This window comes from Alkalinema pantanalense CENA528, from assembly GCF_050753345.1.
Taxonomy (GTDB): Bacteria; Cyanobacteriota; Cyanobacteriia; order Leptolyngbyales; family Leptolyngbyaceae; genus Alkalinema; species Alkalinema pantanalense.
Genome location: NZ_JBLZFX010000052.1, coordinates 1 through 41165, shown reverse-complemented (window position 1 = coordinate 41165; position 41165 = coordinate 1). Strand labels below are relative to the sequence as shown.

The following is a 41165-nucleotide window of genomic DNA, read 5'->3' as shown; positions in this document are numbered from 1 at the left end:
TAGGGGGTAGGAGAGTAAAAGGGTAGGAGGGTGGGGGGATGAAGAGGGGATATTATTTCTTGGCAAATCCCTAAACGCTCAAATGGGTTAAAACCGCTCAACGTTAGGAAATTCCTGGGCTGCGATCGATCGAGCTGCTTCCCCGCAGGTTTTAGGCGTTGGGAAAATTTTTGTTGGATTGGCGATGCCCTGGGGGTCGATCGATCGGCGTACCCACAGCATGGTTTCTAAATCCGCCTCGGAAAACATTTCGGGCATGTAGCAGCGCTTCTCCGCACCAATGCCATGCTCACCGGAAATGCTACCCCCCACTTGTACGCAGAGCTTGAGGATTTCTCCCCCCAACGCCTCCACCTTTTCCAACTCGCCGGGAATCGCGTTGTTATACAAAATCAACGGATGCAAATTCCCATCCCCCGCGTGAAACACATTGGCCACGGGATAGCCATACTCTTTACCTAGCCGTGCAATTTCCCCGAGGACAAATTCCAACTTCGTGCGGGGAATCACACCATCCTGTACGTAGTAGTCAGGACTGATTTTGCCCATGGCAGCAAAAGCCGCTTTGCGGCCTTTCCAGAGGGTTAAGCGATCGTCCGGTTCCGTGGCCACGGTGACATTGCGTGCCCCATTCTTTTTGCACAATTCCGCCACCCGCTGGGCATTGCCCGCCGCTTCTACTTCCAGTCCATCCACTTCCACCAGCAAAATGGCTTCCGCATCGCGGGGATAGCAATTGGTTTTCACCACATCTTCCACAGCGTTAATGCTGAAGTTATCCATCATTTCAATGCCGCCGGGAATAATACCTGCGCCAATAATATCGGCAACCGTGGCCCCCGCCGCTTCCACACTGGTGAAATCCGCCAGCAGCACCTTAATCGACTCCGGCGCTTTGAGAATGCGTAGCGTGATTTCCGTGGCAATGCCCAGAGTGCCTTCCGAGCCAACAAACAGTCCGGTCAAATCGTAACCGGGCATTTCCGGCACGTCGCCCCCGATCGTCATCACCTCTCCCGTTGGCGTCACGATCGTCATGCCCAAAACGTGATTCGTTGTGACGCCGTATTTTAGACAATGGACGCCGCCAGAATTTTCCGCCACGTTGCCGCCGATCGAGCAAATGATTTGACTAGAGGGATCGGGCGCATAGTAGAACCCAGCCCCACTGACGGCCTGGGTCACCCAATTGTTAATCACCCCCGGTTGCACCGTCACCCGGTGATTATCAAAGTCAATCTCTAGAATCTGCCGCATCAATGCTGTGGTAATCAGAACGCATTCTTCGATCGGCAACGCTCCCCCTGACAGGCCAGTACCCGATCCGCGCGGCACAAACGGCACTTGAAAGTCATGGCAGACTTTGACCACGGCAGCAACTTCGGCGGTTGTCCGAGGAAGCACCACGACGGCGGGCCGTTGGCGATAACTGGTTAACCCGTCACATTCATAGACCAGTAGTTCTTCCCGCCGTTTCACCACACCACGATCGCCTACAATGTGCCTGAAGCGCTGAATAATGGGCTGCCAATCACGGGGTTCTGGATTGGAAAGAGATGCCAAAGCCTGCATAGTTTCTTTCGGAAATGCCGTAGGGGATATTGTTCGATCCTATCACTCCCGTTATTCCTGGGGATTTATCGGGAATTTTGGTAATCAGAGGAATGCAGGATATGGATCGAAGCCGATCTCCATCCTAGAATTGTTATTTCTTCTTTACGGAGCCTGATTGAGACCCATTCTCAACCAACCGTGAACATTCTGTTGATAGGGGTAAATATTGTGGCTTTTTCCGAGGATCAATGGCGAGCTTGGCAACAATTTTCTTTACCTGTGTCACGCCAGTCCTCGATCGAATTGCCCTATTTTGCTGGGGGCATCACGCTACTTTATAGCCTTTTTGGATGGTTGTGGATGACCTGGGCCGATCGCCTCTTGGCCATTGGGGTGGGAGCAGGATTGCCGCCTGCCCAGCTTCTACTGATTAAGGAATGGGGCTTTCTGGGAATTACGGCGATTGGATTATTTAGCCTCCTGTGGCAGGGGCTAGGGCAGCTACAAAAACGCCAAAAAGTATTGCACAATATCATCGATACGGCGAACGAAGCCATTTATGTCAAAGATGTCCAGGGGCAGTACCTGATCGTTAACCAGACTGCAGCTCAGTGGCTGAAACTGCAACCCAGCCAGATTGTCGGACGATCGGTCAAGGATTTCATGGAACCAGAGGAAACTCAACGGATCCATGACGAGGAGTTGGAGATTTGGCAAACGGGGGAACCACGAGAAACCGAACATGCTGTCACGATCGCTGGAGAACAGCGCTATTTCCTGACCACTAAAAGTCTCTGCTGCAACGAGCGCAACCAACCGATTGGGATTGTCTGCATCACCCGCGAAATAACGTCTTACAAACAAGCGGAAAACCGCCTGCGGGAACGGGAAGAAATTTTCCGCCAACTGGCAGAAACGGTTGAAGAAGCCTTTGTGATTCAAACCGCAGATTTTAGTCAGACCCTCTACATCAGTCCGGGTTATGAACGGATCTGGCAGCGTCCCTGTGAAGCTCTATACCAGAACCCGTCCATCTGGCAGGAGTCCGTCCATCCCGACGATCGTGATCGGGTCGTGGCAGAAATCCAACAAGTGATGCATGGAGAGATTTGTCACACCGAATTTCGGATTTTGCGCCCTAATGGAGAAGTGCGCTGGGTCATTGTCCACGGCTTTCCCCTCCGGGATGATGCCGGAACGATCTATCGGGTGGTGGGATCTGCCCACGACATTACCGATCTACGGCAGGCTGAGGGCGATCGACAACAAGCCACTCAGCTGCGGACAGAACTGAATGTTTTGGAGTCCATTCTAGAATCCGCGATCGCGGGCTATTGGGATTGGGATATCACGGGTAACACCACCTATCTCAGTCCAATGTTCAAGCAGATGTTTGGTTACGAAGATCACGAGTTACCGAATGTGCCTCAAACTTGGCAAACCTTGGTACTTCCTGAAGATCTACCCATTTTGTTGAACTCGTTTGAACAGCACGCCCGCAGCCGGGGACAGAGTTCTTATCACAACGAAGTGCGCTACCGCCATAAGGACGGGTCAATCGTCTGGGTGATTTGTGCCGGACGCATTATTGAATGGAATAACGATGGTCAGCCTATACGGATGGTGGGCTGTCATGTGGATATTACCCACCGCAAACAGGCGGAAGAAGAATTGAATAACCTTTCCGATCGCCTGACTCTGGCGTTGCAATCAGGGGCGATCGGAACGTGGGAATGGCATATTGCGGAGAACCGTCGCTTCTGGGATGGACGGATGTATGAACTGTACGCCGTGCAACCCAGGGAAGATGAAGACCTCTGCCAAGTCTGGGCACAATGCATCCATCCTGAAGATTGGCCTCGGGTGGAGAAGGCTCTGTATCAAGCCGCATGCGGGGAACTAGATTTTGACCTGGAATTTCGCATTATTCATCCCGATCGAACGATTCACACGATCAAAGCGTCTGCCCTAGTTCAACGTGATGACCAGGGCCAACCCATCCGGATGATTGGGATTAACTACGAAATTACCGATCGCAAACAAGTTGAACAAGCGCTAAAGGATTCGGAAGCGCGATTGCAGGCGATGGTGGAGAATGCGCCTGGGATCATTGTGACCTACGATCGTCAAGGTCGAATTACTTACATCAATCGGACTTTGAGCGGAAAGTCTCCCCAGGATTTTCTAGGCATACATTATCGCGACTGTGTTCTCCCGCAGTATCACGCCCAGCAGGATCAAGGACTGATTCAAGTCTTTGAGCATGGGGCAACCGTGGAATATGAAGTCGAAGGCTACATTGATGACTCAGGCAATACCGCCTGGTATCAAGTCACAACAGGCCCCATTCGGCAAGGTGACCAAGTGGTGATGGCGATCGCCACCGCCATTGATATTACCGATCGTAAACAGGTAGAAATCGCCCTGCGGGAAAGCGAACATCGTTATGCCACGCTCACGGAATCTGCTCCTGTTGCTATTTTTCGCTTAGATGCCCAAGGCCAATGTATCTATGTCAATAGTCAATGGGGCAAAATGATGGGACGATCGCTGGAGTCGGCCCTAGGAATCGGCTGTTTTGATACGCTCCATCCTGAAGATCGCGATCGCATCTTTCAGGATTGGGCTAGAAAGTTTCAGCAGGGGGAAGGCTTAGGCGAAGGCTACCAGACGGAGAGCCGCCATGTCCATCCCAGCGGTCGCATCATTTGGTGCTATACCAACGTAGTGGCTGAAACTGACGCTCAAGGGCAATTAATTGGCTATGTGGGTACATTGATTGACATCAGCGATCGCAAAGAAGCAGAGCAATCCCTGCGCCGTTATGAGCGGATGGTGAATGCAACGGACGATGGCATGCTGTTGATCGATCGCAACTACGTTTATCAAGTAGTGAACCAATCCGCAGAACAGGATCATGGAAAATCTAGTCAGGAAATGGTCGGTCGGCGGGTCAATGAAGTCATGGGGCAGGTTGCGTTTGATCAAATCCTCAAAGCCCAACTAGACGAGTGTTTCCTAGGGAATACCCATCAGTACAGTATGTGGCTGGAATTACCTGGGAATCCCGATCCTCAATTTGTCAACTTCAGCCTGTCTCCCTATCGAGAAGCGGATCAAACCATTTCTGGAGCCGTCATTAGTGCTCGTAACCTGACTCACCTCAAACGGATTGAAGAAGCACTGCGGGAAAGTGAACGGCGCTATGCAACCTTGGCAGCGGCAGCACCTGTGGCAATTTTCCAATTTGATCACCCAGGAAACTGCGTTTATGTCAACGATCGCTGGAGCGAAATGACTGGCAGACCCAAGGAATCCGCGCTAGGGCAAGGCTGGCTCAATGCTTTACATCCGGACGATCGAGAAATATTTTATGTAGGATCCATTAGTAGGAATGCATTTGACAACGAATTAGTTGATGGTAACCCCCATGTTCAAGCCGTAGAAGGGCGACATTTGCGTCCCGATGGAACGATCAATTGGTTCTATTGTCAGGTAGCCGCAGAAATGGATGCAGACGGAGCTGTAGTGGGCTATGTCGGGACGTTAACGGATATCACAGAACGTAAACATACGGAACAAGCTTTGCAAGAATCCCGTGCCATGCTGCAAACCATTTTGGATACTATTCCTCAACGGGTCTTTTGGAAAGATCGACAGTTGCATTACCTAGGCTGCAATCGGGCCTTTGCCCAAGATGCAGGATTACCTGATGCCAATGAAATCTTAGGAAAAACAGATTTCGAGATGCCTTGGATCAACTTTGCATCTGCATACCAGGCCGATGATACGGATGTGATTAACCAGGGTATTGCGAAATTGAATTACGAAGAACTGCTGCAAAATAGTACTGGAGAACAACACTGGCTACAAACCAGCAAGGTGCCGCTGACCAACAGTTCTGGGGAAATTGTGGGTATTTTGGGAACCTATGAAGATATTACTGAGTTGAAACAGTCAGAAGCTCAGTTGCGCCAAATGAATGAACAACTGGCCCATACAAATTTAGAACTTGAGCGAGCAACTCGTCTCAAAGATGAGTTTTTGGCCAATATGAGCCATGAGCTACGCACGCCGTTGAATGCAGTATTGGGTATGGCACAAAGTTTACAGGATGGCATCCTCGGTTCACTGAACGAACGCCAGATCAAAGCGATCGCGACGATCGATCGGAGTGGAAATCACCTACTGGAATTGATTAATGACATTCTCGATCTCGCCAAAATTGAATCGGGGAAGTTGGAGCTGGATATCAGTCCCGTCAGTATTCGTAGTCTCTGCGATATGAGTTTGACATTCGTTCGTCAAATGGCAGCGAAGAAAAATATCCAACTCAACAGTGAACTGTCCCCCAATCTGGGGCGAGTTTTAGCCGATGAGCGACGATTGCGACAAGTACTCATTAATCTTTTGGATAATGCGATCAAGTTCACTGCCAATGGAGGAACCGTGACCCTGAGCGTACGTTACAGTTCAGTCCACCGTGAGAGTACAGTCCACCATAGCGATCATTTGGGCCATTGGGTGGAGTTCTCAGTGACGGATACAGGAATTGGAATTGCAGCAGAAAACTTTAATAAACTGTTTCAGCCCTTTGTCCAAATTGATAGCAGTCTGAACCGACAATACAGCGGAACGGGCCTAGGATTATCTCTCGTGCGGCGCATTGCCGAGTTGCATGGGGGCAATGTTACAGTTCAGAGTGAACTAGGACGTGGGAGTTGTTTTACCGTGCAGATTCCTGATGCATTCCGTAGGACTTTTCGGAATCATCTATCTTTGCAGATGGATAGTGAGTTTCCCCCCAGTCAAGACTCTGCGATCGATCAAGACTTTGCAAACGATCCAGAATTGCTGGAGAGTAGGAATGAACTATCTCCCTCAACAACGACCGACCAACTTATTCCAGTGAGTATGCCCTCTGACGACCTTCCTTTGATCCTCTTGGCAGAAGATAACTTAGCCAATATTGACACCTTTACTGCCTATCTGGAAAGTCGAGGCTATCGGTTGATTTTGGCAAACAATGGCCAGGACGCGATCGACCTAACCCAAGCCCATCGTCCAGATATTATTTTGATGGATATTCAAATGCCGGGATTGGATGGACTGAGCGCCATTCGTCAGATTAGAACCATGCCAGAAATCACCCATATTCCAATTATTGCACTGACGGCGTTGGCAATGTTAGGCGATCGAGAAAAGTGCCTATCCGCCGGAGCAAATGCCTATATGGCGAAACCTGTGCTACTGAAGCAATTGGTTCTCACGATTGAGAAACTCCTGGCCAAGACTTCCCATTAAGGACACAGCGTACCCATCAAATTTCAAGTAAATGGGGGAATGGGGGAATGGGGAAATGGGGAAATGGGTGGATGAATCGAAGATCTTCGCTGTGGAGCAGCCCCAACGATCGCGCTGCACCCCGAATTTATCGAACTCACGTTAAACTCTGGTGCTTGTTCAACAATCTGTAGTGCTGAACGAGCTGTAGCACTAAACGACGGGGCCTTCGATCGCCACTAAGTAGCAGCCATTGACCACCCAGCGTCCATCGGCGAGATGTTCCATCAGATACAGCGCTCGCACGGGAACGCCCTGGGGACTCAGTAGGAGCACGGGCTGGGTAAAATTGCCTTGTACCACCACGACATCTTCAAAGATCACCGATCGTGGACGATAGGCCGGTTCATAGGATTGCCTTACCATGTTCATAAAGTTGGTAGGATTACGAAACATGGCCTGGATTCCGGGACTCGCTAAGGAAAACGCGCAAACGGCATCATCTCGCTGGAATGCGGATAGCTGCAGTTCCACTACTTCTCGAATGGCTCTGCGATCGAATTCGCTAATGCTGTCCATAGCTGTGGTTCAGGTTCCTAGGTGCCATTGCTGGAAAATGTTCTGCGAGTGACTTCTTTCAAAATCGACATGTCTGGCGAATGAATTACAGGCTGGCAAGAGAGTTCAGCGGATAGGCTGAGTACAAGTTTTCTAGTCTGGATGATGGCGCATCCTCTGAGATCGCAACGAGATCGTTGATTACGAGTGATTACGAGTGATTACGAGCCTCCTAACCTATGACGATCCTTCTGACCTATTACGATCCTCCCAACACTTCTACGAGTTTACGGGCAATGCGTTGGGCGGCTCCCGGTTCCCCCATGCGACGGCGACCATTTTCGGCGATCGTACGGAGGCCATCGGGGTTATTCAACAAGGCATTCAGCGCCTCACCGACCTGCTGGGGATGGGCAACGCACTGAACAGAACCTCCCAGCAAACGGGTTTGGGCTTCGGCGAAGGCGGGGGTGAACTGGGGGCCAGCACCGGGCAGAGTGATCACGGGTTTCCCAAGACCGACAAATTGTTCCGTGGCTGTACCTGCCAAGGCGATCGCGCAGTCAGCTCGCTGGGCGTATTCGGCGAAGTTGCCCACGGATAATTTCAGGGTAGATTGTGTCTCGCCCCAACCCACGGTGAAGGTTTCGTCCTCGATCGCTTGCCAGCGGGCTTGCTGGAGGGTTTGGCCCAGGATCTGACGGTCTAAACTGGGGGCGATCGCGGCTAAAAAGGTGATCGATCGGCCTAGTTTCGCCATGACATCATTGGCAGCGGAGAGGAGCAGTTCCCAGTTGGCGTAGGCTTCCGGGGCGCGGGATCCTGGCAAGAGCAGAATTTTCAAGGTGTCACGATCGTTCTCTGGCATGGGTTCCGGTGATTGTTTTGCCTCCCCAAAATCCATCATGGGATTGCCCAAGTCGTAGGCGCGGATGCCAAAGCGCTGGAGGGTTTCTGCGGTGAGGCGATCGCGGGGAAAGACGGCAACGCAGTTGGACCTTGCCATCAGCCAGCGTTCCCAGGGATAGTAGACGGAACCCGTTGCAATAGCAAAGCGATCGTCCCACCAGGATTTGCGCGGCAACCAACCCGTTTCATCCCGCAGATAATATTCCGATTTCGCTGTCCCCACAAAGGCAAAGGGTAAGCCACTCATCCAAGCAAACAGCATTGGGACGATATCACCCACAGCCAGTACTAGTGCGGGTTCTCCTCGCTTCTCTTTGGCCCAACGCTGTACCGATCGAATTTGTTCCAGCGTTAACTTTAGCAATCCTCCTTGGATATCCCGCGCCAATTGTTTGCCGTCCATATAAATAAATCCACCGGAGGGCATTTGCTGAACTTTGCCAATTAACGGAAAACCCGCTTGGGTATAGGCATGACCTTCGCCGACGATCGGTAAAACTTCGATCGTGGGGGGGGTTTGGGTAGTGGGGTTTGGGCTGGAGGGCCGGGGCAGGTTTTGCAGGGCTTCCAGGATGCGGAGGGCAATGCCATCCTCACCATGGCCGTTACTGAGGCAAAGGAGTCGCATGGGCAATGGGGAACGATCGATCGCTTCTATTGTAAAGGGTGGCAGGGTAAGGGGTAGACGTAAGGCTTGACCAGCGACACCGGCTAGCTAGGGGGAAAGTCGATCGAAAATAACGTCTCACCCCAAAGATTGCGTAACGTAACCGTCATTAAGCCGGAATCCTGGGCAATTTTGACGGTGCCGAAAAATTGTTGCCCCTGACTGGGTGGCTGATTGAACTTAACTGTGGGAGATGCGGTTTGGAATTTGACCTGCGGCCCAAAGGTATTGTCCAGTGGATTGGGGCCAAAATTTCCAGCATTGAGCGGCCCTGCCACAAATTCCCAAAAGCCATTGAAATCCTGGAACTGCGCCCGATCGGGATCGTAATAATGGGCTGCCGCATAGTGAACATCCGCCGTGAGCCAAACAGTATTGCGAATGTTCTGCTGCTTGATAAATTTCAGTAAATCTGCAAGTTCCAACTCTCGACCTAATGCAGGCCCATCCCCATTGGCTAAATTTTCAAAATCTGTTTTGCTATCGGCCACCACTAATCCCAATGGCATATCGGCAGCAATCACTTTCCAGGTGGCACGGGATTGTTTTAACCGCTGTTTTAACCATTGAATTTGAGAATTCCCCAGAAAGGCCGTTTCAGGACTCATTTCCGTTTGGCGGTTGGGATTATTGGCACCGCGATAACTGCGCATATCCAGCATGAAAATCTCTAAATGCTTGCCATAGGAAAACGATCGCTCAATTTTTCGCTGTCGCACAGACTCCGATCGTAGTGGCGAATATTCCAAAAACGCTTGTTTGGCCCGTTGGGCTAAGAGTGCAACATTTTTGACGGTGTAGCGGCTATCATCCAGAATTTCCGTGGGATACCAATTATTGACGACTTCATGATCATCCCACTGCATTAGTAACGGGACTTCCGCATTAAAGCGTCGCACATTTTCATCTAACAGGTTGTAGATAAAATTGCCCCGAAATTCCTGCAACGTTTCTGCCACTTTAGATTTTTCCGGTGTGGTCAGGTTTTTCCAAGTCGTCCCATCTGCCAACTTCACTTCCGATTGGATGGGATTATCGGCATAGATCGTGTCGCCGGAGTGGATGAAGAAATTGGGTTTTAACTGGCGCATGGTTTCATAGATTTTCATGCCGCCAAACTCGGGATTGATGCCCCAGCCCTGCCCCGCTGTATCGCCGCCCCAGGCAAAGAAGATATCCCGCCGACTGTCGGGGATTTGTAACTGCCCGATCGCGGGTTCGCTGACAATTTTGGGCTGATCCAAGTCTTGGAACTGCACTCGATAGAAAATGGGCCGATCGGTGGGCAATTGGGACAACACCACGCGGCTGGTGAAATCCTGACTGGCTTGGGCTACTTCGCCGTAGACAACGCGCGATCGCCGAAAGTCCGGTTCCAACGAAAGTTCTACCCGCATCCGACTCAGCCGATCGGCCCGACTCCAGACCACTGCCCGACTGCCCCCCACATCGCCACTCATGACCCCGTAGGGAATCCGAGGCCGACTCCGTTCAGAGGGAATAATGGCGGGGACAGACAGTCCCGATCGCTGGGTTCCCAGGGAAGCCGTCACAGCGCTGGCTCCTGCAAAGAGAGTCGATCGAATAAACTGGCGGCGATTGAATCGGGGATGATTGAACCGGGGTTGAGAACGTGACATAACAGCAGGATATCCAAATCAGGAAGTGGACAGTGGGGGCAAACTCTTTAAAGGCTCCTAGGTTATGGGCCAAGATCCATGGGCCAATCAGCCTGGGCTGTCTACCCTACTGTTTAACCTACGGATGGATAAGAATTGCATCCGATTGAAATTCAAGTTGAATTTCAACAGATTATCCTCCCTCGGTTAAGAGAAAAATATTTTTTGACTGAGAAAAATACTCAAAAGTTTGTTAAGCTCGTAAGTCCATTCGATCGTGAATTCCGTACTGGACACAGGCCGATTCGCTATGGTTAAACTGAATGTAAATAAGTGTAAAGAAATCCTGCGAGAGGTAACGAATGGTAACGATACCCGTGTCCCAAGTCCGCAGCACGTCTTCCATTGTCGGTGGAACCGATCCCGATCGCTTTGATGTCAAGGAAGCCTGGTATCCCGTTTTTTACCTAACCGACTTGGACAAAACCAAGCCCACGCCCTTTACGCTGTTGGGGATGGATTTAGTACTTTGGTGGGACGGTTGGAGCCAGTCGTGGCGAGCCTTTGCCGATCGCTGTCCCCATCGCCTCGTCCCCCTATCGGAAGGCCGAATCAATGAGGAGGGGTTATTGGAATGCCCCTACCACGGTTGGAGCTTTGCAGGTTCGGGCGATTGCAAACATATCCCCCAGCAAAATGAGGGTGGGCAGGCGGAAACCTCGCGGCGAGCCTGTGTGAAATCGTTCCCGACGGCGGAAAAGCAAGGATTATTGTTCGTCTACGCAGGCCAACCGGAAAATGCGGAGAACGCCCCCGTTCCCGCGATCGAGCCCTGGGAAGAAGGCATGGAAGGATGGGTCTGCTTGGATATCTTCCGCGATCTTCCCTACGATGCTGCAACGTTGCTGGAAAACGTCTTAGATCCAAGCCATTTGCCCTATACCCACCACAACACCGTGGGTAAGCGCAGTAATGCCTCCCCGGTGGACTTGGAACTGCTCACCTCGGATAAATGGGGCTTCACTGGCACTTGGAAGGAAGGCCCCCGGCGCGGCAAATTGGGTTCCCAAGATACGACGTTTATTGCCCCGAATTTAATGTGGCATGACCTCACGTCTAAGCAGTTTGGTCGCACCATTACAGCGGTCTACGCAACCCCCATTCGCAAGGGGGAATGTCGATTGTTTGCTCGTTTTCCCTTTAAATTTCCCTCCAAGTTTCCGGCATTGGCGATGAGTTTGACACCGCGTTGGTTCTCGCATCTGGGACAAAACTCCATCTTGGAAGATGACCAAATCTTCTTACATTGGCAGGAACGGATTTTGGCGACGGAAGGTGGCAGCGAGCAGTTTTCCCGCGCGTTTTACATGCCAACCAAGGCCGATCGCTTTGTGTTCGAGTATCGTCAATGGTTTAACCAATACGAAGCGGAACCCTTTCCTGGAGAATCCCTGCCAGTGCGTTTAAACCGCGAAGCCTTGCTCGATCGCTACCATTCCCATACAGAACATTGTGCAAGCTGTCGATCGGCATTGGCGCGGGTACAACAATTGCGGCAGGGCTGTGTGGCGATCGGGGGATTGGCGATCGTCGGCACAGCCCTCTGGCAGAATGCATTATTGGCTGGTCTAACGATTGTGTTAGGGGCTGCGTGGTACGGTTTAGGTCTACTGGAACAACGGTTTTACCACGGTCGATCGATTCCTGCTAGAAATATTCCAGACAAGGGTTAGGGCAATTTAAAACGCTGGATATTGGCTATCGCTTAACCGACGATAGCCAACTGAAAATCGAATATTTATTCAAACCCTAAGCGTAGTCTGACCCATTACACTTAGGGTTTTGCAATTGGTCAGTTTAATGATTCCTAATCCAGGGCTTCATCAAGTCTGTTTACGAATCGGCAGTGTCCAATTATCTTTTTGATTGAGTTCGTGCCGTTGACCTTGGCTGAGTAGCCATAACGTGGTACGAGTCCGGAAGCGGCCAATCACTATCCGATCGCCGGAACTCCCAGCCTTTCTATCAACTACTTTTACCACGGAGGCATGTCCACAATATTGTTTTTGACCTTGATCTACCGCCACTTGAAAAAAGGAACTGGGTTCATATCCCGCAGGCACTTTAAAGAAGCCATAGACATGGTGACGCCCGCGCCAGGGCTGAACCACCACTCTTTCCGGTTTGATCCCGGTCAACTCCGCAGAAGGCGCAGTCTCTCCTTGGGAAGCCTCCAAGGGAATCTGATCAGGAGTAATCAATGGATTACGAGACGGATGGTAGAGCGTTTGTTGAACCACTTGACGGAGATGTTTGGCCAAAGCGTGATCATCCATTGACTCGTCAGCCGTCATTACTTCCACTTCGGGGTCAAACTCTGATTCTGTCGGACATTGGGAAATGGCTTGGAGCCTATGGGGAACGATCGTACTTCCGGCCACAAGGCTAGAAATTGTAATGATGCCTAAAAAGAGATAAATCAATCGAATGGGTTGGTGGTTGCGTAGCATGGCTTGATTCGGGTTATCAGATTGAGAAGCAGAGATAGAATAGCTTGTACCTTAAGGTATGGGATAGATATTGCCGGGATGTTGCAGTCCCATCTCAACTTTATAAAGCCCCGAAAATTCTTAAATTTGTCGATTGAACCCCTTGTAGATAGGAATTTCAGCGTAAAGTCTCAAACGTCTACAGCGGAATGGTTCAAAGACATGAAAACAAACAACTGCGATCGGGAAGTCAATCAATGCAGTAGACAATACACAGGTACTTCGCAGACCCTAAAAAAGATAGCAGTCTGATCAATCCCGCCATCTCATTGCATGCAGTGATCAGCGTTTTTGGTATTTTTAAAGAGCAACGCTAACTGTTAAAATTTTGAATTCGATCGTTCCCTGCGTGACTATGGCAGACTTTGAAGTTACCCCAGAACTCCTGAAGACCATTGAAATTCTTGAAGGGCTTGAAATCTTGCTGGAGCAAGCACCTACACCCGAAATTTCTGAAATTTTGCAAGAAGCATGGCTCCAAGTCACCCAGACCTTTCCCGAGGATTTCCAAGAAGCAACTTGCGATGATGCGGGGGCAGAAGGTCTACGGCGCTATCTACGAGTCAAGGCAGCATTTTCTGATCCAGGAACCACTGCCTTAAGCTGGGAAGACTTACAAGACTATTATCGCCATCGTTTACCGATCGAATTAGATGAAACAGAGTAAACCCTAAGGAAACGATATCAGATAGAACAATCTACGAAAGTGCGACGCACAGGCATAGGTCGTTAGTCAACCATTTTTAGTCAACCATTTAGGGTGAAACGACCGATCGTGCCAGGAATTCACCCTTCAAAAGCATTCACAAAGACACTTCATCCAACTCAATTTATACAATTTGGGCTGAATTTGCTGAATTCAAAGCGTCAGCCCATCCCCTTGTCTGAGCACGGAATCGCTAAATCACAAGGTCTTTTTCAAGTTGTGCTAACTTAAATCGCGCCAAGGCTAAATTTCCCTTCTCCCGATCGAGCACAAGATAGAAAAATAATCCTTCAACCGCCTGGGTTAGTCGAATCAAATGATACTGATTGGTCAGGGTAATGAGGATATCTTCGATTCGATCGTTGATCTGCAAAGATTGTGCAACTCGAAGTTTTGCACGAATCACCTCTGTGTTGCCTGCTACTGCAAGCTCAAGCTTATTTAAAGGAAACGTAGGCGTATCTGTCCCGGTTAACCCTAAGCACATACCTGTCTTCCAATCCCCTAAGGCTGCACCTAGTGAGCCTTCTACGGTCAGTGCCGCCTGTAGCGTCTCGCGCACATTACTCATCCTAGGCCTCCCTTATCTTGTGGTAATAGCTGGAATTCTAGCATGTTCGATTAGATACGCGAGGACTTGGAGTTGACGATTTCTAAATCACCAACTTCTGCTCAGCTTATGCAAGCTTATACCAACTTATACCAACTTATGCATAGTCAACTTATGGCCAACTTATACCTAGATCCATGCACTCTACAACCCTAATGGGGAGTTCCTGAGCTGCTGGGTCTTGTCAAAATTCCTTGGGAGGGGCTGAAAAAGAGTGCTAATAGAAACAGGCTGGAGGAGACTAAGACGATCGCAGGCCCAGACGGTAGATTGTTGTAGTAACTAATGTACACACCCGCCAAACTGGAAAGGATACCGAAGAGTACCCCAACTCCCATCATCTGATGTAACTCAGTAGTTAGCAAATAAGCCGTCAGTGCTGGGCCAATTAATAATGCAATTACAAGGATCACACCAACAACTTGCATGCTGGCAATAATGGTGAGGGTGATTGCCGCCATGAATGCTAAATGCAATAGATTGACAGGTAGTCCCAGTGCTTGTGCTCCTGTTCGATCGAAGGTAAAAAACAGCAGTTCTTTATAAAATGCTTTGACTGCAACAAGAATCATGACAGCAATGATTAAGGTTCGAATAATGTCATGACTTGTAACGCTCAAAATATCACCGAAGAGAAAACTGTCTAAATCCAACTTATTCTTAAGTACCGTAATCAGAATAATGCCTAGGGCAAAGAAGCTGGAAAAGGTGAGTGCCATTGCTGCATCCACTTTGACACGGGATTGCGATCGAATCCAGGCAATTAAGAACGAACCTAGCATTCCCGACGCAAAAGCCCCAAACATCATATCGATGCCGAGGAAAAAAGAAAGCGATAAGCCCGGTAAAACGCAGTGTGCCATGACATCCCCTAAGAGCGCCATACGCTGCACGATGAGATAGCTCCCCACTACCGGACAGAGAATTCCAATAATGACACTAATCGCTAGGGCATTCCGGATGAATTCGTAGTGGAGGGGATCGATTAATAGTTGCAGCATAGGTCAAAACCAATAGGGAGCGATTATTGGGCGCGATCGTTCTCTATTGGCGATCGCAGTCCCAATCTCTCAAACAATCTCACAGACCAAACTAGTCCGCCCAGTAAATTAGCAAAGCAGCGGGAATTAGCTTGGCAAAGCAGCATGAATTAGCAAAAAAGATTATCCCCTAAATCCGGATGCATGGACTGCATCCATGCCCGACCATAGGCATGTTTCAAGTTATCTTGCGTCATCACCTGTTCCGGTGTGCCATCTGCGATCAACCGTTGGTTCAGCAACAACATCCGATCGAGTTGATGCAGGGAATGCCCCCATTCATGGCTACTAATCAGGAGAATTTTGCCCGATCGCCGCAGTTGATCAAAGACTGTAAATAAAATTTCCTCCGTCACGGCATCAACGCCCGTAAACGGTTCATCAAACAGAAAGATTTCTGCTTCCTGGGCCAAGGCTCTTGCCAAAAAGACTCTTTGCTGCTGACCACCGGACAGATTTCCAATCCGCCGATCGCGCAGATCCCACATCCCCACCTGTTCCAAGGCCACTCTGACGCGTTCCTGGGTCGATCGACCGGGGCCACGAAACCAACCCAGTTTACGGGTGCGGGCCAACATCACCACATTCTGCACAGTGATGGGATAATCCCAGTCAATCTGCGATCGCTGGGGCACATAGGCCACTTTTTCTAACTGTTGATGGAGCGGACAAGTACAGTAATGTACCTTGCCACTCGCTACGGGCACCAAACCCAGCAACGCCTTGAGCATCGTACTTTTGCCTGCACCATTTGGGCCAACCACCCCCACTAATTGTCCAGGACTGACCTGAAACGTCACAGATTCCAAGCCCTTGACCCCGCGATAGTTGACCCCTAGTTGGTGCACTTCTAGCATAGATAGCCTATGGCAATAATGATTCTCATTTTAATGATGCGATAACGATTCTCATTGTAGCGATATCCCGTCGGAAAAACTCTGAGCTAACCTAAAAAAATGCTGGAAGGTTTCCAGGCTAGGATAAAAAGCACTGACAAATCATTTCTAAACTCTGTCCTATTCCTTGCTATGGCTGCCGATCACCCATTTCTGCCCCTGAATCTCGCTGTACTGACGGTGTCCGATACCCGCACAGAAGCCACCGATCGCTCCGGCCAGTTGCTGGTCGATCGCTTGACCGAAGCGGGGCATCACTTAGCGGAAAAGGCGATCGTGCCGGATAACATTTACGAAATTCGCGCGATCGTGTCCCGCTGGATTGCCGACGATCGCGTCCAGGTGATTTTGACGACGGGCGGAACAGGACTGACCGGACGAGACGGGACTCCGGAGGCGATCGGGCCACTGCTGGATAAATCGATCGAAGGCTTTGGGGAACTGTTTCGCTGGATTTCCTACGCCGATATCAAAACGTCTACCATCCAATCCCGCGCGATCGCGGGGGTGGCCAATGGCACCTACATTTTCTGTTTACCGGGTTCGACCGGAGCCTGCCAAACCGCCTGGGATCACATTCTCAAGGATCAACTGGATGCTCGCCATCGGCCTTGCAACTTTGCTGATCTCCTCCCACGTTTAACTGAGTTGTGAGACACTCAAGATTCATCTAATAATTTTTCCGTTAGCGAGTAAATATCCTTCTTATCGCCCTCTTTCCGTCGTCCAATGCCCACAACTAAAACAACTATTTGCGCACTCTGCACTTGGTAGATAATCCGATAACGCTGGCCGACTGCTCGAATGCTCCGTAAGCCAGCCAAAGCCCCCAGTAGAGCTTTTCCTTGCTTCTCTGGATCAATTTTTAGCTGCTCAATTCGATCGCGTAGCTTTTCCTGTTCCCGTCGATCCTGAACTGCTACCAGCATTTCTAGGGCAAGAGGCGTCAGTTGAATTTTGTACTCGATGGAATCCATTACGTGACTCACACCCCTAATTGAGCCTTCACCTCTTCCCAACTGATAGTTTCTCCCTGCTCTGCTTGGAGTAAGCTGTGGCGAAGTTGGATCACCAATGCAGTATCTGCCAGGATATCGAGGGTTTCTAGCAGTTGGGTTAGATGGTCATAGCTCATCGCAGCCATGACAGGCACCCCATCTTGGGTAATCACGATCGGTTCTCCAGCAAGTTCAGTAGATAGGGTCGGCAATTGCTGTTGAACTTGGGCGATTGTGAGATGTTTAGCCATAGTGACGAATAAAGTAAAGCAACTCTGTTTAACGGGATTTAAGTTGGACTCGGTTGAATGCCGTTTGCGTGTTTCTGGGTGCAAGCCCTAAAGCTGTAACCAAGTTTCGATCGGGTCAGTGGACTTGACCACATGCATTCCCGCCTCGGCAAACCGTTGGTAAGCTGCATTCGCTTGTTCAGAAAAATCCACCACCCCCGGCACCACGACCGGAGAGGCGCAATCTTCCAAGAGGTAAACCTTACTCGCTAACTTGGGATCCCGCAGTTGAATTTCATTGAGCAAATCTGCGATCGTCCAAGCCACACAATGACTTTTGGCCTGTCCCGCAATAATCACCGCATCGTAGTCCAACAACTTCTGGATTAACGACGCATTTTTCTGGGCGATCGGACGACCATTGGCACCATCCAACACCTCAGGCCGCAACACAGAATAATTTTCTGTCAGTGGATTACTGCCCTTCAGTTCAAATTGCGTTTGGGCACTGCGGGCCATGCAATGGAAAAAGCAAGCTTCCTCAAAGGCCGACACCAACGCATGGCCAATTCCCCCTAGCATCGAGTGATAGCACCAAATCGTCAGCGGATATTTGCCATCTTCGGTTAACGTGCGGGTGTAGTGCAGGGCGTGCTGGTGCAATGTTTCCAGATCCCCCTGGGCCACACTTGCAGCAATGTTGGGGTTAACGCGCCATTTGCCTGCCTCCACCTCCGCCAGCGTAATCATCGTCGCCACCGGAACGGGATGCTCACCCTGCTCATTCACCCAAAAAATCGGATGGAAAATCTGCATCGCCGTGTGGGTATCCATCGTCGGCACGATCGCCGTAATCATCCCCAAATTGCGATAAATAAACTCGCACAGCCGTTGAGTATCCTCTACTGCCCCCCGGCCAGACGCCCCGCCCACAAACAGTTCAAACTCGGGAATGCAAAAGGTATTCTGCACATCGATCGCCAACAGACAAACTCGTGCAGTATCCGTACTGGCTGGTACCATCCCCTGCTGTTGAGCCCAAGTTACGGCCTTCTCTGCCCGATCCTGATAGGGCACTCGCCACACAGCCCCCACACGATCGGGCTGAAAAAACTCAGGAATGGGCAAAGCAGGCATAGATAGCTCCTTTGGCGTGGTCGATCGTGGTTCGATCGTTCAGTCAGATCAGTCGTCGTGATCGTCCGGATCGGGTTCAAACCGCACGATATCATCTTCGCCCAAATATTCCCCATTCTGGACTTCAATCATCACCAACGGAATCACCCCAGGGTTTTCCACCTTATGGGGCAACCCCATCGGCACATAGGTGGATTGCTTTTGAAAAATAATTTTTTCCTCGCCGCCACAGGTGACTTTGGCAGTCCCAGCTACCACAATCCAGTGTTCACTGCGATGGTGATGCATTTGTGTACTGATGTGCTCACCGGGTGCAATTTCGATGCGATTAATCCGATAGCGTTGACTTTCTTCCAGAAGCGTAACCGTTCCCCAGCGACGGGTGCGGGTTGTGGCCGTCGGAGTTGTGATAGACGGACGCGGGAACTCCACGGGATGACTCATAGTTGTCTTTCCTTACAGGTATTAAAAATTCACTACAAGTATTCTACGAAGAACAATTAGATTGTTCTAATCGGAGTTCCCTTCTCGATCGAGAACTCCGATCTACTGAAAAGAGTTGAAAACCCTCAATCAGTCCTAGAAATCAAGTCCTAGAAATCAAAATAGATGTACTTGGCGGCACCCTGAGGAGAAAACAGAAATACAGCGTACAGACAGAGGGGCACGAGTAATAGCTTTAAATACCAGTTTAACTGCAATTTCAGCCCCTGATGAAAGAGGTAGGAGACACCCATTCCCATTGTCAGAACCCCCAGACATGCCCAAATCTGTTGGGGCGAAAGCCCTAAGGTTTCTTGGTAGATCTTAATGGCAAATTGCGGATCCGCTGCTTTACCTACCAGATGTTGCAGGGCATAGACTGCATCCTTTAAATTGGGGAGCCGGAAGAGAAGCCAGGATAGAAACACCACGAGCTGCGTTGTCAACCATGCGATCGCGATTCCTGGCAAACTTTGCCAAAACTGTCCCATCCACTCATGGCGTTTGGATACCCCATCTACTAAGCGATGGCCCACTAAGGCTAGACCATGGACTGTTCCCCAAACGATAAAGCCCCAGGTGGCCCCATGCCACAATCCGCACAGCACCATCACGAGCAGGAGGTTAAAACAAGTTCTTAGTAATCCTTTGCGAGAGCCCCCTAAAGGAAAGTACAAATAATTCCGAAGCCAATCCCCTAAGCTCATGTGCCAGCGTCGCCAAAAACTCGCAATACTAGTGCTGAAATAGGGAAAATTGAAGTTTTGCGGCAAATTGAACCCCAGCAACATGGCGCTGCCCCGTGCCACATCCACATAACCACTGAAGTCCAGGTAAAGCTGGAACCCGTAGGCGATCGTCGTCAGCCAAATGTCGCCACTGCCTGCTCGGGTAAGATTATCAAAACTTAAGTTGACGTAGGTGCCTAGTCGATCGGCAATCAGTCCTTTTTTGACCGCACCACAGGCAATCAGCCAGAGTCCTTCAGAAATTTGATCAGCCTTGGGAAAGGTAAGTGATTGTAATTGAGTAACAAACTGCGGATAGCGAGTGATGGGGCCTGAGGTTAACTTTGGGAAAAACAGTTTGTAGGCAGAAAATCGCGCAAAGTTCCGTGACGCAGGTGCACCACGATAGACATCAACTAGGTAGGAAATACATTCAAAGGTGAAGTAGCTCAAACCGATCGGGGTTAGCAGACTCAGGTTTTTCCAGGCGGATTCTGTAAAGGCCAGATCCACTTTAAAGAGATTGGCGATCGTAGAAGCCAGTAGCAAGACAACAGACTTAAAACTCAGCAGCAAAAAGAGATTGAGGCCAATTCCGAGAACCAATAACTTAATGCGACGACGATTCCAGTCCTGCTGGGCAAACTGCCAATCCTCAATGCGCCAGTCGGGGGGAGCTCCGATCGCGCGTCCTAGTTGGAAGGTGATCCAAGTCATCACCAGCAGCAAAGGAATATACTGAGCCTGGTTCACCACCTGGGAGCTGTTCTCTATATATAGCGTGCCATAGAACATTAAACTGGCCAGCAACAGCACCCAAATTCGCAGTTGGGGCTTCGGCAGCGTCCAGTAAACTCCAACAACCCCAAGCAGGAAAACGGCATAGGTTAGTGAAAGAAAGTTCATGGCCTATAGCACTACAAGTAGAGTTTAAGATGTTTCCATCTTTGGATATGTAGTGTACTCTAAATTTGCAAATCGATCGTGAATCCTTCAAGAGGTTCAAGAATGGGGGCTGCTACCTGTTTAGAAACGACGATCTCAGAGCGCGAATTTTCCTGAGATTCCACATTACCTAGATCGAACCTCCGATCGGCAACCCATCAACAAAACTAGCAATCAAAATTAGCACCCCAAAAAAAAGCAGCCTTTAGGCTGCCATCGGTAGTGCATGAGGTTTGAGTTACATGATGATGAACTAGAAATTATTCACTCCGGTGTCCGGATCATGGAGCAAAGCCACTGATCCAGGAATTATAGATGATCTGAGTTCTCAGGACTTGAGTCCAAGTTAGTGTTTTCCGTCGCTGTGACATCTCTATTGTCTCGCCAAGTCCCTGCTTAGATGGAAAAAAGTAGACAGTCTTTGAAGCGTCATAGCGCCTTAGTTGGCTCTAGACTGCGATTTTTGAATGGACAGTCGATGAACTGTCCCCTAATCGACAACATTCCCCTCAAAATGGGCAATATTGAGGTCAGCGTTCAACTGTCCCTGTGCCCCGCAACTTTCTATGTTGCAGGGCAATTTTATTTTAAAGTAAAGTTTTTCGCGTTGTTTTTGCCAAGGCTTGGCTGTCACCCAGCCCCTGCATCACTAGGCTCTAAATAAGATGGGCCAAATTGGTAGCTCCGATCGTGTACAAAGAATTTGCCCCAAGATGTTTGGCACATCCACAGGACACGGCGACATGCTCAACGGTACTAGACTTCGTTGAAAACGCTGTCTCCCCTGATTGGGATGCATTGGATACATTGGCAGCAGTCCCAGCGGCTGATAGGCCTGATGAGTTGCTGCCAATACCAATCTGAAATGAACTTGCAGTGAGATAGCTAGGCAGGGAATAGGGCTGCGCTGCCCCATAGTTAATGTTCCAGCCTAAGTCTCTCAAAGCCGCCAGCGTCATCTGACTGGTAGGGGTGGCAATTCCAACACTTTCGGCGTAGGGGGTCATCAATTCTGTATCAAACTGATATTCATCCCAATGTTGAAAGACCCCCGCTTCGATCGGAATAGCTGTGGGGTTATAGGTTCCTAAAAGTTCGCCATAGGCCCAGGCTGCATAGGTATTAGCGTTATAGGTCGCAGTGGTCTTGTTGATGTAGGTTCGCCCAACCAAAGTAGAACTGTTCCCCTGCCGAAATTCGACGGGCACCCACAGCGTTCCTAACCCTAATGCATGGGCAAATTCATGGATCATCAAACTGCGGAGATAGCTGGGGTTACTATTAAAGTCTGCCAATCTCCGGGTGTTGATAGTGGCGTTGCCACTCACGATAAACAGATTTGACCAATCTGTGGTGACATTGGGGCCTGCGTAGGCGAGCAAGTTATAGTCACTCAGCTCAAGGCCCACTAGCTGAATATTGAGATTCTGATATTGGGTAATGGCACTACGGCTGGTAATAACATTGCCCCAGTAGCTAGCAGCCTCAGCGATCGCTTGGCGGGCAGCAGCATTCAAACCACTTGTACCATCGCCATAGGTCACGCTTAAACTAAATTTCTGGTCATCCACTGCGGCTGCTCGAAAATTGGTCGAGACAGCATAACTAGCGGACTGGTTATTGTAGCTATTGACCTGAAGATAGTAAGTGCCGGGGTTGAGAAAACGGCGTAGGGATTCCCCATTGGTACCACGCTCCCATTGCCAAGCGAGTATTTCACCAGAATCAATTTGATCGTTGCCGTTGCTGTTTTGAATGAGTTTGACATCGGCATCCCCACTCAGTCCCGTGAGGTGAGCTGTGAAGATACCCGATTGCGCAACAGTAAATTGATAGACATCATTGAGATCACCGACACTGACTCGCTGGGCTCGGAAAAATTGCGTGGTACTCTCGATCGTCGCACTGAGGAGAGAATTGCCCGCATCCGCTTCTTCCGGCTTGGGGCGGGAGAGAAAGCCTACTATTTGCCAAGAACTGCCTACGACAGCGTTAATATCATACTTTTCCAGAACAGTTGCACCCTGCATGATCCACAGGCTATTTGCTCCAGTGTTATAGTCGCGCCATACTAAATCGAGTTGTCCATCTTGATTCAGATCATAGGCACCCACCAGAGCCACCGTTGGTGAGTTACTGGGTAGGCTAACACCTTGAATAATTTGGCTACCTTGCATCAACCACCATTGGCTGTCCCCAGTGGTGCGATTACGCCAGAGTAAGTCTACATAGCCATCACGATTGCAGTCACCAGTACTGACGATCGTCCAGCCTGGATCAACCTTAGGTAACGAGATACTGCCAATGATTTGGCCATCCTGCATGAACCACCAGGCATTATCGCCCGTGGCAGTATTGCGCCAGAGCACATCCAGTTTTTGGTCACCATTGACATCTCCCGTTCCCGCGATCGTCCAGTTCAGATCAGCAAGGGTCGGTAATGCAAAGGCACTGGAAAAGGATTGGTTTTGAAGTATCCACCAAACCGTACCACCAGATACACTATGCCGCCAAAGAACATCGGTCTCCCCATCCCGGTTAACATCTGCGGTGGCTGCCACTTTCCAGCTTGGATCGGGCATCGTAAACATCCCGCCACCGACGACATTGGCCCCACTCATCGTCCAGCGAACACCCGTTCCAGAATTCGTTTCACGCCACAGTAAGTCAACAGAATAATTAAAGGGTGTTTGTTGACTCATACTGGATGAACTGGCCAAACTGGACGCACTAACCGAACTGTAGGGTTCCAACATACGGGACTTCAGATCCTAAAAACCTAAAACGCAATTGCTGTAGATCACGGGGCATCTATCAGAAGCCATTTCAGCGCTAACTTACTGGATATTTCAACGGTATAAAACTCCAGATCTAAGCCTAAAACAAGCCTGCGTGACTAGCAGCATCCAACAATATATGTATGCACCTGAGTACCAGCGACAACCTTGTCTATTCTATTGCTGAGCAACTTACGGAGCTTGAGTGTATTGAACGTTGAGAGACGTGACCTGAGTGAGCAATGGACTTTCTGGCTATGACTTCTGGCTATGACTCCTGGCACAACCCTGAAAAGATAGTATCTGGTACCATACAGCTACGTACCATACCTCAAATACAAAGATCTATGTTGATCTATGTTGGCAATTAACAGCATGTTTTGATTCAACGTTTTGACTCAACATACTGTTATTCAGTAGAGCAGTAAAGAGGATATAAAACAGTTCAGGGAGTATTAGCAGGTTCTGCCTACAGTGTTTATAGAAGACCTATACTCTACATTCTATGCTAAAGAAAAATATCCGGAAAATTGCGGTAAAAGTTCTAAATTTCTAGTGATGACTGACTGGATATTGAATGAAGATGTGATGAAGTTCGGAGGTGGGAAACGATCGAGTATTCCTAATGGTTTGTTAAGAATTTTTTGAGGGATAAAATATGAAATTCCTTTAAAAATAATCAGCCTAACTCAATTTCTATTTGTCAGTTTTCCGTGGACGAATCACTAGAAAGCAAAATTCAGAATTCGATCGCATCCTTCATTCCTAATTCAGGAAATTTGCAGTTTACAGCTTATTAGACCCAAGATTTGATGGACTGTCATCATGAATTCCAGAATTCCAGGAACCCATCCTTCTAGCACCACAGGCTTCTGGCCATACATCCTTGTAGCAACGTAGATCAAGATGGGGGCTCAACTAGCAGAGGATCACAGTGGCAGAAGAGGATTGAGTTAGCAGGAAATCATTAGGGGCGATTTGTCAAGGAGATTCGATTAAACGCCCTTTCCGATTACAATGTAAGCTTCTTGCAATCTTTCTTAATTTCGCTCAGAGCGTCGCTATGTCCCCAGATTTGCAGACCGAGTTGGAACAAGCTGTCAACCGTCGTCGTAATTTTGCGATTATTTCCCACCCGGACGCAGGCAAAACAACGTTAACGGAAAAGCTGTTGCTGTACGGAGGTGCAATTCACGAGGCAGGGGCTGTGAAAGCTCGCAAAGAACAGCGCCATGCCACCTCCGACTGGATGGAAATGGAAAAGCAACGGGGGATCTCTATTACCTCCACGGTGCTGCAATTCGACTACCACAATTACTACATCAATCTGCTGGATACCCCTGGACACCAAGACTTCAGCGAAGATACCTATCGCACCTTGGCCGCAGCGGATAATGCAGTGATGTTGATCGATGCTGCGAAAGGCTTGGAGCCTCAGACGCGCAAGTTGTTTGAGGTCTGCAAGATGCGATCGCTGCCGATTTTTACCTTTGTGAACAAGCTCGATCGACCAGGGCGGGGGCCACTGGAGCTGCTGGACGAAATTGAGAAAGAGTTGGGGATGCAAACCTATGCCGTCAATTGGCCGATTGGTGGGGGCGATCGCTTTAAGGGAGTCTTCGATCGACGTAAGCGCCAGATTCACCTATTTGAACGGAGTCTCCACAACAAGCGTGTCGCCAAGGACACGATTCTGGAGCTAGATGATCCCAAACTGGAAGAATTATTAGAGCCTGATCTCTACGCGCAGTTCAGTGATGAGCTGGAACTCTTGGATGAGCTGGGTGGAGAATTGGATCCGGAAGCAGTGCATATTGGCCAGATGACGCCAGTCTTCTTCGGCAGTGCAATGACTAACTTTGGGGTGGAACTATTCCTCGAGTCCTTTTTAGACTATGCCCTCAAGCCCGGTGCCCATGAAAGCACCCAAGGCGAAATTTCTCCGACCTATCCGGAATTTTCCGGGTTCGTCTTCAAATTACAAGCCAACATGGATCCCAAACACCGAGATCGGGTGGCTTTTGTGCGGGTTTGCTCCGGTAAGTTCGAAAAAGACATGACTGTCAGCCATGCCCGATCGGGAAAAAGTGTACGACTCTCCCGCCCCCAAAAGCTGTTTGCCCAGGATCGGGAGGTCATTGAAGAAGCCTATCCCGGTGACATTATTGGCTTGAACAATCCTGGCGTTTTTGCGATCGGAGACACGATTTATCTAGGCCAACGGTTGGAATACGAGGGCATTCCCTGCTTTTCTCCAGAACTGTTTGCCTTCTTACGCAATCCTAACCCCTCTAAATTTAAGCAATTCCGCAAAGGAGTTTCTGAACTGCGGGAAGAGGGTGCTGTCCAGATTATGTATTCCGCCGATGAGTCTAAGCGAGATCCCATTTTGGCGGCGGTGGGTCAGCTCCAAATGGAGGTTGTCCAATTTCGGCTACAAAATGAGTATGGCGTAGAAACCCAGCTTGATTGGTTGCCCTATACTGTCGCCCGCTGGGTTGATGGGGGCTGGGATGCCTTAAAAGCCGCAGGCCGTCTCTTCAATACCCTCACGGTAAAAGATAGTTGGGAACGCCCGGTTTTACTGTTTCGCAACGAGTGGAACTGTCAACAACTGGAAGGAGATCACCCTGAACTCCAGTTGAGTCGTGTTGCGCCCGTGGTGTCTGGGAAGGAACCCATGGCGATTTAGCGTCAATTAAATATCGCTCGGATCCAATATGGATCTTTGAGATTTACGTCATCCCATTTAGCTCCTTTGGGTATCCTAAAAGGGCAAGTGATGGGGGCGCATGACCATGGCTGAAACATCGATCACACAATGCTTAGAAGCAGGATTCTCTGCCCTCAAGGAGAAAAACTATCCCCAGGCGATCGCATTCCTAGAGCAGGTTATCCAGGCTCCTGACTCCCAGACACAACCAGCCTTGCCGGAATGCATCAAGGCCCAAATGGGTTTAGTCACTGCTTATAGTCAAATGGGGGATCCCGAGCGGGCGATCGGTCTCGCCCAAAGGTTGTTACAGCAAGACAATCCCAAAGTTCAACAGTGGGCTGAGCGGCAATTGATGGAGTTGGAACCTCCATCAGCTGCGCCCTTGAGCAAGTTATCGAACCCAATATTCCCAGATCAAAAGAGTCAGGACGCAGGTTTTGTCCCCTTAGACAAGCCTCCCACTGCCCCTGGAGAAACCCGCCGGCGTATCCCATTCTCTGCTGGAGAGACTCCGGAAGAATTGCCATCACAGCTTAGCCAGCCATCTCCACCAAGCTCTAGAGGCATTTCTGAAAGTTTAGCGCCCATTGATGCAGAACAAGCCCTAGTTGATCCTCCAATGGCAACAGCATTGCCACCAACCTCTGCCCAGGAATCCAAAACTCCGTGGCATTCAGGGGATTGGGGAGAGGCAACTCATCGGGAAAGGTCAACGAAATGGTCTACTTTGCCTCCGAGATCGCAGTTACCGCTAACCTTGGCGCAGATCAGTGTACCGATCGCCCTCATTGTCATTCCTTTGCTACTCTTTACAACCCAATATGTCTTAGATGTTCTACGAGTTAGTTTTGCTACCCGGATTTTACGGTGGAGCCAAACTCTACCCAGTTGGGAATTTCCAGCTTGGTGGATTCTTCCATCATTAGTAATTTGCTATTTTGCGTCCCCGTGGTTTTTAGATTGGATCCTGCGTCAGTTTTATGGCTTAAAGCAACTATCTACAGGCACCCTGGCGCAATATAGTCCCGAGAGTCATCGACTGCTTCAACGCAGTTGCCAACAGCAGAAAATGCCGATTCCCACCCTCGGAATCCTACAGATCTCGTTTCCTCTGGTAATGAGCTATGGTTTTTCCGCTAAAAACGCTCGCATTGTGGTGAGTCAAGGCTGTCTCGATCGATTAGAAGACGCAGAGATTGCCACTCTCTATGCGGCTGAGATGGGGCACATTGTTCACAAAACCTTTGCACCTTTATCCTGGGTTACAACGGTGATCCAGATCCCCCACCTAATGTATTGGCAAGCTGCAAACCTGGGAGACAGGTTGTTGCGGCAGGCAGACAAAGTGACGGGCCAAAAGGCTTGGCTGGGTGGGTTAACACGCATTCCTGCCTATGCTTTAGGGATAATCTCTGCCTTGGCGTATAGCCTATTTTGGGTCTTCCGCTGGGCAGGATTGAAGTTGAGCCGCGATCGCATCGCCTACAGCGATCGCATTGCTTGCAACCTGACGGGGAATCCCAACGGTTTGGCCCGAGCCTTGGTCAAATTGGCAATGGGTACAGCAGAAGCTGTCAGCCAACAGGGGGCCGTGGATCCCATACTCGAAGGGTTTGAACTATTGCAACCCTTGAGTTATCGATCGACCCTTTCCCTAGGGAGCGCTTTACAGCATTTCTCTCCTACCCAGTTGTTTGCCTGGGAAACTAGTCATCCTTTGCGCAGTTGGCTCAGCCTCAATCAACCCAGCACTTTGCTGGCCGATCGCCTGAGCACCCTAATGACCTATGCCCAAACCTGGAACCTGCAACCGGAGTTTACCCTTCCAAATCTATTGCAGTCCCGATCAACGGTCACCCCTCAGACCCGCACCTCTGGGCACCGTCCAGCCAGTCTTTTTAGGGTAGCGGCTCCCTTCTGGTGTGGGTTAGGAGGCTACCTATTAGCTGGGCTGGCTTGGGTTCTGGGGTGGTTAGCCTTCCAAACGGGCCAGTATCGTCTGACTTGGCTGGGTAGTGACTATGGATTATTTATGGGATTGCCCTTACTCGGGTTTGGGCTGGGCACCATTTGGCGATTTAACCAGTTCTTTCCTGAAATTCCCCTTTCTCTCCTCCGCAGTGGACAACCCAGCCAACAGGGGCAAAGAGAGGATGAAAACTTGAGCGAATTGGCTGAATTTCTGCAAAACCCCTCGCTGGATCCCCTACAGCCCTATCGAATCAAACTGGAAGGTCAATTGCTAGGTCGCCGAGGGATCAGCAATTGGCTAGGACAGGATTTGTGGTTACAGACTGCTCTAGGCATCTTGCGATTGCACTACATGTCCCAATTAGGGCCGATCGGTAATTGGCTACGATATCAGCATCGACCCAGCGATCAAATTGGTCAATCTGTCACCGTAGTTGGCTGGCTACGGCGGGGGGCAACCCCTTGGCTGGATATGGAACTCTTGCGTAGTCCGATCGGACGCAATTATGGTGGCCATCCCGTTTGGTCTACGATCATTGCCATACTCGCAATTGTTGCAGGTCTATACTTCTTGCTGTAACTTGCTGGCAATCTCCAAGTCGTTGGCCTCGGGATCAATCCTCCCGCAGATTTGTAACAAACAGTTGCAGCTTTGCCGAATAACATGTTACATTTCTTAACAAGGAGACTGAACGTTCTACATACAGGTTAAGCCTCCATCGTTTTTGGGATCTGCCCAGTGGGATTGGCCCAGCGCGATCGGGTTTTCTTGAATGGTCTCGGTATCAGATATTTCTCCTCCCAACACAGCAAGCTTCGCCAGCCATGATATGGCTGGCTTTTTACTGCGATGGCGATCGCCATCCCTCATACTCATAGATCTGTTCATTAAACAGATTGGCTAGTCAGTTAGCAGATTTAGGAGAAATCTGTGAAATCACCTAGCTCTGAAGAAACCAGCATGCTACTTTATTGAATGGTTGATTTTTCAGTTAAAGTGAGGTCGTCTCTCGCCGTTGTTGCTGGCATTGTATCGAGCGGCATTGTATCGAGGTGTCAATGCACACCAAGACAAGACTTTCGGGTCTTGTTCTCTCTTCTTGATCAGGCATGGGAAAAGAGCATCCAAAAAATTTGCAGGTTCAGTCTGAAAAAAGAAGAGGTCTTGGTAAGGTGGATAGAGAAAAGATGTCATGATGGTGGATGGGGTTTAGGTCGTTTGCAAGCCAGTTGAGGAATGGTACAAAGCCGGATGTTGTTTCGCTGAGGGTAACAATCCAACCCGCCTTCTAGAGTCCTCGCCTGAAACGCCCACAGTTATGAAACAGTTTTTCCTTTCAAAATTCTGAGTCTGGAGGTCTTTTCCAATGTCTGTTCGTCTGTATGTTGGCAATCTGCCTGAGGATGTAACTCGTCAAGATCTAGAAGCGGTGTTTGCTGAAGCGGGAGTTTCCGCGAAATTGATCACCGATCGCAAAACTGGGAAGTGCCGGGGTTTTGGTTTTGTTACCGTCAAAACCGATGAAGAAGCTGATCAATTCATTGAGAAGTTCAATGGAGTCTCAGTGAAGGACAACGCCATCAAGATTGAAAAGGCTCTGCCTCGCTCCAAGGGCGATGATGCCGCAGAAGGATCGGCTCCTGCAGCTCCGGCCTCCAATAACCGCCGCAACAAGGGTGGCAACAACAAGGGCGGCAACAATCGTCGAGTCGCGAGTACATCAGATTCTGAAGGATTCCAGCCCGATCCGCGTTGGGCTAGCGACCTAGAGAAGCTGAAGCAACTGCTTGCAGCCCAAACGACGGGGTCATAGGTTAGAAGCGATCGTTTCAACCAGAGTTGCACCCAGGATTTTGACCAGAGCGGGGTAAAACCACTGGTCAAAATCCTGGTGAATCTATTGTGTAATTTCTAGGCTATTTAGACTAGGTTTAAACCGATAGATTGAGCGATAGGGACACATTGTATAGATAAATTGATCAATGTTCCCTGTGTTAAGAGACCTGTGAATTTTGCTTAAATAGATGGGTGGAGCTGATGCTTCACCCTTTCTTATTAGCCCGCTGCTAATAAGAAACCATTGACTACAGGTCTAATTGTTAATTAACTGACCATCCGTGATTGATGACCTATCAGTAATTAAATAACTGTCAGTGGTTAAATAACTGTTAGTGATTCAATAACTGTCTAACTGGTTAACGGTCGAATTGGTTAACGATCAAATTAGCCAGCTATCAAATTAGCAATTGTGCAAATTATCCTCAAAGTTGCTCAAGAGGTGGAATGATGACAATCAAAAAAGGGGCCATGGTCAAGGCCATTCGCGAAAAGCTAGAAAATAGTGTAGAAGCTCAGGCTAGCGATCGCCGCTTTCCACCCTATTTATTTGAAACCCCTGGGGAAGTGTTAGATATTCGTGGCGATTATGCATTTATCAAGTTTGGCATCGTGCCAACTCCGAATATTTGGTTAAGGATTGATCAACTAGAAGCCTTCTCTGGTTAGAACTTGCTAGACTGCGGGTAAAGCTTCCTTCCGTTGCTCTTCTCAGAAGGAGCTTGGAAGGAGGATTTTTATGCTATCTAGTCGAGTGATAGGTTGCCCGCAGTTTCGCGTTTCAGTCATTGGGGCTGGCAATGTTGGCAGTGCCCTGGCCCAGCGTCTGGCGGAAAAAAACCTTGCGGATGTTGTTTTATTAGATGTTGTGCCTGGTCGGCCCCAAGGGTTAGCGCTAGATTTAATGGAAGCGCGGGGTGTGGAGCGGCACAACCGCCGGATTACCGGAACTAACGATTATGCTGATACGACTGGATCAGACATCGTTGTTGTGACAGCAGGCGTAGCTCGCAAACCTGGCATGAGCCGGGATGACCTGCTGCTCACCAATGCGCAAATTGTGCAAAAAGTGGTGCAAAACGCGATCGCCCATTCCCCCAATGCAGTCATCATCATGGTTACGAATCCCCTTGATGTGATGACCTATCTAGCATGGCAGGAGAGTGATTTGCCGCCCGATCGGGTCATGGGAATGGCCGGGGTTTTAGATGCGTCCCGATTCCAAACTTTCGTTGCTATGGAATTAGGGGTTTCGGTAGCCGAAATCCATGCCACTGTTTTGGGTGGGCATGGGGACTTAATGGTACCGCTGCCCCGATATACAACCGTCAGTGGCATTCCCATCACGGAGTTAATGGACGAAGACGCGATCGCTCGACTCATCGATCGCACCCGCAATGGCGGCGCAGAAATTGTTCAGCTAATGCAAACGGGCAGTGCCTTTTATGCCCCTGCTTCTTCGGCGGCGCTGATGGTGGAAGCCGTGCTGTATAACCAAGCGCGCCTATTACCCGCAGCAGTTTATCTCAACGGAGAATATGGATTAAAAGATATTTTCTTGGGGGTTCCCTGTCGATTGGGGTGTCGAGGTGTGGATCAAGTAGTTGAACTTAAGCTGACGGCCCATGAGCATGAGCAACTGTTGTCTTCTGCCCGATCGGTTCGCCAAAGCATCGATGTACTGACCGATTTGCTCAAAACGCAGCCATCTAAGAATTAAGGCAGTCTCCTGTCTAGCTGAATTGCAATTTGTCTTTCTGTGCTGAACCTGGGTGAAGCCACAACTTTCTCTGGAAACAACTCTATAGGTTGCCCGGTGGAGCTTCTCAAATTTCTTCCATCTTTTTTCCAAACCCTCTAGCAATCTTTCAACAACCTATGTTAAATTTATTTAGGTAAGGCTCAGTAGCTCAGTGGTTAGAGCAGGGGACTCATAAGCCCAAGGCCGCAGGTTCAAATCCCGCCTGAGCCATTAAGTAGACATAGTTCTATTTTTTAGTGACGTTTAGACCCTCCCTAGAGAACTCTCTAGGGAGGGTCTAAAATTCTGGAATTTCGATAATTTTGGCCGCTTGGGCGTAGTGCTTCCAGATTGTCTCTGGACTGTTGCCTACTAGTTTGGCTACGTCGGTAACGGTCATCCCTGCTTGAATTGCGAGGGTGATGAAGGTGTGCCGGGTATGGGATGGCGGCAAGTAACGGTCGATTTGGCGGGATTGGGCGAGGGGTTTGACGATGCCCTCCCAGTGACGATGCAGGAAGTTTGACCCGTCGATATGACTACCCAGGGGACTGGGGAACACCCACTGAGGATTGAGGCCGCGTTGAAATTTCAGGATGGATTCAACGGGTTCGGTTAGGGGGAATGTGCGTTCTTCCCAGGTTTTGAGGGGGGCAACTTGTTTGGAGCCGCTAGCGATCGCCACCTTGAACCAGATACGATCGCGGCCTACGTGTTCCCATTGCAGGGCGCGCGCTTCTTCTTGCCTGCACCCGGTTTTGAATAGGAAGCGAACGAAGGCCGCATAGAACGGGTCGCGGTCTTGAAAGGCTTGGATAATGATGTCTCTATCGACTGCGCTAAATGCCTCACGGCGGTTGTAGGCGGTTTTGCGGATGGTTCCGACTAAGGTTTCCCAGGGGTTGCTGGGGACGGTTCCTTGCTTCTGCGCCCAACGATAGGCCGCGTTCTGGTCTTGAACAAATCGCCTAACGGTTTCTGCTGAGTATTTTTTGAGAAGCCAGTCTATGACCTCGGAGGGCGTTTCTAGGTAGGGGGGCAGGCGTTCTATGACTTTACCCCAGCGCTTGTATTCTTGGTTGATGGTATTGGGGTGTAGGAAGGTCTTTTTGAATTCGGTGTAGGCCGCCCATACGCGGGTCATCTGGGGGATTAGCAATCGTTTTGGCATTTCGGCATTAGGAAGTAGGCGATCGGCATGGTGCGATCGCCGTTAACAGGAAGGGGAAATTGGTACGGCGTTACTATCGGCGTAGTTCCGGCGTAGTTCCGGCGTTACTATCGGCGTAGTTCCGGCGTAGCGGCGGCGTAAGGCCGATGCCTATAGGCCGGAACACCGCCACTCTTTTTTTGCCGCGTCTTTGAACTCGCCAATGCCGATCGCTCCGAGGCTGGCTAGGATGTTTCGGATTTCGTCGGTTTTCATGGCGTAGTGTTTTCCCCAGTTGGAACGGAGACTCTCAACTTTTACCCAGCCCTGGGAGTCTGCCAGGTTGGCCCCACGGCCTTGGATGTAATAGAGCAAGGCCAGACCGATTTCCCCTGCCACTTCGGAGACGCGCTTTTCTAGGCTGGATTCTGGGAGGGATTGCGGTGCGGGAATGCCCATGATTTCCATGAGCGCCTGGTGTTGACCCTGGAAATCTAAATCCAGTGTGGCCATGGTGAGTTGGTGCTGATTGAGTAAACCATGGTCGAATTCGCGTTCCTTGAGGCTTTCCGCTAAATCGTAGCGACGGCCTTGTTTGCGCCAGCGGGGCAATTCATAGGCGGCAATGCCAAAGCAACAGATGGGCACGGAGAGGAATAGGAACTGGAGCAAGGGGGGAAGGATACGGGCGATCGACAAACCTAGAATCCAGGTGAGCCAACCGGAGACAAACGCGATCGCCCAGCGTTGCCCGTGGGTTAGGTTGCTTAGGCCAGAATTAACCATCCGATTAAGACTCCTGTGATGAAGACGACTAGGCCGCCGATCGCGGTGGCGAGTGTGGTATCTGCTTCCCATCCGACGTGATGATCGACCACGTTCCCGGCAATGAGGGCAAAACAGATGGTGATGACCAGGAGCGTGAGCACGATGACGGCTCCCAGTCCGAGGGCGGGAATTGCTCTAGCCATTAACCCTAAGAAAGAGCTAATGGCTAGACCCAACCCCGCATAGGTGCCAAGTCTAGCCATTCGTATCATGATTTAGTTGCCTCCATTAACCCCAGCGTTGGTTGACTTGGTGGTACGTGGCTTGCAACTCTTGAACCCGTACCTGTGCTTCGTTGGCGGCGGCTCCGAGGGTGTAGCCCATTTTGGCGTAGGCAGGGGTTAGGCCATGCAAGACGGTAGCTTTGGCCACGTCTGCGCCTTTTTTGCCTGCGGTGACTTTGGCGACGGTGGTTTGGTAGCCACGGAATGCAGTGTGATCGGAACGATCGGCGTTTTCGATTTTGCTTAGGGATTGGTAGGCTTTGCGGTTGAGCTTGGCTTGGGCGGTGCGTTGGGCGGCTTGGACTCGGAGGCCATCTACTTCCTGTTTGGAGAAGTTGCGATGACGCTGTTCGACTTGATTGGTGCGGATTTCGCTATTATCTCCAGGGTTCCAAGGTGTGATTCCTTTAGTGTTCATCACATCGTTGGGAGTCATGCCACGCTGAGACATTTGTTTTCCAAGTACAGACATTGTTGAACCTCTATTTGCAAAAGATGATGCAGTTGGTGGGAACGATTTTTTCCCGTTCGATAATCACCGGCTTTTCGTTGGTGATGACCTGGGGTGCGGGTTTGGAGAAGGCCGCTAGACAGGCGACGATCGACAGGAATGCAAACCCGAACGCGCAAAGATACCCCGTGTAGACGGAGCTTTTTAGGTCTTTGAGGTATTGCTCTGGAACGGTGACGTAGTTCTGATAGCCGATGCGGGTGATGGGGAATTGGCCCATCATGCTGATTTGCTGGGGTTCCTCCGCAAAGATGTCGATCCGTGGCATCCTTGCGGGGTCGGGCAATTTGAACTTCTGGGGGGAACGAATGAGTTTCATTTAGTTCCCCCGAAGAATTGAATTCATAATAGAAATGCCTCCAATAGTTTTGACTGAGTGTTGGAGGTCATGGTGGGAGAGTGTCAGCGCTCTGCCCACCACAACTAGATAAAAATCGCTTCAACGCCTGGGTTAATGCTCAGGCGTTTTTGTTGCAGCCGAAAAAGCTTCGATAAGTTCCTCATAACTGCAACCCAAAACCTCTCGAACTTTCCTGAATTCTTCAGGAGTCCAGCGAGGGATTTGGCCTGCTTCCCACTTAGTGACAGTGGAAACAGATTTTCCCAATCGTTGAGCGAACTCTTGCTGAGTTAATCCAACACGTTTACGCAAGCCCATAGGACTCAACTTTTGATCGTTGACTTCCTCCATTATACTGTAATCTGTTACTAGTAACAGATGAGTAGTAATAGATTACAACTCATCTGGAGTGAACACCCTTCCTAGTGCTCTGGCCTGCCACGACTAGCACTGGAAGGCTGTTTCTATTCTCTAGTGCTGGGGTAACTCCGGTCTGCTCATGTGTGGTGCTGATGGGCGTTCCCCCTCGCTGGGAATCACCAAGCCAGTCACTTACACAGATGTAGGTGGATTTCACTGGCTTACTCAACCACCGTCGATCGGCGCTGTCTAATCTGTCCCTATATGTCTGGGCAGTGTCGATCGTCTTTTCCCTAGGAGACATATGAAGAGCCTTACCTACTACAGCAGCAATCGCAAGGATGAAGAAGCGCTGCAATCCTTGGAACAAAGCTTTGGGGCAAGCCTGGAACATCTACCCTCATCAGACTTGATTCGACTAATCCTCTCAGCCCTAGGACGCTACCAATTCAGGCGGGGACTAGTGCAGATACCGCCCAGCAAGTCTTTAGGAGAACTCCTTACTTTAGGAAAACTCCTTGATGACTTATCCCTGGATGGCCTGCTAACTGTCGTCCAGACAGCGATCGACCAATTAAAAAGCGATCGCCCGGAGTAGAGCGATCGCCATTTCTAGGAGATATGCCCATGAAACTGCCCATGAACATGCTCAGCACAGATGAGCAGATGCAGCGTCTAGACAACCGCCTGGAGCAAATTGAATTTGAGATTAAGCAGCTCATCGCCAATCAGCAAGCGGCTTACATCATCCTTCAGGAGAATCTGCAGCGGCTGGATTTAATGATGGAAAAGCTAGACCTTGCCCCCCAAGCAAAAATCGAGATCCCGAATTATCGCAGCGTCCTTGTGCCTCAAGCCATCCTTGAGCAATTAAAAAGCGATCGCCCGGAGTAGAGCGATCGCCATTTCCCTCTAAAAAGCGTATGCAAACTGAACTATTCCCGGTAGACGACTATACCGATGTTGCCCACGACATGACCGAGCGATCGACCAAACACAAGGCCAGATTTCGCTCTACTCGTACCCATCAGCTTTTCAAGAATCAAAAGACCGGATATGTCGATTGGATGCCGGTGCACCCGAACGGGGGATTTATCGAATCAAACAAAATTGTCTATTCCCTTGAACACTTGAGGAGTCTGGGATTCGAGCCGATTGCCGAATCTACCTACCTGGGAAGTCCCGATCGCGATTGGTTCTACCCAACTAAAAAGCGATCGCCAGCTAAGTAATTAGGAGATGTAAATAATGGCCCTTGCTGATTTCTTGGCCCAATTATACGGGCCTCATCTAGAGAATGCCCAACAATCCCAGCTTTTAGAAGTCCTGTGCTGTTGCTCCATAGAGATTGATAGCCGTCACTCAGTCGAGCGATTAGGGACAAACGGCGATCTGGTTTGTGCAGCCCTAGAAAATGCCAGCGATGAAGAAATCCTCACGGCGGTTTTGGCCGTTGCTGGTAGGCTCCGGTGCCCCAAAACCACGATCGCCACGCTCTAGCCAAGTTCCCATCATCAGTGTGTGTATCCCACGCCTAGAGCGCTGCAACCTGCTCTAGGCGCTTTTCTTGGAAAACTTTAGCTATGTAGAAACCATGCCACGAAACTCAAATAACAGCCATCCACCGGAGGATGCAGGCTCAATCTTGGATCACCTCGATAAGTTAGAGCCTAGCAAGGGCGGCAAATACTTCTGTCCCGTTTGCGGCGGCAACGATCTGGGCATAGCCACCAAGGGAAAAGACGCCGGGGCGGCAAAGTGTTGGACGGGCGGCTGTAGCTGGAAATCCATCATGGATGTGATAGCTCCCCTCCCCCCGAGGAACAGCAGCGGCGCAAACGGAGCCGCCCCGCGCCGCAAGACCAACGCCTTCAAAACTAAGACCCAGAAGGACAAAGACGCTATCGAAGCAGAGATTAAGATTGACGGCAAAGTAACAGAACTCATCTATGCCGTTGAATCTGAGGCAACAACCCCCGCCGCCGCCCAAGTCTCTCTAGCCGCATGGTGCAAAGAGCACGGCTACAACGGGTTTACAGCAAGCCAGCTTCTAAAGGAGAAACTCAATGCCCTGAAGGCCGCTACAGGCTACGACGATGATGAGATGTCTCCCCACATGATGAGGGACTACAAGAAAATCGTTAGCCAGTTTGGGGATAGATTCCGATACAACCAACTCTTTAAGCAGGTAGAGCTAGATGGGGATTACTTTGACCCCGCAACTTCAAAGATCGAGCTAATCGTTACCCACAAAATGAAGCTCAAGGGGGGGAGAGATGATATCGGTGATTGTGTGATGAAAATCGCACGGGAAAACCAGTTTCACCCCGTCCAAGAGTACCTCCACGACTGCTATAGGCGGTATGGCCACACCTCAGACCACCTGAAAGGATTTGCCGATCGTGCCTTGGGAACCCGCGACCCCATTCATCAAACCTGTGTCGTCAAGTTCCTCATTGCCGCCGTTGCCCGTGCATTTGAGCCAGGATGCCAGGTAGACACCGCCCTGATTCTCCAGGGTAAGCAAGGGGCGGGGAAGTCTAGCTTCTTTCGGGTTCTGGCCTCCCCAGAGTGGTTTGACGATTCGTTCGGGAACGCCTCAGACAAGGATGAACGGCTGAAAGTGCATAGCGCTTGGATTTTGGAATGGGCAGAACTAGAAACCATCTTCAAGCGGAAGGATATGAGCGCGGTTAAGGCATTCATGACCACCAAAATCGATAGAATCCGCCCCCCCTATGGCCGTTCCGTTGAGTTCATGCCCCGATCGTCAGTCTTCTGTGGCACCACCAACCAGACCGAGTTCCTATCCGATACAACCGGGAACCGACGTTTCTGGGTTGTCCCAGTGGCCAAGGCGATCGACTGGAAGGCACTGGAGGCAGAACGAGATCGCGTTTGGGCGGCGGCGGTAACCCTCTATAAATCAGGGGTTCAGTGGTGGCTGACCCCAGAGGAAGAACAGGCCATGACCGAACACCGGAGAACCTATGAGTCTACCGATGTCTGGGAAGACGAGATCGCCGATTGGTTGGAGGGTAGAGAGCGCTGTAGTGTGCAGGAAATCCTTACCACCGTTCTAGGTATCGAATTACACCAGCAAAACAAGAAAGAACAGCTACGGGTAAGGGACATCCTAACCCGCCTAAACTGGCTCCAGGTGCAGAATCCAGTACTTTATCAAGGCAAGCGAATCAGGATATGGCACCCCGAAAAATAGTTTTACCCCCAAAATCACTGTGTCACTGTGCTGAAACGCTTGAAAGCTGCTCTACACAAAGATTTCAGCGCGGCACAGTGAAAGCACACTGCCTTTTTTTCACTGTGCCACTGTGTCAGTATGCAGCCCAATTTTCCAGCACAGTGACACACTAAAGCACAGTGATTTTTTTCTCACTGTGCCGCTGGAATCGCTTTCCCTGCAAGGCTTTCAGCCGTTTCAGCACACTGACACACGAAAAATCGCCCAAAAGTGGTTTTTAGGGGGGGGTGTAATACTAATTTCGTCGAATCGCTTTTCCTGTAAGGCTTTCAGCCGTTTTCAAGTCGAAAAAAGTGGAGAAAATGACCTATGCCAATGGACAGAACCCTTTATCCACGGGACTGGGACACGATCGCCCGATCAATCAAAGATGCTTGTGATTGGGCGTGCCAAGACTGTGGCCGCCCGTGCCGCCGCCCTGGGGAGAGTGACATGGAACTGTGCGATCGCATTACTGAGCACTTCCCCCAGTGGGAAGACGATTTAGCCGTGACGATCGACGATCCGGAACAGGGACCGACCGACGTTCTCAAGCTTGGGCGGTTCACGCTCACGGTGGCGCACTTGAACCACATCCCCCAGGATTGCCGCCCTGAGAATCTGAGGGCGTTATGTGCCCCGTGCCATTGCCGCATGGATGCCAAGGCCATGCGCACCAAAAAACGGCTCAAAGCTGAGAGATTGGGGCAGATGAAATTACCCTTGGCCTAAAATTGGACTACATCACTTTTCGGTGATGCTTGAAACCCTAATGTCCTCGAACACATTTCAGGCAAGTCGCCCCCTCAAAAGGGCGATTTTTCGTGGGAATTCTGCTTACTGGGCAGGCACTAGGCCATCATTGAAAGGCAAAATTTTGGAAATTTCTATGTGTATTTTGGTGGCTCTATCCTTGCTGCTCACTTACTTCATCCTGCGAGATTTATGGGCTGGCTGAATCCGGGAACCATAAAAAAGCCCTCACCGAGTAGGCGAGGGTTTGGAACACAATCTAATGAGTAAAGCCATGCCGTTAGGAATCAGAATCGGCTTCATTATCGGGCTGGCAAAAAGTTCGTATGGTTGGAGCTATTACATCGTAGAAGGCAACCCACCCAACAGCCAAAGTGAGGAATTTTGGGCTGATGATACCAAGGTTCAGCCATTACCTATTCCACAGCAAGCCACAAAATCACCCGTAACGCAGACACCATAAGGGGAATAGGGCACAATAGGGGTGTTCGTTCCTAGGAGTGCCCTAGTGTAATTTAGCACCCCTAGAAAGTATGTCAGCCTCCCTAGAGCAAGTATTTGGGCCTGGAACAACCCAGGATGCAACATCAATCACCATTCCAAAGGCTAATTTTGTATCCTTCGGTTTAACTCCGTCTGCGACGAACAACCCCCAAGCCCTGTTTTTCTGCATTGTTCGATTCGGCTCGGCCTATCTGACAGAATCCCGTAGAGCCGACGATCGAGCAATTCAACCGATAACAATTACGTTGGCTGGCCGTGATGCGCTTGAGGATGTGTCCGGTACTCAAGAGTACGTAGCCCGAAGCGTTTACACAATCATTCAGTACAAGCCCGTTGTACTACCCGATCAGAGCGTCTCATACATGGACGTATAAGCCATGACTGGGGGGGTACCTAAGCGAGGCTTTGAAGGGCAGTGGCTCACGTACAGTAACGGGGATTCCGGTTACGCTGAAAGTTTGTGCGCCCTAAATCCAGAAATTCTGGATAACATCGGCTCTGGGCTGGTTCGAGACTGGGCGCAGATCTGTGAATTCCCCGCCGAATGCCCCTACATCCCCCCCCTCACTCAATTCGAGATCCAATACGCTGGGAACTTTTCTGGCAAAGATAACAATCCCACATCTCAATGGATACCCTATAGAGTCCCGGCTGAGACTGCAAACCCAAAGTTCTTTCGATATATCGGGTACGGCACCCCGATCGGGCTCTATCAAAAAAAGGAAACCGCAGACACTAGGCAGCTAGTCGTCAGGATCGATTTTGGCTATGGCTCAATCCTGGATATAAACCTCTTCTCTAGTGGCGATGATGGAATAAATTACAGAGTTGACTATTACGAAGTCAATTTAATTCTGGATGGGAAACCCACCCCGATGGAAATTGGGAATGGGCCTGATGAGGGATTCTTACCCGTCTGCGGCAATCCCTATACCCCGTCTGGGCGGCTGACTAATAGGGAATGGCTAGAGCGCGTACTACCAGCCTTACTCAGCCCCCTCGCTAATAAGCTGCTCAGCCCTTTTCTTCCGAGAATTCCATTGAAGGGGTTACTGCCTAGCCCTTTTAAATCCCCGACCCCAGGCATCCCGACTAAGCCCAAACCCCGGATCGTCCCCTTCAAGCGTCCGGGAACCCCACCCCCTACGCCTCAAAGAACTCCAGGGAAACCCCCGCCCAATCTGCCACAGCCACGGCCACCCAAACAACCACGACAGCCCAATCTGCCACGGCCCCCCAAGCAACCACGGCAACCACAACCCCAGAAACGGCCACCCCCCGGCCAGAAGCGCCCCAACCC

38 protein-coding genes and 1 tRNA gene are annotated in these 41165 nt (G+C 50.1%); 18 read left to right on the top strand and 21 right to left on the bottom strand.

Annotated elements, in window-relative coordinates; genetic code table 11:
• Window positions 1–87: 87 nt before the first annotated feature.
• Window positions 88–1572, bottom strand: coding sequence for an FAD-linked oxidase C-terminal domain-containing protein (locus tag ACN4EG_RS16815; RefSeq protein WP_431631142.1), 1485 nt, complete (start codon window positions 1570–1572; stop codon window positions 88–90).
• A 210-nt stretch (window positions 1573–1782) separates the two neighbouring features.
• On the opposite strand from ACN4EG_RS16815, the gene ACN4EG_RS16810 reads away from it, so the two are divergent.
• A complete protein-coding gene (locus ACN4EG_RS16810; protein WP_431631141.1) occupies window positions 1783–6858 on the top strand; it encodes a PAS domain S-box protein in 5076 nt (1691 codons plus the stop codon).
• 192 nt (window positions 6859–7050) lie between these two features.
• Here ACN4EG_RS16810 and ACN4EG_RS16805 read toward each other — a convergent pair whose 3' ends face one another.
• The 3 genes from ACN4EG_RS16805 to ACN4EG_RS16795 all read right to left on the bottom strand — a co-directional run bounded on the left by ACN4EG_RS16805 (window position 7051) and on the right by ACN4EG_RS16795 (window position 10611).
• Window positions 7051–7416 (bottom strand): DUF4864 domain-containing protein, encoded by a 366-nt coding sequence (locus ACN4EG_RS16805; RefSeq protein ID WP_431631138.1) that lies wholly within the window; start codon window positions 7414–7416, stop codon window positions 7051–7053.
• 238 nt (window positions 7417–7654) lie between these two features.
• Entirely contained in the window at window positions 7655–8932 is a 1278-nt protein-coding gene (locus ACN4EG_RS16800; protein WP_431631135.1) for a lipid-A-disaccharide synthase-related protein, read from the bottom strand.
• An 83-nt stretch (window positions 8933–9015) separates the two neighbouring features.
• Entirely contained in the window at window positions 9016–10611 is a 1596-nt protein-coding gene (locus ACN4EG_RS16795) for an alkaline phosphatase D family protein (protein ID WP_431631132.1), read from the bottom strand.
• Window positions 10612–10952: 341 nt separating this feature from the next.
• Between ACN4EG_RS16795 and ACN4EG_RS16790 the strand changes: the two genes are divergently transcribed.
• Window positions 10953–12323 (top strand): aromatic ring-hydroxylating dioxygenase subunit alpha, encoded by a 1371-nt coding sequence (locus ACN4EG_RS16790; RefSeq protein WP_431631130.1) that lies wholly within the window; start codon window positions 10953–10955, stop codon window positions 12321–12323.
• Window positions 12324–12473: 150 nt separating this feature from the next.
• Here ACN4EG_RS16790 and ACN4EG_RS16785 read toward each other — a convergent pair whose 3' ends face one another.
• Entirely contained in the window at window positions 12474–13100 is a 627-nt protein-coding gene (locus tag ACN4EG_RS16785; RefSeq protein ID WP_431631127.1) for a hypothetical protein, read from the bottom strand.
• Window positions 13101–13494: 394 nt separating this feature from the next.
• Here ACN4EG_RS16785 and ACN4EG_RS16780 point away from each other — a divergent pair, with 394 nt between their 5' ends.
• Complete coding sequence (locus tag ACN4EG_RS16780) at window positions 13495–13806, top strand: hypothetical protein (RefSeq protein ID WP_431631126.1); 312 nt, start codon at window positions 13495–13497, stop codon at window positions 13804–13806.
• 232 nt (window positions 13807–14038) lie between these two features.
• On the opposite strand, the gene ACN4EG_RS16775 is transcribed toward ACN4EG_RS16780, so the two are convergent.
• From ACN4EG_RS16775 to ACN4EG_RS16765, 3 genes are all read right to left on the bottom strand, one after another.
• Window positions 14039–14416 carry a hypothetical protein gene (locus ACN4EG_RS16775; protein ID WP_431631124.1) on the bottom strand — a complete coding sequence of 126 codons (378 nt, stop codon included), beginning with the start codon at window positions 14414–14416 and terminating at the stop codon, window positions 14039–14041.
• 191 nt (window positions 14417–14607) lie between these two features.
• Window positions 14608–15456: a metal ABC transporter permease gene (locus ACN4EG_RS16770; RefSeq protein ID WP_431631123.1), complete on the bottom strand. Its 849-nt coding sequence runs from the start codon at window positions 15454–15456 to the stop codon at window positions 14608–14610.
• Between the two features lie 149 nt (window positions 15457–15605).
• Window positions 15606–16352, bottom strand: coding sequence for a metal ABC transporter ATP-binding protein (locus ACN4EG_RS16765; RefSeq protein ID WP_431631121.1), 747 nt, complete (start codon window positions 16350–16352; stop codon window positions 15606–15608).
• Window positions 16353–16523: 171 nt separating this feature from the next.
• Here ACN4EG_RS16765 and moaB point away from each other — a divergent pair, with 171 nt between their 5' ends.
• Window positions 16524–17045 carry a molybdenum cofactor biosynthesis protein B gene (moaB, locus tag ACN4EG_RS16760; RefSeq protein ID WP_431631119.1) on the top strand — a complete coding sequence of 174 codons (522 nt, stop codon included), beginning with the start codon at window positions 16524–16526 and terminating at the stop codon, window positions 17043–17045.
• 5 nt (window positions 17046–17050) lie between these two features.
• On the opposite strand, the gene ACN4EG_RS16755 is transcribed toward moaB, so the two are convergent.
• The 6 genes from ACN4EG_RS16755 to ACN4EG_RS16730 form a co-directional block, all read right to left on the bottom strand.
• Window positions 17051–17368, bottom strand: a complete 318-nt coding sequence (locus ACN4EG_RS16755) for a type II toxin-antitoxin system RelE family toxin (protein WP_431631116.1) — start codon at window positions 17366–17368, stop codon at window positions 17051–17053.
• Window positions 17369–17376: 8 nt separating this feature from the next.
• The gene (locus ACN4EG_RS16750) at window positions 17377–17640 is read right to left on the bottom strand and encodes a type II toxin-antitoxin system Phd/YefM family antitoxin (protein WP_431631114.1); all 264 of its coding nucleotides are present in this window, start codon (window positions 17638–17640) and stop codon (window positions 17377–17379) included.
• An 87-nt stretch (window positions 17641–17727) separates the two neighbouring features.
• A complete protein-coding gene (locus tag ACN4EG_RS16745; RefSeq protein WP_431631111.1) occupies window positions 17728–18756 on the bottom strand; it encodes a cysteine hydrolase family protein in 1029 nt (342 codons plus the stop codon).
• 48 nt (window positions 18757–18804) lie between these two features.
• A complete protein-coding gene (locus ACN4EG_RS16740) occupies window positions 18805–19200 on the bottom strand; it encodes a phosphomannose isomerase type II C-terminal cupin domain (protein ID WP_431631109.1) in 396 nt (131 codons plus the stop codon).
• Window positions 19201–19349: 149 nt separating this feature from the next.
• On the bottom strand, window positions 19350–20873 hold the full coding sequence (locus ACN4EG_RS16735) for an MBOAT family O-acyltransferase (RefSeq protein ID WP_431631107.1): 1524 nt from the start codon (window positions 20871–20873) through the stop codon (window positions 19350–19352).
• Between the two features lie 695 nt (window positions 20874–21568).
• Complete coding sequence (locus tag ACN4EG_RS16730; RefSeq protein WP_431631105.1) at window positions 21569–23668, bottom strand: FG-GAP-like repeat-containing protein; 2100 nt, start codon at window positions 23666–23668, stop codon at window positions 21569–21571.
• A 1084-nt stretch (window positions 23669–24752) separates the two neighbouring features.
• Here ACN4EG_RS16730 and prfC point away from each other — a divergent pair.
• Window positions 24753–26381 carry a peptide chain release factor 3 gene (gene prfC / locus ACN4EG_RS16725; RefSeq protein ID WP_431631104.1) on the top strand — a complete coding sequence of 543 codons (1629 nt, stop codon included), beginning with the start codon at window positions 24753–24755 and terminating at the stop codon, window positions 26379–26381.
• A 106-nt stretch (window positions 26382–26487) separates the two neighbouring features.
• A complete protein-coding gene (locus tag ACN4EG_RS16720) occupies window positions 26488–28956 on the top strand; it encodes a M48 family metalloprotease (RefSeq protein ID WP_431631103.1) in 2469 nt (822 codons plus the stop codon).
• Between the two features lie 117 nt (window positions 28957–29073).
• Here ACN4EG_RS16720 and ACN4EG_RS16715 read toward each other — a convergent pair whose 3' ends face one another.
• On the bottom strand, window positions 29074–29253 hold the full coding sequence (locus ACN4EG_RS16715) for a hypothetical protein (protein WP_431631101.1): 180 nt from the start codon (window positions 29251–29253) through the stop codon (window positions 29074–29076).
• Between the two features lie 490 nt (window positions 29254–29743).
• Here ACN4EG_RS16715 and ACN4EG_RS16710 point away from each other — a divergent pair, with 490 nt between their 5' ends.
• From ACN4EG_RS16710 to ACN4EG_RS16695, 4 genes are all read left to right on the top strand, one after another.
• Entirely contained in the window at window positions 29744–30190 is a 447-nt protein-coding gene (locus ACN4EG_RS16710; RefSeq protein ID WP_431631100.1) for an RNA recognition motif domain-containing protein, read from the top strand.
• A gap of 473 nt (window positions 30191–30663) precedes the next feature.
• Window positions 30664–30882 carry an NAD(P)H-quinone oxidoreductase subunit O gene (ndhO, locus tag ACN4EG_RS16705; protein ID WP_431631098.1) on the top strand — a complete coding sequence of 73 codons (219 nt, stop codon included), beginning with the start codon at window positions 30664–30666 and terminating at the stop codon, window positions 30880–30882.
• A gap of 70 nt (window positions 30883–30952) precedes the next feature.
• Window positions 30953–31933 carry a malate dehydrogenase gene (mdh, locus tag ACN4EG_RS16700; protein WP_431631096.1) on the top strand — a complete coding sequence of 327 codons (981 nt, stop codon included), beginning with the start codon at window positions 30953–30955 and terminating at the stop codon, window positions 31931–31933.
• Between the two features lie 179 nt (window positions 31934–32112).
• Window positions 32113–32185: transfer RNA gene (locus ACN4EG_RS16695), tRNA-Met, on the top strand.
• A gap of 67 nt (window positions 32186–32252) precedes the next feature.
• On the opposite strand, the gene ACN4EG_RS16690 is transcribed toward ACN4EG_RS16695, so the two are convergent.
• The 6 genes from ACN4EG_RS16690 to ACN4EG_RS16665 form a co-directional block, all read right to left on the bottom strand.
• Complete coding sequence (locus ACN4EG_RS16690; RefSeq protein ID WP_431631095.1) at window positions 32253–33098, bottom strand: tyrosine-type recombinase/integrase; 846 nt, start codon at window positions 33096–33098, stop codon at window positions 32253–32255.
• Window positions 33099–33275: 177 nt separating this feature from the next.
• Window positions 33276–33890, bottom strand: coding sequence for a hypothetical protein (locus tag ACN4EG_RS16685; protein WP_431631093.1), 615 nt, complete (start codon window positions 33888–33890; stop codon window positions 33276–33278).
• Window positions 33872–34135: a hypothetical protein gene (locus ACN4EG_RS16680; protein ID WP_431631091.1), complete on the bottom strand. Its 264-nt coding sequence runs from the start codon at window positions 34133–34135 to the stop codon at window positions 33872–33874. Before ACN4EG_RS16680 ends, ACN4EG_RS16685 begins: the two co-directional genes overlap by 19 nt.
• Before the next feature lie 25 nt (window positions 34136–34160).
• On the bottom strand, window positions 34161–34628 hold the full coding sequence (locus tag ACN4EG_RS16675; RefSeq protein WP_431631090.1) for a hypothetical protein: 468 nt from the start codon (window positions 34626–34628) through the stop codon (window positions 34161–34163).
• Between the two features lie 10 nt (window positions 34629–34638).
• Window positions 34639–34935: a hypothetical protein gene (locus ACN4EG_RS16670; RefSeq protein ID WP_431631089.1), complete on the bottom strand. Its 297-nt coding sequence runs from the start codon at window positions 34933–34935 to the stop codon at window positions 34639–34641.
• Window positions 34936–35118: 183 nt separating this feature from the next.
• Complete coding sequence (locus ACN4EG_RS16665) at window positions 35119–35358, bottom strand: helix-turn-helix domain-containing protein (protein WP_431631088.1); 240 nt, start codon at window positions 35356–35358, stop codon at window positions 35119–35121.
• A gap of 313 nt (window positions 35359–35671) precedes the next feature.
• Here ACN4EG_RS16665 and ACN4EG_RS16660 point away from each other — a divergent pair, with 313 nt between their 5' ends.
• The 8 genes from ACN4EG_RS16660 to ACN4EG_RS16625 all read left to right on the top strand — a co-directional run bounded on the left by ACN4EG_RS16660 (window position 35672) and on the right by ACN4EG_RS16625 (window position 40239).
• Window positions 35672–35965: a hypothetical protein gene (locus tag ACN4EG_RS16660; RefSeq protein WP_431631086.1), complete on the top strand. Its 294-nt coding sequence runs from the start codon at window positions 35672–35674 to the stop codon at window positions 35963–35965.
• Between the two features lie 29 nt (window positions 35966–35994).
• Complete coding sequence (locus tag ACN4EG_RS16655; RefSeq protein WP_431631085.1) at window positions 35995–36261, top strand: hypothetical protein; 267 nt, start codon at window positions 35995–35997, stop codon at window positions 36259–36261.
• A 29-nt stretch (window positions 36262–36290) separates the two neighbouring features.
• Window positions 36291–36599, top strand: coding sequence for a hypothetical protein (locus ACN4EG_RS16650; protein WP_431631083.1), 309 nt, complete (start codon window positions 36291–36293; stop codon window positions 36597–36599).
• 16 nt (window positions 36600–36615) lie between these two features.
• Complete coding sequence (locus ACN4EG_RS16645; RefSeq protein ID WP_431631081.1) at window positions 36616–36867, top strand: hypothetical protein; 252 nt, start codon at window positions 36616–36618, stop codon at window positions 36865–36867.
• 94 nt (window positions 36868–36961) lie between these two features.
• A complete protein-coding gene (locus tag ACN4EG_RS16640) occupies window positions 36962–38587 on the top strand; it encodes a virulence-associated E family protein (protein ID WP_431631079.1) in 1626 nt (541 codons plus the stop codon).
• A gap of 351 nt (window positions 38588–38938) precedes the next feature.
• The gene (locus tag ACN4EG_RS16635; protein WP_431631077.1) at window positions 38939–39340 is read left to right on the top strand and encodes an HNH endonuclease; all 402 of its coding nucleotides are present in this window, start codon (window positions 38939–38941) and stop codon (window positions 39338–39340) included.
• 295 nt (window positions 39341–39635) lie between these two features.
• Window positions 39636–39824 carry a hypothetical protein gene (locus tag ACN4EG_RS16630; protein ID WP_431631076.1) on the top strand — a complete coding sequence of 63 codons (189 nt, stop codon included), beginning with the start codon at window positions 39636–39638 and terminating at the stop codon, window positions 39822–39824.
• Between the two features lie 70 nt (window positions 39825–39894).
• Window positions 39895–40239 carry a hypothetical protein gene (locus ACN4EG_RS16625; RefSeq protein WP_431631075.1) on the top strand — a complete coding sequence of 115 codons (345 nt, stop codon included), beginning with the start codon at window positions 39895–39897 and terminating at the stop codon, window positions 40237–40239.
• Window positions 40240–41165: the final 926 nt, after the last annotated feature.

Excerpts from the sequence above, each read along its gene's own strand:
- ACN4EG_RS16815 (WP_431631142.1), bottom strand. The coding sequence starts at position 1,572 with ATGCAGGCTTTGGCATCTCTTTCCAATCCAGAACCCCGTGATTGGCAG.
- ACN4EG_RS16805 (WP_431631138.1), bottom strand. The coding sequence starts at position 7,416 with ATGGACAGCATTAGCGAATTCGATCGCAGAGCCATTCGAGAAGTAGTG.
- ACN4EG_RS16800 (WP_431631135.1), bottom strand. The coding sequence starts at position 8,932 with ATGCGACTCCTTTGCCTCAGTAACGGCCATGGTGAGGATGGCATTGCC.
- ACN4EG_RS16795 (WP_431631132.1), bottom strand. The coding sequence starts at position 10,611 with ATGTCACGTTCTCAACCCCGGTTCAATCATCCCCGATTCAATCGCCGC.
- ACN4EG_RS16790 (WP_431631130.1), top strand. The coding sequence starts at position 10,953 with ATGGTAACGATACCCGTGTCCCAAGTCCGCAGCACGTCTTCCATTGTC.
- ACN4EG_RS16785 (WP_431631127.1), bottom strand. The coding sequence starts at position 13,100 with ATGCTACGCAACCACCAACCCATTCGATTGATTTATCTCTTTTTAGGC.
- ACN4EG_RS16780 (WP_431631126.1), top strand. The coding sequence starts at position 13,495 with ATGGCAGACTTTGAAGTTACCCCAGAACTCCTGAAGACCATTGAAATT.
- ACN4EG_RS16775 (WP_431631124.1), bottom strand. The coding sequence starts at position 14,416 with ATGAGTAATGTGCGCGAGACGCTACAGGCGGCACTGACCGTAGAAGGC.
- ACN4EG_RS16770 (WP_431631123.1), bottom strand. The coding sequence starts at position 15,456 with ATGCTGCAACTATTAATCGATCCCCTCCACTACGAATTCATCCGGAAT.
- ACN4EG_RS16765 (WP_431631121.1), bottom strand. The coding sequence starts at position 16,352 with ATGCTAGAAGTGCACCAACTAGGGGTCAACTATCGCGGGGTCAAGGGC.
- moaB (WP_431631119.1), top strand. The coding sequence starts at position 16,524 with ATGGCTGCCGATCACCCATTTCTGCCCCTGAATCTCGCTGTACTGACG.
- ACN4EG_RS16755 (WP_431631116.1), bottom strand. The coding sequence starts at position 17,368 with ATGGATTCCATCGAGTACAAAATTCAACTGACGCCTCTTGCCCTAGAA.
- ACN4EG_RS16750 (WP_431631114.1), bottom strand. The coding sequence starts at position 17,640 with ATGGCTAAACATCTCACAATCGCCCAAGTTCAACAGCAATTGCCGACC.
- ACN4EG_RS16745 (WP_431631111.1), bottom strand. The coding sequence starts at position 18,756 with ATGCCTGCTTTGCCCATTCCTGAGTTTTTTCAGCCCGATCGTGTGGGG.
- ACN4EG_RS16740 (WP_431631109.1), bottom strand. The coding sequence starts at position 19,200 with ATGAGTCATCCCGTGGAGTTCCCGCGTCCGTCTATCACAACTCCGACG.
- ACN4EG_RS16735 (WP_431631107.1), bottom strand. The coding sequence starts at position 20,873 with ATGAACTTTCTTTCACTAACCTATGCCGTTTTCCTGCTTGGGGTTGTT.
- ACN4EG_RS16730 (WP_431631105.1), bottom strand. The coding sequence starts at position 23,668 with ATGTTGGAACCCTACAGTTCGGTTAGTGCGTCCAGTTTGGCCAGTTCA.
- prfC (WP_431631104.1), top strand. The coding sequence starts at position 24,753 with ATGTCCCCAGATTTGCAGACCGAGTTGGAACAAGCTGTCAACCGTCGT.
- ACN4EG_RS16720 (WP_431631103.1), top strand. The coding sequence starts at position 26,488 with ATGGCTGAAACATCGATCACACAATGCTTAGAAGCAGGATTCTCTGCC.
- ACN4EG_RS16715 (WP_431631101.1), bottom strand. The coding sequence starts at position 29,253 with ATGAGTATGAGGGATGGCGATCGCCATCGCAGTAAAAAGCCAGCCATA.
- ACN4EG_RS16710 (WP_431631100.1), top strand. The coding sequence starts at position 29,744 with ATGTCTGTTCGTCTGTATGTTGGCAATCTGCCTGAGGATGTAACTCGT.
- ndhO (WP_431631098.1), top strand. The coding sequence starts at position 30,664 with ATGACAATCAAAAAAGGGGCCATGGTCAAGGCCATTCGCGAAAAGCTA.
- mdh (WP_431631096.1), top strand. The coding sequence starts at position 30,953 with ATGCTATCTAGTCGAGTGATAGGTTGCCCGCAGTTTCGCGTTTCAGTC.
- ACN4EG_RS16690 (WP_431631095.1), bottom strand. The coding sequence starts at position 33,098 with ATGACCCGCGTATGGGCGGCCTACACCGAATTCAAAAAGACCTTCCTA.
- ACN4EG_RS16685 (WP_431631093.1), bottom strand. The coding sequence starts at position 33,890 with ATGGTTAATTCTGGCCTAAGCAACCTAACCCACGGGCAACGCTGGGCG.
- ACN4EG_RS16680 (WP_431631091.1), bottom strand. The coding sequence starts at position 34,135 with ATGGCTAGACTTGGCACCTATGCGGGGTTGGGTCTAGCCATTAGCTCT.
- ACN4EG_RS16675 (WP_431631090.1), bottom strand. The coding sequence starts at position 34,628 with ATGTCTGTACTTGGAAAACAAATGTCTCAGCGTGGCATGACTCCCAAC.
- ACN4EG_RS16670 (WP_431631089.1), bottom strand. The coding sequence starts at position 34,935 with ATGCCACGGATCGACATCTTTGCGGAGGAACCCCAGCAAATCAGCATG.
- ACN4EG_RS16665 (WP_431631088.1), bottom strand. The coding sequence starts at position 35,358 with ATGGAGGAAGTCAACGATCAAAAGTTGAGTCCTATGGGCTTGCGTAAA.
- ACN4EG_RS16660 (WP_431631086.1), top strand. The coding sequence starts at position 35,672 with ATGAAGAGCCTTACCTACTACAGCAGCAATCGCAAGGATGAAGAAGCG.
- ACN4EG_RS16655 (WP_431631085.1), top strand. The coding sequence starts at position 35,995 with ATGAAACTGCCCATGAACATGCTCAGCACAGATGAGCAGATGCAGCGT.
- ACN4EG_RS16650 (WP_431631083.1), top strand. The coding sequence starts at position 36,291 with ATGCAAACTGAACTATTCCCGGTAGACGACTATACCGATGTTGCCCAC.
- ACN4EG_RS16645 (WP_431631081.1), top strand. The coding sequence starts at position 36,616 with ATGGCCCTTGCTGATTTCTTGGCCCAATTATACGGGCCTCATCTAGAG.
- ACN4EG_RS16640 (WP_431631079.1), top strand. The coding sequence starts at position 36,962 with ATGCCACGAAACTCAAATAACAGCCATCCACCGGAGGATGCAGGCTCA.
- ACN4EG_RS16635 (WP_431631077.1), top strand. The coding sequence starts at position 38,939 with ATGCCAATGGACAGAACCCTTTATCCACGGGACTGGGACACGATCGCC.
- ACN4EG_RS16630 (WP_431631076.1), top strand. The coding sequence starts at position 39,636 with ATGCCGTTAGGAATCAGAATCGGCTTCATTATCGGGCTGGCAAAAAGT.
- ACN4EG_RS16625 (WP_431631075.1), top strand. The coding sequence starts at position 39,895 with ATGTCAGCCTCCCTAGAGCAAGTATTTGGGCCTGGAACAACCCAGGAT.